Origin of the sequence: Kutzneria kofuensis (assembly GCF_014203355.1) — a bacterium.
Lineage (GTDB): Bacteria > Actinomycetota > Actinomycetes > Mycobacteriales > Pseudonocardiaceae > Kutzneria > Kutzneria kofuensis.
Map to the genome: position 1 here is coordinate 6,919,652 of NZ_JACHIR010000001.1, position 55,878 is coordinate 6,975,529.

At 70.8% G+C, this 55,878-nt stretch carries 57 protein-coding genes (2 of these 57 only partly in view); 38 read left to right on the forward strand and 19 right to left on the reverse strand.

The window, feature by feature from the left end; genetic code table 11:
- Together BJ998_RS31805 and BJ998_RS31810 are read right to left on the reverse strand one after the other, a co-directional pair.
- On the reverse strand, positions 1-530 hold the 5' portion of the coding sequence (locus BJ998_RS31805) for a LuxR C-terminal-related transcriptional regulator (RefSeq protein ID WP_184867014.1). The gene continues 178 nt to the left of window position 1, outside the view; 530 of the gene's 708 nt are visible here — the first part of the coding sequence; it begins with the start codon at positions 528-530; its stop codon lies beyond the left edge, outside the window.
- 95 nt (positions 531-625) lie between these two features.
- Entirely contained in the window at positions 626-1,186 is a 561-nt protein-coding gene (locus tag BJ998_RS31810) for a TetR/AcrR family transcriptional regulator (RefSeq protein ID WP_184867015.1), read from the reverse strand.
- 47 nt (positions 1,187-1,233) lie between these two features.
- Here BJ998_RS31810 and BJ998_RS31815 point away from each other — a divergent pair, with 47 nt between their 5' ends.
- Positions 1,234-1,668 carry an SRPBCC family protein gene (locus tag BJ998_RS31815; RefSeq protein ID WP_246488695.1) on the forward strand — a complete coding sequence of 145 codons (435 nt, stop codon included), beginning with the start codon at positions 1,234-1,236 and terminating at the stop codon, positions 1,666-1,668.
- Here BJ998_RS31815 and BJ998_RS31820 read toward each other — a convergent pair.
- The 4 genes from BJ998_RS31820 to BJ998_RS31835 form a co-directional block, all read right to left on the reverse strand.
- Positions 1,656-3,059 (reverse strand): ankyrin repeat domain-containing protein, encoded by a 1,404-nt coding sequence (locus tag BJ998_RS31820; protein ID WP_184867017.1) that lies wholly within the window; start codon positions 3,057-3,059, stop codon positions 1,656-1,658. The genes BJ998_RS31815 and BJ998_RS31820 overlap by 13 nt on opposite strands.
- Positions 3,060-3,136: 77 nt before the next feature.
- Positions 3,137-4,342: a glycosyltransferase 87 family protein gene (locus tag BJ998_RS31825; protein ID WP_184867018.1), complete on the reverse strand. Its 1,206-nt coding sequence runs from the start codon at positions 4,340-4,342 to the stop codon at positions 3,137-3,139.
- Between the two features lie 88 nt (positions 4,343-4,430).
- Entirely contained in the window at positions 4,431-6,707 is a 2,277-nt protein-coding gene (locus tag BJ998_RS31830; protein WP_184867019.1) for an FtsX-like permease family protein, read from the reverse strand.
- Positions 6,704-7,369 carry an ABC transporter ATP-binding protein gene (locus BJ998_RS31835; protein WP_184867020.1) on the reverse strand — a complete coding sequence of 222 codons (666 nt, stop codon included), beginning with the start codon at positions 7,367-7,369 and terminating at the stop codon, positions 6,704-6,706. Before BJ998_RS31835 ends, BJ998_RS31830 begins: the two co-directional genes overlap by 4 nt.
- Before the next feature lie 178 nt (positions 7,370-7,547).
- Between BJ998_RS31835 and BJ998_RS31840 the strand changes: the two genes are divergently transcribed.
- The 4 genes from BJ998_RS31840 (at position 7,548) to BJ998_RS31855 (ending at position 11,885) form a co-directional block, all read left to right on the forward strand.
- Entirely contained in the window at positions 7,548-8,717 is a 1,170-nt protein-coding gene (locus BJ998_RS31840; RefSeq protein WP_184867021.1) for a sensor histidine kinase, read from the forward strand.
- Entirely contained in the window at positions 8,714-9,370 is a 657-nt protein-coding gene (locus tag BJ998_RS31845; protein WP_281393023.1) for a response regulator, read from the forward strand. Before BJ998_RS31840 ends, BJ998_RS31845 begins: the two co-directional genes overlap by 4 nt.
- A gap of 268 nt (positions 9,371-9,638) precedes the next feature.
- Positions 9,639-11,108: a sigma-70 family RNA polymerase sigma factor gene (locus BJ998_RS49275; RefSeq protein WP_184867022.1), complete on the forward strand. Its 1,470-nt coding sequence runs from the start codon at positions 9,639-9,641 to the stop codon at positions 11,106-11,108.
- 123 nt (positions 11,109-11,231) lie between these two features.
- Positions 11,232-11,885: a helix-turn-helix transcriptional regulator gene (locus BJ998_RS31855; RefSeq protein WP_184867023.1), complete on the forward strand. Its 654-nt coding sequence runs from the start codon at positions 11,232-11,234 to the stop codon at positions 11,883-11,885.
- Between the two features lie 55 nt (positions 11,886-11,940).
- Here BJ998_RS31855 and BJ998_RS31860 read toward each other — a convergent pair whose 3' ends face one another.
- Genes BJ998_RS31860 through BJ998_RS31875 form a run of 4 tightly spaced genes read right to left on the reverse strand, consistent with a single transcriptional unit; the run spans position 11,941 to position 14,005 of the window.
- Positions 11,941-12,582, reverse strand: coding sequence for a hypothetical protein (locus BJ998_RS31860; RefSeq protein WP_184867024.1), 642 nt, complete (start codon positions 12,580-12,582; stop codon positions 11,941-11,943).
- Between the two features lie 10 nt (positions 12,583-12,592).
- On the reverse strand, positions 12,593-13,057 hold the full coding sequence (locus BJ998_RS31865) for a papain-like cysteine protease family protein (RefSeq protein WP_184867025.1): 465 nt from the start codon (positions 13,055-13,057) through the stop codon (positions 12,593-12,595).
- 4 nt (positions 13,058-13,061) lie between these two features.
- Positions 13,062-13,454 (reverse strand): PAAR domain-containing protein, encoded by a 393-nt coding sequence (locus BJ998_RS31870; protein WP_184867026.1) that lies wholly within the window; start codon positions 13,452-13,454, stop codon positions 13,062-13,064.
- Positions 13,451-14,005 (reverse strand): Pvc16 family protein, encoded by a 555-nt coding sequence (locus BJ998_RS31875; RefSeq protein ID WP_184867027.1) that lies wholly within the window; start codon positions 14,003-14,005, stop codon positions 13,451-13,453. Before BJ998_RS31875 ends, BJ998_RS31870 begins: the two co-directional genes overlap by 4 nt.
- 182 nt (positions 14,006-14,187) lie before the next feature.
- Between BJ998_RS31875 and BJ998_RS31880 the strand changes: the two genes are divergently transcribed.
- From BJ998_RS31880 to BJ998_RS31935, 13 genes are all read left to right on the forward strand, one after another.
- On the forward strand, positions 14,188-15,693 hold the full coding sequence (locus BJ998_RS31880; RefSeq protein WP_184867028.1) for a phage tail sheath family protein: 1,506 nt from the start codon (positions 14,188-14,190) through the stop codon (positions 15,691-15,693).
- A gap of 30 nt (positions 15,694-15,723) precedes the next feature.
- Positions 15,724-16,185 carry a phage tail protein gene (locus tag BJ998_RS31885; RefSeq protein ID WP_184867029.1) on the forward strand — a complete coding sequence of 154 codons (462 nt, stop codon included), beginning with the start codon at positions 15,724-15,726 and terminating at the stop codon, positions 16,183-16,185.
- On the forward strand, positions 16,182-16,571 hold the full coding sequence (locus BJ998_RS31890; protein ID WP_312890423.1) for a phage tail assembly protein: 390 nt from the start codon (positions 16,182-16,184) through the stop codon (positions 16,569-16,571). The genes BJ998_RS31885 and BJ998_RS31890 overlap by 4 nt, the downstream gene beginning before the upstream one ends.
- 17 nt (positions 16,572-16,588) lie before the next feature.
- The gene (locus BJ998_RS49280) at positions 16,589-16,729 is read left to right on the forward strand and encodes a DUF6760 family protein (protein ID WP_312890584.1); all 141 of its coding nucleotides are present in this window, start codon (positions 16,589-16,591) and stop codon (positions 16,727-16,729) included.
- A gap of 120 nt (positions 16,730-16,849) precedes the next feature.
- Positions 16,850-18,745 carry an eCIS core domain-containing protein gene (locus tag BJ998_RS31895; protein ID WP_184867030.1) on the forward strand — a complete coding sequence of 632 codons (1,896 nt, stop codon included), beginning with the start codon at positions 16,850-16,852 and terminating at the stop codon, positions 18,743-18,745.
- 10 nt (positions 18,746-18,755) lie between these two features.
- Entirely contained in the window at positions 18,756-19,220 is a 465-nt protein-coding gene (locus BJ998_RS31900; RefSeq protein WP_184867031.1) for a phage tail protein, read from the forward strand.
- A gap of 3 nt (positions 19,221-19,223) precedes the next feature.
- A complete protein-coding gene (locus tag BJ998_RS31905; RefSeq protein ID WP_184867032.1) occupies positions 19,224-19,676 on the forward strand; it encodes a phage tail protein in 453 nt (150 codons plus the stop codon).
- Complete coding sequence (locus BJ998_RS49285; protein WP_184867033.1) at positions 19,673-20,440, forward strand: LysM peptidoglycan-binding domain-containing protein; 768 nt, start codon at positions 19,673-19,675, stop codon at positions 20,438-20,440. The genes BJ998_RS31905 and BJ998_RS49285 overlap by 4 nt, the downstream gene beginning before the upstream one ends.
- The gene (locus tag BJ998_RS31915; protein ID WP_184867034.1) at positions 20,437-22,371 is read left to right on the forward strand and encodes a phage baseplate assembly protein V; all 1,935 of its coding nucleotides are present in this window, start codon (positions 20,437-20,439) and stop codon (positions 22,369-22,371) included. The genes BJ998_RS49285 and BJ998_RS31915 overlap by 4 nt, the downstream gene beginning before the upstream one ends.
- A 12-nt stretch (positions 22,372-22,383) precedes the next feature.
- The gene (locus BJ998_RS31920) at positions 22,384-22,791 is read left to right on the forward strand and encodes a gp25 family contractile injection system sheath assembly initiator (RefSeq protein WP_184867035.1); all 408 of its coding nucleotides are present in this window, start codon (positions 22,384-22,386) and stop codon (positions 22,789-22,791) included.
- Positions 22,791-24,740 carry a putative baseplate assembly protein gene (locus BJ998_RS31925; protein ID WP_184867036.1) on the forward strand — a complete coding sequence of 650 codons (1,950 nt, stop codon included), beginning with the start codon at positions 22,791-22,793 and terminating at the stop codon, positions 24,738-24,740. Before BJ998_RS31920 ends, BJ998_RS31925 begins: the two co-directional genes overlap by 1 nt.
- Complete coding sequence (locus BJ998_RS31930) at positions 24,740-25,279, forward strand: phage tail protein I (protein ID WP_221338193.1); 540 nt, start codon at positions 24,740-24,742, stop codon at positions 25,277-25,279. The genes BJ998_RS31925 and BJ998_RS31930 overlap by 1 nt, the downstream gene beginning before the upstream one ends.
- A gap of 662 nt (positions 25,280-25,941) precedes the next feature.
- On the forward strand, positions 25,942-26,850 hold the full coding sequence (locus tag BJ998_RS31935) for a discoidin domain-containing protein (RefSeq protein ID WP_184867037.1): 909 nt from the start codon (positions 25,942-25,944) through the stop codon (positions 26,848-26,850).
- A gap of 156 nt (positions 26,851-27,006) precedes the next feature.
- Here BJ998_RS31935 and BJ998_RS31940 read toward each other — a convergent pair whose 3' ends face one another.
- Entirely contained in the window at positions 27,007-29,481 is a 2,475-nt protein-coding gene (locus BJ998_RS31940; RefSeq protein WP_184867038.1) for a choice-of-anchor D domain-containing protein, read from the reverse strand.
- A gap of 155 nt (positions 29,482-29,636) precedes the next feature.
- Here BJ998_RS31940 and BJ998_RS31945 point away from each other — a divergent pair, with 155 nt between their 5' ends.
- The 4 genes from BJ998_RS31945 to BJ998_RS31960 all read left to right on the forward strand — a co-directional run bounded on the left by BJ998_RS31945 (position 29,637) and on the right by BJ998_RS31960 (position 33,036).
- Complete coding sequence (locus tag BJ998_RS31945; protein ID WP_184867039.1) at positions 29,637-30,905, forward strand: COG1470 family protein; 1,269 nt, start codon at positions 29,637-29,639, stop codon at positions 30,903-30,905.
- 10 nt (positions 30,906-30,915) lie between these two features.
- Complete coding sequence (locus BJ998_RS31950) at positions 30,916-31,386, forward strand: DnaJ family domain-containing protein (protein ID WP_184867040.1); 471 nt, start codon at positions 30,916-30,918, stop codon at positions 31,384-31,386.
- 64 nt (positions 31,387-31,450) lie between these two features.
- Positions 31,451-32,077, forward strand: a complete 627-nt coding sequence (locus BJ998_RS31955) for an HD domain-containing protein (protein ID WP_184867041.1) — start codon at positions 31,451-31,453, stop codon at positions 32,075-32,077.
- On the forward strand, positions 32,074-33,036 hold the full coding sequence (locus tag BJ998_RS31960; RefSeq protein ID WP_312890424.1) for a GlxA family transcriptional regulator: 963 nt from the start codon (positions 32,074-32,076) through the stop codon (positions 33,034-33,036). The genes BJ998_RS31955 and BJ998_RS31960 overlap by 4 nt, the downstream gene beginning before the upstream one ends.
- A 9-nt stretch (positions 33,037-33,045) precedes the next feature.
- On the opposite strand, the gene BJ998_RS31965 is transcribed toward BJ998_RS31960, so the two are convergent.
- Positions 33,046-33,696, reverse strand: coding sequence for a hypothetical protein (locus tag BJ998_RS31965; protein ID WP_246488696.1), 651 nt, complete (start codon positions 33,694-33,696; stop codon positions 33,046-33,048).
- Positions 33,697-33,773: 77 nt separating this feature from the next.
- On the opposite strand from BJ998_RS31965, the gene BJ998_RS31970 reads away from it, so the two are divergent.
- Together BJ998_RS31970 and BJ998_RS31975 are read left to right on the forward strand one after the other, a co-directional pair.
- Complete coding sequence (locus BJ998_RS31970; RefSeq protein WP_184867042.1) at positions 33,774-34,217, forward strand: NUDIX hydrolase; 444 nt, start codon at positions 33,774-33,776, stop codon at positions 34,215-34,217.
- A gap of 90 nt (positions 34,218-34,307) precedes the next feature.
- Entirely contained in the window at positions 34,308-35,021 is a 714-nt protein-coding gene (locus tag BJ998_RS31975) for a glycoside hydrolase family 75 protein (protein WP_184867043.1), read from the forward strand.
- Between the two features lie 63 nt (positions 35,022-35,084).
- On the opposite strand, the gene BJ998_RS31980 is transcribed toward BJ998_RS31975, so the two are convergent.
- A complete protein-coding gene (locus BJ998_RS31980; protein WP_184867044.1) occupies positions 35,085-35,621 on the reverse strand; it encodes a hypothetical protein in 537 nt (178 codons plus the stop codon).
- 187 nt (positions 35,622-35,808) lie between these two features.
- On the opposite strand from BJ998_RS31980, the gene BJ998_RS31985 reads away from it, so the two are divergent.
- Genes BJ998_RS31985 through BJ998_RS31995 form a run of 3 tightly spaced genes read left to right on the forward strand, consistent with a single transcriptional unit; the run spans position 35,809 to position 40,288 of the window.
- A complete protein-coding gene (locus BJ998_RS31985; RefSeq protein ID WP_184867045.1) occupies positions 35,809-38,502 on the forward strand; it encodes an AAA family ATPase in 2,694 nt (897 codons plus the stop codon).
- A gap of 53 nt (positions 38,503-38,555) precedes the next feature.
- On the forward strand, positions 38,556-39,455 hold the full coding sequence (locus BJ998_RS31990) for an ABC transporter ATP-binding protein (protein ID WP_184867046.1): 900 nt from the start codon (positions 38,556-38,558) through the stop codon (positions 39,453-39,455).
- Positions 39,452-40,288: an ABC transporter permease subunit gene (locus BJ998_RS31995; protein ID WP_184867047.1), complete on the forward strand. Its 837-nt coding sequence runs from the start codon at positions 39,452-39,454 to the stop codon at positions 40,286-40,288. Before BJ998_RS31990 ends, BJ998_RS31995 begins: the two co-directional genes overlap by 4 nt.
- Before the next feature lie 28 nt (positions 40,289-40,316).
- Here the strand turns inward: BJ998_RS31995 and BJ998_RS32000 are convergent, their stop codons facing one another.
- Positions 40,317-40,496: a hypothetical protein gene (locus BJ998_RS32000; RefSeq protein ID WP_184867048.1), complete on the reverse strand. Its 180-nt coding sequence runs from the start codon at positions 40,494-40,496 to the stop codon at positions 40,317-40,319.
- 235 nt (positions 40,497-40,731) lie between these two features.
- Between BJ998_RS32000 and BJ998_RS32005 the strand changes: the two genes are divergently transcribed.
- Entirely contained in the window at positions 40,732-40,896 is a 165-nt protein-coding gene (locus tag BJ998_RS32005; protein WP_184867049.1) for a hypothetical protein, read from the forward strand.
- Positions 40,897-41,141: 245 nt separating this feature from the next.
- Here the strand turns inward: BJ998_RS32005 and BJ998_RS32010 are convergent, their stop codons facing one another.
- The gene (locus BJ998_RS32010; protein ID WP_184867050.1) at positions 41,142-41,366 is read right to left on the reverse strand and encodes a DUF2630 family protein; all 225 of its coding nucleotides are present in this window, start codon (positions 41,364-41,366) and stop codon (positions 41,142-41,144) included.
- A gap of 108 nt (positions 41,367-41,474) precedes the next feature.
- On the opposite strand from BJ998_RS32010, the gene BJ998_RS32015 reads away from it, so the two are divergent.
- The 5 genes from BJ998_RS32015 (at position 41,475) to BJ998_RS32035 (ending at position 45,773) form a co-directional block, all read left to right on the forward strand.
- On the forward strand, positions 41,475-42,701 hold the full coding sequence (locus tag BJ998_RS32015) for a S1C family serine protease (RefSeq protein WP_184867051.1): 1,227 nt from the start codon (positions 41,475-41,477) through the stop codon (positions 42,699-42,701).
- A 2-nt stretch (positions 42,702-42,703) separates the two neighbouring features.
- Entirely contained in the window at positions 42,704-43,564 is an 861-nt protein-coding gene (gene mmuM, locus BJ998_RS32020; protein WP_184867052.1) for a homocysteine S-methyltransferase, read from the forward strand.
- Positions 43,565-43,659: 95 nt separating this feature from the next.
- Positions 43,660-44,370: a class I SAM-dependent methyltransferase gene (locus BJ998_RS32025; RefSeq protein WP_184867053.1), complete on the forward strand. Its 711-nt coding sequence runs from the start codon at positions 43,660-43,662 to the stop codon at positions 44,368-44,370.
- 3 nt (positions 44,371-44,373) lie between these two features.
- Positions 44,374-45,324, forward strand: coding sequence for an ABC transporter substrate-binding protein (locus tag BJ998_RS32030; RefSeq protein WP_184867054.1), 951 nt, complete (start codon positions 44,374-44,376; stop codon positions 45,322-45,324).
- Positions 45,325-45,350: 26 nt separating this feature from the next.
- Positions 45,351-45,773: a GNAT family N-acetyltransferase gene (locus BJ998_RS32035; protein WP_312890425.1), complete on the forward strand. Its 423-nt coding sequence runs from the start codon at positions 45,351-45,353 to the stop codon at positions 45,771-45,773.
- Here the strand turns inward: BJ998_RS32035 and BJ998_RS32040 are convergent.
- From BJ998_RS32040 to BJ998_RS32050, 3 genes are all read right to left on the reverse strand, one after another.
- Complete coding sequence (locus tag BJ998_RS32040) at positions 45,770-46,882, reverse strand: methyltransferase domain-containing protein (RefSeq protein ID WP_184867055.1); 1,113 nt, start codon at positions 46,880-46,882, stop codon at positions 45,770-45,772. The genes BJ998_RS32035 and BJ998_RS32040 overlap by 4 nt on opposite strands.
- A 44-nt stretch (positions 46,883-46,926) precedes the next feature.
- Positions 46,927-47,445 (reverse strand): hypothetical protein, encoded by a 519-nt coding sequence (locus BJ998_RS32045; RefSeq protein ID WP_184867056.1) that lies wholly within the window; start codon positions 47,443-47,445, stop codon positions 46,927-46,929.
- 759 nt (positions 47,446-48,204) lie between these two features.
- Positions 48,205-49,191, reverse strand: coding sequence for a pectinesterase family protein (locus tag BJ998_RS32050; RefSeq protein WP_221338194.1), 987 nt, complete (start codon positions 49,189-49,191; stop codon positions 48,205-48,207).
- Positions 49,192-49,433: 242 nt separating this feature from the next.
- Here BJ998_RS32050 and BJ998_RS32055 point away from each other — a divergent pair, with 242 nt between their 5' ends.
- Both BJ998_RS32055 and nagB read left to right on the forward strand, forming a co-directional pair.
- Positions 49,434-50,324 carry an RNA polymerase sigma factor gene (locus BJ998_RS32055; RefSeq protein WP_184867057.1) on the forward strand — a complete coding sequence of 297 codons (891 nt, stop codon included), beginning with the start codon at positions 49,434-49,436 and terminating at the stop codon, positions 50,322-50,324.
- Between the two features lie 40 nt (positions 50,325-50,364).
- Positions 50,365-51,144, forward strand: coding sequence for a glucosamine-6-phosphate deaminase (nagB, locus tag BJ998_RS32060; RefSeq protein WP_184867058.1), 780 nt, complete (start codon positions 50,365-50,367; stop codon positions 51,142-51,144).
- Between the two features lie 21 nt (positions 51,145-51,165).
- On the opposite strand, the gene BJ998_RS32065 is transcribed toward nagB, so the two are convergent.
- On the reverse strand, positions 51,166-52,005 hold the full coding sequence (locus BJ998_RS32065; RefSeq protein ID WP_221338195.1) for a PhzF family protein: 840 nt from the start codon (positions 52,003-52,005) through the stop codon (positions 51,166-51,168).
- Between the two features lie 184 nt (positions 52,006-52,189).
- Between BJ998_RS32065 and BJ998_RS32070 the strand changes: the two genes are divergently transcribed.
- The 3 genes in view from BJ998_RS32070 to BJ998_RS32080 are tightly spaced (at most 29 nt apart) and all read left to right on the forward strand, a layout consistent with a single transcriptional unit that may run on beyond the window.
- A complete protein-coding gene (locus BJ998_RS32070; protein ID WP_184867060.1) occupies positions 52,190-53,515 on the forward strand; it encodes a GlnX family signal transduction membrane protein in 1,326 nt (441 codons plus the stop codon).
- A 29-nt stretch (positions 53,516-53,544) separates the two neighbouring features.
- The gene (locus BJ998_RS32075; protein WP_184869080.1) at positions 53,545-54,489 is read left to right on the forward strand and encodes a glutamate ABC transporter substrate-binding protein; all 945 of its coding nucleotides are present in this window, start codon (positions 53,545-53,547) and stop codon (positions 54,487-54,489) included.
- A 2-nt stretch (positions 54,490-54,491) separates the two neighbouring features.
- Positions 54,492-55,878: the 5' portion of a serine/threonine-protein kinase gene (locus tag BJ998_RS32080; RefSeq protein WP_184867061.1), read on the forward strand. It continues 755 nt past the right edge of the window; the window shows 1,387 of its 2,142 coding nt (coding positions 1-1,387); it begins with the start codon at positions 54,492-54,494; its stop codon lies beyond the right edge, outside the window.

A 55,878-nucleotide genomic window follows, 5' to 3' on the forward strand; every position in this document is an offset into this window, starting at 1 on the left:
GTCTTGGGCGCCAGGTGGAGCTGGCGGGCGATGACGGAGTTGGAGCGGCCGTCGGCGATGAGGTCGAGGACCTGGCGTTCCCGGCGGGTGAGCTCGGGGAAGACGTCCTCGGCCCGGCGGGCGGGGGCGGTGAGCAGTTCGGCGACCCGGTGGGCGACGCCCTCGCCGAAGATGGCCTCGCCGGCGGCGACGCCCCGCACGGCCCGGACGATCTCGGCCTGCTGGGCGGACTTCAGCAGGTAGCCGCGGGCCCCGGCGCGAATGGCCTGGTACACGGAGTCATCGTCGTCGGCGAGGGTGAACACGAGGACCCGAACGCGGGGAAGGGCCCGCAGCACCTCGCGGACGGCGGCGGTGTCGAGGCCCGTGACGACCAGATCGGGCTGGTGCCGCAGGACGGCCCGGACGGCGTCGAGGGTGTCGGCGGCCTCGGCGACGACGCTGATGTCGGTGTCGGAGGCCAGCACGGCGCGCAGGCCACTGCGCACAACGTCGTGATTGTCGGCGAGAACGACCGAAATGCTCCCCATGTGCCGCAGCTTGGCGTGACCGGTGGGGACCGCGCCAGACCCCGTTCACAAGATGGGTGAACTTACCCATACGGCGTGGGTGAACCGAGCCATCGTCACGGCAGGCCGACGACGTACATGTCCACGAATCGGTCCATCGCGGCGTTCACGGCGGCCAGGTCGCCGGTGGCGAGCAGGTCCAGCAGCAGCCCGCGGGTGACGGCCACCCCCAGCCTCGCATGCACGCGGGCGTCCTGTTCGGAAAGACCGTGACTCTTCCCGATGGCGACCAGGGGCTCGATCCACGCGGTCACCACCTCCGGCAGCAGCGCCTCGGTGCCGGGACGACCCTGTAGCGCCTGCCCGTACAGCTCGAAGAACAGCCGCTCGTTCGGGTACAGCGCGGGGTCGGTGAACCGCCGCCAGAAGGCCTTGGCCAGGTCGACGGGGCTGCCGGCGCCGTCGAGGTCGGCCAGCACGGCGCGTTGCCGGGCCTCGACTTCGCGGACGACCTCCACCAGCAGGCCCTCCATGGAGCCGAAGTGGTAGATCAGCATCCGGTGACTGGTGCCCAGTTCGGCGGCCAGTTGCCGCAGGCTGCGCCCGATCACGCCGTGCTCCGACAGATGGTCGACGGCCTTGTCGAGCAGTGCGCGCTTCGGATCCTTGCGTTCCATTGTACCAAATGGTACATGTACCATTTGGTACACGACAAGGGGGCATGATGAAGCGGATCGACGCCCGGGCACACACCGCGGCGAGCCCTACGGCGGTGCACGCCCTCCTTCGCGACGGATCCACCTGGCCGGAGTGGGGCACCGTGGAGACCTTCGCGCTGGAACGGCCCGGCCCGGACGGCGGCGAGAGTGTCGGCGCGATCCGGAACTTCCGCACCGGGCGGTACTTCATGCGGGAACAGATCGTCGAAATCGTGCCCGACCGGCGCTTCAGCTACGCCCTGCTGTCCGGGCTGGCGCTACGCGACTACCGCGCCGACATCGACCTCACGCCGAGCGGCGGCGGCACCGACATCCACTGGCACACCACGTTCCGTGCCAAGGTGCCGGGCATGGGGTGGCTCTACCGGCGAGTCCTGCAGCGGATCACGGAGGCGTTCGTGCGGGGCCTCGCCGACAGAGCCGACGCTCACGTCGACTGAGAGTCAGGGGTCAGCAGGTCGACCAGCTCCGGGTGGCCCTCGTGTTCGGCCCAGTCGAGGGGAGTGGCGTCGAACCGGGCGTCACGGATCGAGGGGTCGGCGCCGAGGGAGAGCAGCAGGCGGGCCATGGGGAGGTTGCCGTCGCCGGCGGCCTGGTGCAGGGCAGTCTGCCACGGCTGCTCGACCGGCATGTCACCGCGGCCCAGGGCGTTGACGGAGAAGCCGAGGGAGACGAGCCGGCGGACGGCGTCGAAGCGGTTGTTGGCGGCGGCCCAGACGACGAGACCGGGGCGGGCGGCCAATGCTTCGGGGACGACGGCGGCATCCACCTCGTCGCCGGTGAGCACGGCGGCGACGAACGACGACACCGGATCCAGCACGGGGGCGGCGGCGCCGGACGACTCCAGGAACGAGGCGATCTCGGTGTTGCCGTTCAGCAACGCCAACTCCACGAAGCCGTCCGAGAAGTCCACGCCGGCGGAGACGAGGAGTTCGACCCGGGCCCGCTGGTCGTGGGTGACGGCCCAGCGCAGCTGGCTCCGCAGCAGCTCCGTGGGTGAAGGCAGGGACAGCCGAGCCCGCCACGGACCGCCGGATCCCCGGCCGAGCCCGTAGCGGAACAGCAGGCGCAGGTGGGAGTCGTCGGTGCCGAACATCCGGTTGTACAGGGCCTGCCCGTCGTTGGCGTCGGCCCCGGCCCGGAGCAGCAACTCGGCCAGCTCCAACGACTGCGGGTGCCGGGGCTGCCGGACGGGGCCCTGCTCGCCCTCCCCGAAGGCCCCGGTGAGCAGGGTGAAGGGCGTGGTCAACCCGCCCCACAGGTACCCGGTGTTGGGATCGGCCCCGGCCTCCAGCAGCAGCCGGGCGGTCCGCAGAGGATCACCGAGACCGACCCGTGAGTACGCCAGGTAGCACAGTGGCTCCCACAAATGCGGCCCGCCCTCGCGCCGCGCCAACGACGGATCGGACGCCAACAACGCGGCGACACGGGAAGCGTCGCCGGCGGCAGCGGCGGCCCAGATGTCCAACTCGGCGGGCACCGAGGCCCGGGCCTGGGCCCAGTGCGCCGGGTCGTCGGAGGTGTAGTTCAGGCACGCCAACCGGCAGAACTCGTCGGTGGCCGAGCCGCCGGCGGGCAGCCCGGAGCGCCGCGGCCAGCGGTAGCGGTCGATGACGTCCACGTGCTGCTTGAGCCGGGCCCAGCTGGCGAACCCGTACTCACGGGCGACGACGAGCTGGGCGTACGCCAGCGGGAACCGCGGGCCGACGGTCCCGTAGGACCGCTGAACCCGGGCCAGGGCGTCGGCATCGCCGGCGCGGACGGCGCGGTGCAGGGCCCGCGCCTGGTGTCGCAGGTGCTCGAAACTGGGGTCATCGGGCAACGAGGGCACGGCGACCTCCCTTCACAAGCCCGCTGTCCGCATCGCCAGGCTGAAAGGAGGTACCGGCAACAAAACCAGGGAACCGCTCAGGCGGGCTGAGCCCTTTCCGCGGACCGGCGGCTCCCTGCGAGCCACCTCCGACCATAGCGCATCCCGACGGCGACGAGCAGGGCGATCAACGTCCACGAGTAGACGTTGCGCACGAAGAACGCCGCCACGCCGTCGAGGAAGTCGAAGGCGATGAACCCGACGTTGATCCCGTGCCGGAAGTCGACCGGCGGTATCTGGGTGGGAACGGCCATGCCGGCCAGGAACACCAGCCCGGGCACCCACCAGGACAGGCCCCGCGCGGCCAGCGCGATGATCACGGGGATGAACCACACCCAGTGGTGCTCCCACGAGAACGGCGACACGGCGCACGCGGTCATGCCGCACAGCCCGAGCGCCAGCACCCGGTCGCCACGCCGGTCGACCACGCCGGCCACGAACGAGCCGGCCACCGCGACGGCGCCGCCGGCCAGCAGCCACGGCAGTTTCGACTCCGGCTCACCGAGCACCCGGGCCAACATGCCGTGAATGGACTGGTCGGACCAGTTCAGTACCGGCCCGACCCGCGTCGAGTCGCCGAACACGCCGCCGATCCAGTAGTGCGCGGCCTCCGGCACCAGCAGCAGGCCGGCCACCACGGTCACCGCGAACGTCGCGACCGCGACACCGGCCGCACGCCAGCGCCGAGCGAACAGCAGGTACACCACGAACAGCAGCGGCGTCAGCTTCACCGCGGCGGCCAGGCCGACACCGACTCCCGTCCACTTGGAACTCCGCGCCCGGCACAGGTCGAACACGACCAGGCCGAGCAGCAGGATGTTGATCTGGCCCAGCATCAGGCTGGTGCGCACCGGTTCCAGCCACAGGGCCATCGCGGCGAACACCATCGTCAGCTCCGGCGGCAGCCCGGCGACCTCACGGCAGCGCTGGACGATCATCCACAGCAGACAGAGGCTGCCGATCACCCACAGCGCGCACATCACGGGCAGCGGAATCAGGGCCAGCGGAAGGAAGAACACCGCCGCGAACGGCGGATAGGTGAACTCCATCGTCCCGAGCACGGGCTGCGAGTACAGCGGCCGGCCCTCCAGCCACGCCTGCGCGCCGGCCTGGTAGACCTGCACGTCGATCAGCGGGCCGGGCCACAGCGTGGCCATCAGCACGGCGGCGCCGGCGGCAACGGCGAACACCGTGCGCGCGTTGGCCACGAGCCAGCGTTGCACCGGGTCGATCCTCAGAAGCATCACTCATGTTCCTTCCCCCGACTGGTCCCCCTAGCCGGCTTGAGTCGCCGGACACCGGCCGTGTTGCAACAAATGGGTGTGACGCCGGTCACTCCGCCGCGTAGTCCCTGGCGCTGAACGTGCGCAGCACGGGTCCACAGGCGGCGGCCGCGGCCAGTGCGACCACGAAACCGGCGGCGGCCGGTGCGAGGATCCACAGGTTGAGCAGCGCCTCGGCGTGTCCGGAAATGCTGTGCGCGACACTGAGAAGCCCGAGCCCGACGAGCATGCCGGCCAGGCAGGATCCGAGTGTGGCAACCAACACGGGCAGCACGACCTCGCGGCGCAACGCCCGGGCCAGCACCCGCACCGGCGTGCCGGCGGCGATCAACGCGCCGAACGTGCGCCGGCGGTCGATGACCGATCCGGCCGCGGCCACCGCCGCGCTCGCGCCGCTGAGCAGCGCCATCAGCGCCAACCCGATGGCGGTGGCCCGGCGCAGGTCGCCCATGAGCGAGTCGTCCTGCTGAACTTCCCGGACGTTGTCCGACACGCGCACGTCGGGCAGCACCCGCACCAGCGCGGTGTACACGGCGTCCCGATTGGACGGTGTCGAAGTGACCGCGACGCCGGTCGGCTTCGCGGCCAGGTCGGGGAACACGGCCGGATCGATGACGATCAGCTGGGGGTAGTCGGACACGGTGTGCACCGGCACGGTCGCCGGCAGGGGTTCGGTCTTCCGGGTCTCGTTCGGCCCGCGGGCGTCGCGCTCGAACTTCACGTCCTTCACGGCATCGGCGTAACCCCGCGGAATGTACACGGCCGGCCCTTCGACGCAGTCGCCCGCGGACAGTCCGGAAAGGACGCTCGCGACCTCCTTGCACGGAGCGATGACGGCGCTGGAGGACCGCTGTTCCTGGTCCGATGTGGACACGAGATACCCGGTCACCATCGGCACCACCTGGGCGGGCAGTGCGCGGCGCGCCATTTCCGCGCGCAACTCGGCGACCGGGTCGGCGTGCTGCCCGACCGACGTCGTGACGATCGCGGAGTCCCGCCACGGGCCGCTGAACGTCGGCATGTCGTTCTCCAGGGCCGGCAGCATGGTCAACGCCATCGAGCCGGCGAACACCGCCACCACCACGCCCGCCGCGGCCCGGAACGACGCCACCGGGTCACCGAGCAGCCGCCGCCCGGCCAGCAGCGTGGACGGCTTGCGCCACCGCGCCACGAAGTACCGCCCTACTAGCGCCGTCACGACGGGGCCGGCCAACACCAGCGCCACGCCGACCGCCCCGAGGCCGACCAGCACGACGGTGAACCGTTCCTGGCCGCCGTAGCCGCTGGTGGCGATGGACACGCCGAGCACGAACACGCCGCCGGCCATGACCAGTCCGAGCAGCCGGGCCGGACTGATCTTGCGCCGCGACTTCTCTTCGGCGGCCATCAGCGGCCGGTCGACCACGCGACGCAGCCCCAACACCGCCGCGGCGACCACGAGAACCGGCGCCAGCACCGCGACGAAGCCGACGAACAGCGGGCCGGACGTGAAGTCTCCGGGCATCCAGGTGCCGCCGCCCCAGGGAATCAAGGCGGTCAAGTGACTCAGCGGTTCCGCCGCGACGACCGCGATCACGCTGCCGAGCACGGCCCCGATCACGGTCTCCACCGCCGCCATCGCGATCACCTGTGCCGGCGTCGCGCCCGCGAGCCGCAGCGCCGCCAGCCGCCGCTCGCGACGGGTCGCGGTGAGCCGCGCCGCCGACGCCACCAACACCAGACACGGCACGATCAACACCACCATGCCGATCCTGGTCAGCAGGTAGAGCATGTCGGAGTTGTCGGCGGCGTAGCCGGCGTTGCCGCCGAAGCCGGTCAGGGCGTAGCCGGAGATCGTCCCCGGCTCGTGGCCGACGATCGCCACCAGCTCGTCCGGGTACTCCAGCGCCTGCTCACCGATCAGGTCGACCACCTGCCCCGGGAACCGGTCGCCGAGCTTCTCCGGCGGCGTCGTGCGCACCAGTTCGGCCAGCGCCGGCGACAGCAGCACCTGGCCCGGCTCGGGGAACTCCCGAATGCCGGGTGCCAGCGAGACGTAGCCGCCGACGTGCGCCCGGGTCACGTCGAAACGATGAATCAGCTTGCCGCCGAACTGGTCCTGGTTCATGGACAGCACGAGCTGGGCGCGACCGTCGTTCTGGCTCACCGTGTTGTAGGTGCTGCGCCAGGCGATCCGGTCGGCGCGCTGCTGCAACGCATGCGGCGCCGACGCCAGCCACAGCACCAGCGACACGCCCAACGCCACGCCCACGGTGACCAGCGCGGTGCTCACCCGGCTGCGAGAGTCGTTACGCAGCACGGCAAGCGCGATGCGGAACACACTCATGAGTAGACCTCCTGCAGAATGCGGCCGTCGGTCAGCTCGACGACCCGTCGGGCCCGGCCGGCGATCGCGGCGTCGTGGGTCACGACGACCACGGCCGCGCCGGATTCCTCGGCCGACGTCAGGAGGGCGGACATCATGTCCTGCCCCGTGCGGGTGTCCAACGCCCCGGTCGGTTCGTCGGCGAAGATCACCCGCGGTCGGTGCGCGAGCGCTCGGGCGATGGCCACGCGCTGTGCCTGCCCACCGGACATCTCGCCGGGCCGCCGCTGCCCCAGCCCGGCCAGCCCGAGCTTGGCCAGCCAGTCGCGGGCGGTCGACACGGCCTGGTGCCGCGGCACGCCGGCCAGCAGCAGTGGCAGCGCCGCGTTCTCCTCGGCGGTCAGCTCCGCGACGAGCATGCCCGACTGGAACACGAAGCCGAACGCGGTCCGCCGCAGCTCGCTGCGCGCCGACTCGGACAGCGTGCCCACGGACTGCCCGTCCAGGAACACGTCGCCGCCGTCCGGCCGCAGGATGCCGGACAGCACGTGCAGCAGGCTCGTCTTGCCGGACCCGCTGGGCCCGATCACCGCCAGCACCTCGCCCGCCTGGATGGTGATGTCCACGCCGTCCAGCGCGTGCACACCGCCGTACTTCTTGGTCAGGCCCCGTCCCGAGAGCACCGGTGTCACCGTCGTCCTCCGATCCTTGGTGTCGGGGACAGACGGTGCCGGAGCACGGCCGGCCGCCGCCTCGGCCGGGCAGCACGGGCCTGGAACCGGCCATCGGCCGAATGACCGATGCCGCGCCGGGCCGGTCGGCCGAGGTCCGAACGCGACGGCCGGCCGTACTGTGTCCTACGTGGACCGACTGCTGACCGCGCTGCGCGCGCCGCTGTTCATCGCGCTCGGACTGGCGGCGGTGTACGCGCTGCAGACCGCGCCGTTCCTGTACTACGGCCTGCGCCCGTCCGAGCTGGCGATGCAGCTGTTCATCCTGCCGACCTGCGTGGCCGCGGTGATCTGCTTCAAGCGCCCGGTGCTGGCCGTGGTCATCGCTTCGATCGCGGCCGGCTTCGGCACCGTGTTCGCGCGGGCGTACCACGTCTCCGAGCCGACGTTTCTCAGCCCGCTGACGCCGGTGGAGACGGTGGCCTTCCTGATCATCATCATGACGGTGGTGTTCTTCGGCGAGCCCGGCGCCGTTGTCCTCGAGGTCGGGCTGCTGTGCCTGTCGGCGACGTTCGCCCTGCTGTTCCGGGAGTACGTCAACCTGTACTCGTCGGTGCTGCGGCTCAACTTCGCCCTGTGCGTGGCGGTCGTCGCCGTCGCGGTGATGGTCAGCATCTACTTCCGGGCCCGGGCCAACATGCGTCGCCGCGAGCTGAGCGCCGCCGTCACCGACGCGCAGCGGGCCGAGCGGGTGGAACTGGCCCGCGAGCTGCACGACGTCGTGGCGCACCACGTGACCGGCATGGTCGTGCAGGCCCAGGCGGCGATGGCCGTCTCGGACAACGACCCGCTGGCCGCGCACCGCCTGCTGCCCGGCATCGTCAACTCCGGCACGGACGCGCTGGCCGCCATGCGCCGGCTGGTCGGCACGCTCCGGGAAAGTGAGCCCCTCTACACGGCGACCACGGACCTGCAGGCCGACGTGCGGGCGGCCGTGGACCGGGCCGCACAGGCCGGCGTTCCGGCGCGGCTGCGGATGGAGCTGCCGGCGTCGGTGCCGCAGGAGGTCGGCCGCTCGGTGCTGCGGCTGGTCCAGGAGTCGCTGACGAACGTGTACAAGCACGCCAACTCCCCGACCGACGTGGCAGTTGAACTGACCAGTACACCTGCGACGCTGCGCCTGACCGTGCGGGACGACGGCCGGGGCGGACGGGTCGTGCCGGTCGGCGGGTCGGGTGGCTACGGTCTGGTCGGCATGAGAGAACGGGTGGAGCTGCTGGGCGGCCTGTTCTCCGCGGGTGAGGTGGACGGCGGCTGGCAGGTGTTGGCCGAGCTGCCATTGGGAGGGGACGCGCGTTGACGGTCCGGGTGCTGATCGCGGACGACCAGGAGATGGTCCGGGTGGGATTCCGGATGATCCTGGACAACCAGCCGGACATCGAGGTGGTCGCCGACGTCCCGGACGGGGTGACGGCGCTGGCGAAGGCCCGCGAGCTGCGGCCCGACGTGTGCCTGGTGGACATCCGGATGCCCGGGATCGACGGGCTGGAGGTGACCAGGCAGCTGGCCGGGCGCGGCGTCGCCGACCCGATCAAGGTTGTTGTCGTGACAACCTTCGACCTCGACGAGTACGTCTACGCGGCGCTGGAGAACGGGGCCTGCGGCTTCCTGCTCAAGGACGCCGGGCCGGCGCTGCTGGTGGAGGCGGTGCGGGCGGCCGCCGCCGGCAACGCGCTGATCTCCCCGCAGATCACGCTGCGCATGCTGCAGCACTTCACCCGCCCGGCCGAGGAGTCGGGGCCGAGCGGGGAGCTGGACCTGCTGACCCAGCGTGAGCAGGACGTGGTGCGGGAGGTGGCTCGTGGCCTGACCAACACCGAGATCGCCGGCGCGCTGTTCCTGTCCCTGTCCACGGTGAAGACGCACCTCGCCTCCGTGCAGAACAAGATCGGCGCGCGGAACCGGGTGGAGATCGCTTCCTGGGCCTGGAGGACCGGCTTGGTCACGGCATAGCCTTCTTGCGAGGCCGCGCCGGTGCCTGGACCGCGGCCGCATGTCGATCGAGTCTGTCCATCGATCGACATGCGGCAAGGGAAGGCACCGGCTTGAAGGCGGCCTCGCCCCGCGCGGCACGCGCGGCGTAAGCACTGCAAGGGCCGTGTCGCTCAGCGGAGACCCTTGGACAGTTGTATAGGGATTTCCCTGACGGCGGTTCGGCCGCAGCCGTTGGGGCCGCCCGGTCGATCGTCCATCCCGCGTTTCGCCCCTACCGTCTTATCTTGTGCAGGACGCGCAGCTTGTCGGCGCCATCGTGGAAGGCGACCGGCAGGGGTGGGCCGAGCTCTACCAGCGGTACGCCGACCCCCTCTACACCTATTGTGTCGCCCAGTTGCAGGATCGGGACGCGGCCGCCGACGTCCTGCACGACACCCTGATCGTCGCCGCCGAGCGGGTGACCCAGCTGCGCGACCCGGAGCGGCTGCGACCCTGGCTGTACGCGATCGCCCGCAACGAGTGCCACCGCCGTCGGCGCAGCCACCGCCGGCTGGTCGCCTTGGAGGAAGCCGGCGACCTGCCGGAGGCCGTCGAGGACGTGGACAGCGAGCTGCGGCTGGACGAGATGCGCCGGCTGGTCCGCGAGGCCCTGGAGGGGCTGAACCCGGGTGAGCGAGAGGTCCTCGAACTCGCCGGCACGCACGGCCTGGCCGGACCCGACCTGGCCGCGGCGCTGGATGTCTCCGTCAACCACGCGAACGCGCTGCTGTCGCGGGCCCGCCAGCAGTTCGAGAAGTCGCTGTCGGCGCTGATCGTGGCCCGTACCGGCCGGCAGGCGTGCGCGGTGCTGGACGACATGCTGCGCAGCTGGGATGGTCGGATGACCCCGTTGCTGCGCAAGCGGATCGCGCGGCACATCGACAACTGCGAGACCTGCGGGGAGAACAAGCGGCGGCGGGTCAACGCCAAGCAGCTGCTGGCGCTCATCCCGCTGCTGGTGGCCGGCGGCGAGATCACCGACAAGGTGACCGAGGAGACCGAGAACCCGGAGCTGGTCAGCTACCGCCGTGACCTGGCCGAACGCGCCGGCCCGTTCCGGCGTCGGGACGGCTTCCCGGTCGGCCGGGCGCCGTGGCGCCGGCCGCCGTGGATCACCATCGCCGCCGTCGCCGCGATGCTGGCCATGCTCGGCGTCTACACCTTCCTGGCGCCGATTCCCGCCGACCAACGCCGGGCACTGCCACCCGTGAAGACCACGACGTCGCCCGTGTCGGTGCCGCCGCCGACCACAACCGAGGAAACCACGACCGTCACGACGACGGCCGATCCGACGACGACCACCATCACCACGACGTCGCGGGTGGTCGCCGCCCCGCCGACGACGGTCGTCACGACGACCACCACGACCAAGACCACCACCACGACGACGACAACAACCACAACGACCACGCCGCCGCCGTCGAGCAGCGTCCCGCCCCGGGGCACGCTCGGTGTCACCCCACGCGAGCTCAACCTCAACTCGGGCAAGGCGTCCGTGACGATCTCGTCGAAGGGGGGATCGCTGGCGTGGAGCGCAACCAGTTCCAACCCTCATGTCACGGTCACGCCCGCCTCGGGCACCCTTGCGACGAACGGGTCGGTGACGGTCTCCGTCGCGCTGACCACGTTCGACAGCTCCGGCGGCGCCACCCTCACCTTCACCGCCAGCGGCGGCCAGACCATCACGGTGAGTGCGAATTGGGCGGTCATCTCGTGACGCAGCGAAGTCCCCAAAAATTTCTGGGAGAAAGTTGTTGTTCCTCGATCTCCCCAGGTCTCCCAGCTTCGGGAGCTCACTCCTGTGAGCGTCCGCACGCCACAGCCGAAGGAGACAGGCGAGATGGAACTTGACACGGCGGCAACCACGCTGACCCGGGTCCCGGTGCTCGTGCGGGCCACGGATCCGATCCTGCAGGGCGGGGTCGCCGTCACGCTGCGCACCAGGCCGGAGGTCCGCCTGGTGGACGAGGACAGCGCGGAGGCGAGATCGGCGGTCGTGTTCGTGGTCGCCGACCGGCTCGACGACCACGCCGCCAAGCTGCTGCGCACGCTGCAGTGCGGTGGCCACACCAAGGTCGCGCTCATCGCCGGCCAGATCGACGACAACGAGATCCTCGTGGCGGTGGAGAACGGGGTCTGCGCGGTGGCCCGCCGCTCGGAGATCAACGCCGACGCCCTGGTGCGGCTGGCCCAGGCCGTCGCCACCGGGGAGGGCGCGCTGCCGCCCGACCTGCTCGGCCGGCTGCTGGACCGGGTCGCCCGGCTGCAGCGCAACGTGCTCGAGCCGCGCGGCCTGCACCTGGGCGGCACCTCCGCCCGCGAGACCGAGGTGCTGCGGCTGGTCGCCGAGGGCTACTCCACCAAGGAGATCGCCGAGCAGCTGTGCTACTCGCAGCGCACCGTCAAGGCGATCATGCACGACATCACCAACCGGTTCCACCTGCGCAACCGCCCGCACGCCGTGGCCTACGCGCTGCGTGAAGGCCTGATCTGACCATCGGTTCCGCATTGAGGGGCGGCGCGGACGGCCGCCCCTCAATGCTGCCGGGTCAGTGCCAGTGACCGGCGCCGGTGCCCACCACTTCCGCGTTGTAGTGCTGGTTGAAGCTGACCACGTGCGAGAAGAAGCCGTTCAGCGTCACGTTCAGCTGGAACGGCAGGGCGGCGATCGGCCCCGAGTTGGCGTCGCCGCGGTTCATCGCGTGGTTGGGCACGACCACCCGCACGTCCACGGAGAAGTCCGGCGGCAGGTAGTTGACCGCGATCCACGGCGCCACGTAGTCGAGGTAGCGGCCGACGCCGTTGTGGCTGGCGCCGTAGTAGTAGGACACGCCGACCTGGAAGTCGTAGTCGGCCTGCCACACCCGCCACCACTCGCTGGAGGCCTTCCAGTGCAGGCTGATGTTGCCCGGCTCGGCGGCCCAGCCGGTCAGCGCCATCGGGTCCACCCCGGCCGGCACGGCGTTGGCGTACTCGCTGGCGTTGATGCTGGCGGTGTTGTGCAGCAGCTCGATCACGGTCTTGCCGACGTTGACGATCGTGTCGACGGCGCCGCCCTCGCCGCCGATGGTCTCCGGCGCCCCCGTGCCGGCCAGCTGGTCGCTGGCGGTGTAGGCGGCGAAGCTGCCGGCGTCGGCCAGCAGTGCCTGGTGGAACTCGTCCTGACTGACCTGCGGCGTGGTGTCGGTCATCGTTGTCTCCTCAGCGGGTCGCGAAGATGTTGGCGCGCGAGTTCGCGCCCAGCTCGAACGAGCGCTCGAAGGTGGCGTAGTCCAGCTGCTGCGGACCGTGGATCGGGTCGTTGTAGTACATCCAGGTGCCGGCGGTGGTCCCGTCCGACCAGATGCCGTAGAGCACGACGGCGTGGCTGACGTTGCCCATCGCGCTCTGCTTGATCACGATCCACAGTGGACCGTGGTCGGACAGCTCGGTCACCCAGTACGCGGGCACCCCGCACGCCGGGTAGACCTCGTGCACGCCCCAGTGCTGGGCGATCGGCTCGATCCGGTCCCAGGTCATGGCCACGTCCCGGTACTCGCCGAGCACGCTGTCCAGGTCGGTGCCGACCAGCATCGCGATGCCGGCGGCCCAGCAGCTGGTGTTGTCGTGCTGGTACACCATGCCGACGGTCTCGCTGTGGCTGAACGGTTCCCAGGGTTCTGTCATGGTGTCAACCGCCGATCATCACGGTGCCCGCGCCGACGATGGAGCTCGTCGGCGACGGCGCTGGGTCGTTGCAGGTGGTCACCGGGTCGCCGACCCGGGCGGCCGGCTTGTTGTTGATCAGGACCGTGGAGCTGCCCTGGGTGACCGTGCCCTGGTTGGTCGGCGGCACCTGGAACGGGCCGCCCTGCGGAATGTGCGGCGGCGAGTTCGTCGCCGTGCTGCCCACGGTCGCCGCCGGCATGCCGCCGATCGTCACGTCGGTGCTGCAGCCGCCGGTGATCATGCCGGCGAACGGGTGGGGCAGCGGCGTCGGCACCGGGCCGCCGGGCGACGGGATCATCACGATGTGCACGTCCGTGCCGACGACCTGGTCGCCCTGCTTGGCCCCGGGGCTCATGGCGTCTCCTCGATCCGCTTGCGCGCCCACTGCTTCCGGCCGTTCGGGGGAGTCATGGGACGTACGGTGTTGGCCACGCCCAGGTGCACCTCGTCGGCGGGCTTGGCCAACTCGGTGTCGACCGGCGGCACGTACGGAGCGTTGACCGTCAGCACGAAGCCGGCCCGTGGCGGGAACCCCAGTTCGCACGGCAGGGTCTCGCCCAGGCGCAGGTCCAGGCCGGTGTCCTCGTCGGTGAGGGCGATCAGCGCCTGCCCGAGCAGCGCGTGCTCCGACTCGACGTCGGCGGCGTGCGCCTGGACCACATAGGACAGTTCGTAGCGGCGGGTCGGCGCCCGCCGGCCGAGCAACGTGCCGTCGACGCCCCGCACGTCGTCCCAGCCGGCCGACCGGCCGCGCGCGTCGTCCCGCAGCCCGAACAGGGTCAGCGAGACGGCGGGCTGCAAGTCCGTGGCGTCCAAAGCTGTCGGCACGGCGAGGAGAACGGCGGTGCCGTCCGGCAGCCGTTTCCGCAGCAGGTCGCGCAGCGCCTGGTCGACGGTGGGGATCACAGCACGAAGTGTCCGGGCCGGACGCCGGCGATCGCAGTGGCGGACAGGCGTCCTTTCGGACCTGAGACCGCCGCCCCTAGGGGCAGCCCCGGTCGCCCTTCGTCCCGCCCCGCTGCCGCTGGGAACGATACCGCCGATTGGTCACGATGGCGTGGTCGCCAGTGTCTGTCAGGGAGGGCCCGATGCCAAGCAGCTACCTCGCGCCCGGCGTGTACATGGAGGAAGTCTCATCGGGCTCGCGGCCGATCGAGGCCGTCGGGACCGCGGTCGCCGCCTTCGTCGGATTCGCCGAGAAGGGGCCGGTCAACGAGCCGGTCCTGGTCACCAGCTGGACCCAGTTCAAGCGCTCCTTCGGCGACTTCGTCGAGGGCTACCACCTCGCGCACGCCGTCTACGGCTACTTCCTCAACGGCGGCGGCACCGCGTACGTGGTCCGGGTCGGGGGCGCCGCCGGCGACACCGCGCCCATCGCCGAACTGCCGTCCGCAGTGGACGGTCGGGTCGCGCTGACCGTCTCCGCCAAGCAGCCGGAGCTGACCGGCGTCAGCGTCGAGGTGCAGCCGGCCGGCGAGCCCGCCGACGACACGTTCAAACTGGTGGTGAAGCAGGGCGGCCAGCCCGTCGAGACCTTCGACAACGTCACCACCCGGCGCGGCGCCAACAACGTCGTCACCGTGGTCCGGGCCCAGTCGAAGCTGATCACCGTCGAGGACACCAAGGGCAAGGTGCTGGCGGTGCCGCAGGTCGGCGAGGTCGCACTGCCCGCGGGCGGCACGGACGTCGTCAACGCCGGCGACTACGTCGGCAACTCGGCCGACCGCACCGGTTTCGGCGGCCTGGAGGCCATCGACAACGTGACCATGCTGTGCGTGCCCGACCTGATGGCCGCCTACCAGCACGGCAAGATCTCCCTGGACGACGTCAAGGCCGTGCAGCTGGCGATGATCGCGCACTGCGAGCTGATGTCCGACCGCGTCGCCATCCTGGACACCCCGCCCGGCCTGAACGCCCAGCGCGTCAAGGAATGGCGGATGGACTTCACCGGCTACGACTCCAAGTACGCGGCCATGTACTGGCCGTGGATCAAGGTCGCCGACCCGGTCGCCGGCAAGCAGGTCTTCGTGCCGCCGAGCGGCCACATGGCCGGCATCTGGGCGCGCAACGACGCCAACCGCGGCGTGCACAAGGCCCCCGCCAACGAGGTCGTGCGCGGCGCGGTGACGCTGGAGCTGAACATCACCAAGGGCGAGCACGACACGCTCAACCCGGTCTCGGTCAACTGCATCCGCGCCTTCCCCGGGCAGGGCATCCGGGTGTGGGGCGCGCGCACGCTGTCCAGCGACCCGGAGTGGCGCTACCTCAACGTGCGGCGGCTGTTCAACTACGTGGAGAAGTCCATTCTCCAGGGCACCAACTGGGTCGTGTTCGAGCCCAACGACCCGAAGCTGTGGGACTCGGTCAAGCGCACCATCACCATGTTCCTGCGCCGGGTGTGGCGGGACGGGGCGCTGTTCGGCCGCACGCCGGCCGAGGCGTTCTTCGTCAAGTGCGACGAGGAGAACAACCCGCCGGAGAACCGCGACGCCGGCATCCTCACCGTCGAACTGGGCATCGCGCCGGTCAAGCCGGCCGAGTTCGTGGTGTTCCGCATCTCCCAGTTCTCCGAGGGCGCTTCGCTCGAAGAGTAGTCCCGAACCGTCCATTAAGGAGACACGACGATGCCTTCCGGACTCGGTCCGAACCAGCCGAGCGACGCGCTCACCGCGGCCCGGTTCTCCATCACCATCGACGGCTACGAGATCGCCTCCTTCGCCGAGCTGCTCGGCATCACCACCGAGGTCGAGGCGGTCGAGCTGATGGAGTCCACCGACAAGGCGGTGGTGCTCAAGAAGCTGCCCGGCAAGACCAAGCCGCCGACGCTGGTCCTCAAGCGCGGCAAGAACTCCAGCATGGAGCTGTGGGCGTGGCACGAGGCCGTGCTCAACGGCGACATCGTCGCCGCGCGCAAGAGCTGCTCGCTGGTGATGTACTCCACCGACGGCAAGCCGGTGGCCCGGTACCACCTTGAGCACGCGTGGCCGGCCAAGCTGGAGATCGGCGCTCTGAAGGCCGGCGCCAGCGAGGTGCTGATGGAGACCGTGACCCTGGTCTGCGAGCACATCCAGCGGGTGGCGCCGTGACCGCCGTGCAGGAGACCCTGCGCACCGAGTACCCGTTCACGCTGCCGCGCGGCTACGTGGACGAGAACGGCCGGGTGCACCGCAACGGTGTCATGCGGCTGGCCACCGCCCGGGACGAGATCACCACGCAGGCCGACCAGCGATCCAAGCAGAACCCCGCGTACCTCACGGTGTTGCTGCTGGAGCGGACCGTCACCGAGCTCGGCGAACTGTCCGCGGTGGACACGTTCGTCATCGAGAACCTGTTCGCCTCGGACCTGGCGTTCCTCCAGGACCTGTACCGGCGGATCAACCAGGACGGCCACACCGAGGTCGCCGTCAGCTGTCCGCACTGCGGCAAGGACTTCGGGGTCGACATCGCCGGTGATGCGCCGGGGGGATCCTGACGTGCGCGGCTGACCGGATCTGGGAGGAAGTCGCGTACGTGGCCTACTACCTGCACTGGACCTTCGAGTCGATCCTCGACCTGGAGCACCCGGTGCGGCAGCGGATGATCACCGAGATCGGCCGCATCCACACCCAGTTGGCCGAGCAGACCCAGTAGTCACCCACAGTGACACCGCGGTCGGTCCGAATGCTGTGAAGGGACCATTCCTGACATTGAACGTGCGGAATGGTCCCTTCCCGAACGGTAAGGCAGTCACGGAGAGTTGAGGGAGGGCGGATGCGCTGGCCGTTTCGGAGGCGGGCCGTGGAGGCGGTGGCGGGCACGGAGCCGGCCGGCGTCGAGCGTCCGCAGGCGCGGGAGTGGACCGCGTTGCCGCCGCTGCCGGGAACCTTCGGCGCGAAGGCGCCGCTGGTCATCGGCCCCGCCCCCGTTCTGCCTCCGCTGCCCGGGCGGCGCGAGCCGATGCCGGCCAGCGAACCGTCCCTTCGCGGCTCCGTGCAGGGCATCGCCTCCGTGATCAAGCCGGTTCGGTTCGACCGCGCCGCAACGGATGTCGTGCACCGGCCGACCCGGCGCCGTGCGGTCGTGCTGCCGTCGGCACCGGTGGAGCCGGAGCCACTGACCTACGTGGACGAGCAACACGTCGAGGAGCCCCGCGAGCCCAAGGTTCCGCACCGGGCGCCGGCGTGGCTGCGGTACACCCCGCCGGCCTGGGCGATGCAGCAGGCGGACGAGCCGGGCATCCCCGACCTGCCGTTGCCGTTGCCCATCATGGAAACCCCGCCGCCGCCACCGCCCCCGGCCCCGGTGGTGAAGCCGAAGCCGGAGCGGCGGATGAACCTGGGCCAGACCCGGCGGCTCGGGCTGGGCGCGCCGATCTCGTCGGCGGCGCACCAGGTCTCGGAGGAACCGGCGCCCGAGGAGCCTGCCCCAGCGGTCGTCGCACCGGTCGTTTCGCCCGCGCCGCCCGTCGCGGCCGAGGAACCCGCGCCGTTGATCCACGAGTCGGTGCCGACGGACCTCGCCGGCGCGATGCGCCAGACGCACCAGGTCGACGTCGCCGACGTGCCGGTGGTGCGCGGCCCAGCGGTGTCGGCCGAGGCGCGATCCCGTGGCGCGCGGGCGTTCACCCGCGCCGGCAAGGTGCATCTGCCCGACGAGGCCGGCCCGCTGACCTCTCCGAAGGCCCGCGGCCTCGTCGCCCACGAGCTCGTGCACGCCGTGCAGCAGCGCACCCTCGGCTTGTCGCTGCCGTCGCCGTCGTCCGAGCACGGCCAGGCGCTGGAGGCCGAAGCCGTTGCGGTGGAACGCTTCTACGCCGGCGAGTCGGCCGCGCCGGAGCCGCAGCCGCTGATCCACGCCCCGAGGGTCACACCGGCCCCGAGCTTCGCCGCCGACAGCCACACCCAGCTCGCCCCGACCAGCACGCCGGCAACCGTTGCCCCGCAACAGGTGATCGACGCCCGTGTCCGCGAGGAGGTCGACCGCGTCGCCACCGACACGGCCCGTCGCGTCGTCCAGCAGGAGTGGCAGAACCCGTCCCTCACCGCGCAACAACGCCGGGCCCTCGGCCTGCCCCAGCAACAGCAGCAACAACAGTCGCAACAACAAGAGGAACAACCCGATCCGACCGCCGGCTATCTCGAAGCGGCGGTGTTGTCGCGGTTGCGACCATCGGCCGCCCGGCACGCCCCACCCACGTCGCCGGGCGCACATCAGACAACCCAATCGCAGCACGGACCGTTGTCGCAGACCACCGCGGCAGCGGTTCAGCCGCGGTCGTCGCCAGGCACGCAGCAACAGCAGCAGGACCAGGACGAGCCGGCCGATGCCACCGCCGGTTATCTGGAGGCGGCGGTGCTCGGCCGGCTGACCCACAACGGCCACCACCTGCACCGCGAAACCGTGCACCACCAGCAACAACAGCAGTCGCAGCCAGCCCAGACGACGCAAGCACAGCAGCAGAGCCCTCCGCAGCCCCAGGCGCACACCGCTGCCGCAACGACGAGCGCCCCGAGCGCCACCACCACGACCGTGCACCACCAGGTCGACATCAATGATCTCGACCTGGAGGAGCTGTCGGCCAGGCTCTACACCCGGCTGCGTAGCCGGCTGCGGCTGGAACTGCTGGTCGACCGGGAACGCGCCGGCCACCTGACCGACTACCGATAGGGGAGAAGTCATGCCACTCAACGACCAGTCGGTGATCGGCCTGGCCAACCGGTTCACCGTCAAGGTGACGCCGGGCGACCACGACCTGGGCAGCTGGACCAAGGCCGAGGGCCTGGACGTGACGTGGGACATCGCCGACTACCGCGCCGGCGACGGCGGCAACCAGCGCTGGTTCTTCCCGGGCAACACCAAGTACAGCCACGTCCGGCTGTCCCGGGCGGCCGCGCAGGGCGACTCGGAGAAGGTCAAGGACTGGTTGAGCAAGACCTCCTTCCACAACCAGGCCAACCAGGAGGTGCAGGTCACGCTGTACGACTCGTCGACCAAGAAGGTGCTGGAGTGGCACCTGAAGAACGCGATGCCGGCCAAGTGGTCCATCGCCAACTTCGAGGCCGGCGGCAGCAACGTGGCCATCGAGACCCTGGAGCTGGTGCACGAGGGCTTCCTCGACGACGACGTCAGCTACGGGGGCTGAGCCATGCCGATGAACGCCGCGGCCATGCTCGGCCTGGTCACCCGCTTCCACGTCACCGTCGACGGTGTCGACCTCGGTGGCTGGGCGCGCTGCTCCGGGCTGAGCGTCGACTTCAAGCCCGAGGTCTGGTACGAGGGCGGCAACTACCAGCACCCGACCTACCTGCCCGGCCAGATCGAGTACCCGCCGATCACCTTGCAGCGGGCCATGAACGCGCAGGACACGCCGCGCGTGCAGGCGTGGCTGAGCAGCAAGGCGCAGAGCTGGGTGAACGCCGACAGCAGCGGCGGCGGTGGCACCGCGCAGATCACGCTGTTCGACTCCAAGGCGCAGAAGGTGGCCAGCTGGTCGCTGCGCAACGTCTACCCGAGCAAGTGGGACGGGCCCGAGCTGGACGCCCGAACCCTGGGCGTGGCCATCGAAAGCCTGCAACTCGTGCACGAGGGGTTCCTGTGACCGGAGCACTGGACATCGCCGCCGGGGCGGCCATCGGCGCCGCCGCGCTGGCCGGCGCGCGCGTGCCGGCGATGCTGCGCTGCACCGACCCGGCCAACTTCGGCGTGGTGCCGTTCGACTTCAACCCGAAGAAGATCGGCATGTCCCGGACGGGCTCGTACGGCAACCGGTCGACGCCGACCTCCACCAACGGCAGCAGCAACGCCATGGTCACGCAGAACGTGCGCAACTCCAAGATCACCATCAGCGAGGTGAAGCTGGAGGGCATGACCACCAAGCTGCGCTGCGACACCCTGCTGGGCTGGATGGCCCCGGGCAGCGCGCTCAACCTGGTGGGCATGGTGGCCGCGCTGGCCGGCGCCAACCTGACCACCGAGCCGCCGGTGCTGACCTTCCAGTGGGGCCCGCCGATGATCGGCTTCATGTACAGCGTGCGGATGACCAACTGCGAGATCAGCTACGAGCGGTTCACCTCGGCCGGCATCCCGATCCGCGCGATGATCACCCTGCAGCTGCAGGAGGTCCCGAGCCTGCTCGGCAGCCTCCCGATGAACCCCACCTCGGGTGGCCGGCCCGGCCGGCGCACGCACACCGTCGGCGAGGGCGAGACGCTGCAGTCGATCGCCACCGCCAACTACGGGACTCCCGCGCTGTGGCGGCGGATCGCGGAGGTCAACGGCATCGACGACCCCACCCGCGTGCGTCCCGGCAGCACGCTCTACCTGCCCAACACCGACGAGCTGACGTCCGGGAGCACCCGATGATGCCCGGCGGCCTGCTGGGCCAGTCCACCGCCATCGTGTGGCCGACGATCAAGATCGGCGCGGTCATGGGGATGCCGCTGTCCCCGTTGGTGCAGAACAAGTTGGTGCGCGCCGTCGTGGACACGCACCTGCACCTGCCGGACATGTTCGAGCTGACGTTCATCGACGAGTCGGGCACCGTGACCGACGACGCCGGCCTGTCCATCGGCACCGCCGTGGAGATCCTCGCCGGCGACGCCACCAGCACCGGCACCACGTCGCTGATCAAGGGCGAGGTCACGGCGATCGAGGCGATCTGCGCCGACGCCGTGATCTACACCGTGATCCGCGGCTACGAGAAGGCCCACCGGCTGCAGCGGGCCCGCCGCACCCGGACCTTCCTCAACATGCGGGATTCCGACATCGCGCGGCAGGTCGCCAACCACGCCGGGCTGGAGGTCGGCACCGTCGAGGAGTCCGGCACCACGCACACGCACATCGCCCAGGTCGCGCAGACCGACTGGGAGTTCCTGGTCGGCCGGGCCCGGGAGATCGGCTACGAGACCGGCGTGGTCGGCGGGAAGTTCTTCTTCCGCAAGGCGTCCGGCCAGCCCAGCGGCGGCGGCCTGTTGGACACGCTGTCCGACCTCACCGGCATCGGCGCGGGCCCGACGCTGACGTTCAAGGACAACCTGATCACCTTCCTGCCCCGGATCTCCGCCGCCAACATCACGCCGGACGTCGAGGTCCGGGTGTGGGACGCCAAGTCGGCGCGGGTGGCCGTGGGTTCGGCGTCGGCGTCCACCGGCACCGCGAAGATCGACGGCGAGGAGCCCGGCCAGCTGGCCAACTCGTTCACCGACGGCCTGCTGCCGCCGCTGCCGCATCTGCCCGCGCTGCCGCCGATCCCGGGTCTGCCGCACATCGACTTCGGTTCCTCGCCGAGCAACACGGCGTACGTGGTCGTCGACCGTCCACTGGCGACCGGATCGGCGGCCGACTCGGCCGCGAACGAGGCCGCGAAGGGCTTGGCGGACCACATCTCCAGCACCTTCGCCGAGGCGGAGGGCACCGCAGTCGGCGATCCCAAGATCCAGGCCGGGGTGAAGGTGACCGTGGCGAAGGTGCCCAAGCAGTTCGCCGGCAGCTGGACCGTGACCAACGCCAAGCACGTCTTCGATCCGGCGGAGAACGGCTACCACACCCGGTTCTACGTCAGCGGCCGGCAGGACCGCTCACTGCTCAAGCTCGCCTCCGGTGCGGCGGAACAGCATCCGGGGCTGACCGGTCTCGTGTGCGGGGTCGTCACGAACTCGAACGACCCGGACAGCAAGGGCAAGGTGAAGGTCGCGCTGCCGTGGCTGTCGCCGGACTACGAGTCGGACTGGGCCCGGGTCGTGCAGCTCGGCGCCGGTCGCCGCAGCGGGCTGGTGTTCCTGCCCGAGGTCGGCGACGAGGTGTTGTTGGGCTTCGAGTTCGGCGACCCGCGCCGGCCGTACGTGATCGGCGGACTGGTCAACGACAACTCGTCGTACGAGCCGCTGAGCTCCGCGGTCAACGGCTCCGGCTCGGTGGTCAAGCGCGGCATCACCTCGCCCGCCGGCAACGGCCTGCTGCTGGAGGACGACCTGCCGCCGGGGCCGCCCGGCGCGGCGCCGCCGACCACGTCGTCGATCACGCTCGGCACCGGCGACGGCAACCTGGGCCTGGCCATCGACCAGGTCGGCGGCACGGTCACGCTGACGTGCAAGCCGGCCCCGCCGGCCAGCCGCACGCCGGCCGGCTCGCTGGTCATCGAGTGCTCCGGGGCGGGTTCCATCGAGCTCAGGGCCGGCGCCGGCGGGCTCAAGATCACCAGCGACGGGCAGCTCGAACTGTCCGGCCAGGCCGGGGTGAAGATCTCCAGCTCGGCCGTGGTCGAGGTGCAGGGCTCGCTGATCAAGCTGAACTGAGAAGAGGCAGTGGTGTCACAGGACTTCGTCGGCGCCGGGTGGGCGTTCCCGCTGGGCGTGTCGCCGCGCGGCGGCATCGAGCTGGTCCGCCGCGAGGTGGAGCTGGAGCAGGCCATGCGGCTGATCCTGGCCACCTATCCCGGCGAGCGACCGATGCGGCCGGCGTTCGGCAGCCGGCTGCGGGACTTCGTGTTCCGGCCGGCCGACGCGGCGACCGCCGCGGAGCTGGCCGAGGAGGTCCGCAACGCGCTGCTGCGCTGGGAGGCCCGGGTAGACGTCGAACTCGTGGACGTGCGGCCGGATCCGGACGACCGCAGCGTGCTGTACATCGACATCAGCTACCGGATCAAGCACACCAACGACCGCCGCAACCTGGTGTTCCCGTTCTACACCATCCCCGAGGACGGGAGTGACTACTGATGGCGCTGCCGGTGCCCAACCTCGACGACCGCCGGTTCCAGGACCTGGTGGACGACGCCAAGCGCATGGTGATGCGCCGCTGTCCGGAGTGGACGGACCACAACGTGTCCGACCCGGGCGTGACCCTGATCGAGACCTTCGCGTACATGACCGACCAGCTGCTGTTCCGGCTCAACCAGGTGCCCGACCGGCTGTACGTGAAGTTCCTGGACATGATCGGCCTGCGGCTGATCCCCGCCACCCCCGCCGAGGTTCCGGTCACGTTCTGGCTGTCCGCGCCGGCGATCACCTCGGTCGGCGTCGCCATGGGCACCAGCGTGGCGACGCCTCGTACCGACCTGGAGGAGTCGATCCTGTTCAGCACGCGCCGCGATCTCCAGATCGTGCCCTGCGCGCTGAGCCAGGTCGCCACCCAGTCCATCGAGGACGATGCCCCGGTCGAGCGGACCGAGGAGCTCAAGCTGGGCCGGCACTTCGGCGCGTTCAGCGCGTCGCCGCAGGTCGACGACGTGCTGCTGGTCGGGCTGACCGATCCCGTGCCGAGCTGCGTGGTGCGGCTGGACTTCGACTGCCACGTCGAGGGTGTCGGCGTGCATCCCGAGCAGCCGCCGCTGGTGTGGGAGGCGTGGACCGGAGCCGGGTGGACGGAGTGCCTGGTCAGCCGGGACGACACCGGCGCTTTGAACAAGGCCGGCGGCGTGCTGGTGCACGTGCCGGACACGCATGAGGCGTCCGTCCTGGTCGGACAGCGCGCGGGGTGGTTGCGGGCCAGGGTGATCGCCGTGCCGGAGGGCTTCCCGACCTACAGCGACTCGCCGGTGATCATGGGCCTGGCGGCGTCGACCGTCGGCGGCACCGTGGAGGCGATCCACGCCGAGATCGTCGACGTCGAGTTGTTGGGAATGTCGGAAGGCGTTGCCGGGCAGCAGTTCCGGATCTCCCGGTCGCCGCTGCTGGGCGGCGTGGCGTCGCCGGTGGTGGAGGTCAGCTCCGACGACGGCTGGCAGGAATGGCAGCAGGTGAGCGGCTTTGCCTGGAGCGGCGCCTCGGACCGGCACTATGTGCTCGACGAGGTCGCCGGCACCGTGACGTTCGGCCCGGCCGTTCGTGACGCCGACGGCAGCATTCGCCAGCACGGGGCCGTGCCGGACGCCGGTGAGTCCGTGCGGATCCGGCGCTATGCCACCGGCGGCGGCCGGCAGGGCAACGTCGGCAAGGGGACCATTCGCACCTTGAAGTCGTCGATCCCGTTCGTGGACCGGGTGGAGAACCTGGAGTTCGCCAAGGGCGGCGTCGATGCCGAGACGATCGACGAGGCCAAGGCCCGAGGCCCGATCCTGTTGCGTACCAGGAGCCGGGCCGTCACCGCCGAGGACTACGAGGCGATCGTCCGGGAGATCGCGCCCGAGCTGGCGCGGGTCCGCTGCGTGACCGCCGGCGAGGACGACGTGCAGGCCGGTGCCGTGCGGGTGCTGGTCGTGCCGGCGGTCGCCGAGGAGGGCGGCATCAAGCTGGCGGAGTTGGTGCCCGAGGAGGACATGCTGCGGCGGATCGCCGATCACCTCGACCAGGTTCGGCTCATCGGCACCCGGGTACTCGTCGAGCCGCCGCGCTACCGTGGCGTCACCGTCGTCACCCGGATCATCGCCCGGCCGCGCGTCGACACTGCTCGCGTCCGGGCCGACGCGCTGTCGGCCTTGTACGCGTACCTCAATCCGATCAGCGGCGGCCCCGACGGAACCGGCTGGCCCTTCGGCCGTCCCGTCCCCGCCGGCGAGATCTTCGGTTTGCTGCAACGGGTTCGCGGCGTGGACATGGTCGAGGACGTTCGCCTGTTCGGGGCCAACCCCGTGACCGGTGTGCGCGAGGGGGAGAGCCAGCGCATCGAGCTGGACCCGTGCAGCCTCGTCTTTTCGTACGAGCACCAGGTGAGAGTGGAGCAGCACTGATGCGTGGCACCGTGCCCGGCCTGCCGACGGCCGTTCCGCTGTCGGCCATGCTACCGGGCATCTACCAAGAGGATCCTTTCACAGTACGGTTCATCGCCGGCTTCGACGACGTTCTCGCCCCCGTGTTGTCTACTTTGGACAACTTGGCCGCCTACCTCGACCCCGCGCTGGCCCCCGAGGACTTCCTCGCCTGGCTGGCCGGCTGGGTCGGCCTCGAACTGGACGAGAGCTGGCCCGTGGAGCGGCAGCGGGCCGCCATCGCCCATGCCGCCCAGATGTACCGGATGCGTGGCACCGTTTCGGGTCTTCGCGACAACCTCGAAGTCCTCACCGGCGGCCGGGTTCGCATCGCCGACAGCGGCGGCGTCGCCTGGTCGGCCACCCCCGGCGCCGAGTTCCCCGGCCAGGACCACCCCCGCCTGGCCGTCCGGGTCTCCGTCGCCGACCCGAGTTCCGTGTCCGTGAGTGCCGTCGACGCCGTCGTGTCCGCCGCCAAGCCGGCACACGTCGTGCACAGGGTGGAGGTGGTTGCGTCGTGATCGTCTGCCGGAGCTGCGGTTTCCACAACAAGGATGCCGACTCGTTCTGCGGGTCGTGCGGCGAGTTCCTGGAGTGGACAGGCGAGAAGATAGCCCCCAAGCCGGCTCCCGTCGTCGTCGAGCCCGAGCCCGAGGAGCCGGCTCCCGCCAAGCGGAGCCTGCTCGAACGCATCCAGTCCCTGGTGTACTTGGACGTCGGTGAGCGCGACCCCATGCCCGCCCAGAGCGGCCCCATGGGCGGTCCACCCCGACCGCCCGGCCCTCCCGGCATGGGTGGCCCGCCCCGGCCCCCCGGCCCTCCCGGCGTCGGTGGCCCGCCCCGACCCCCTGGTCCTCCCGGTGTTGGCGGTCCTCCTGGCCCGCCCGCCGCAACGGTCGGGCCGCCCAAGCCTCCTGGCCCTCCCGGACCGCCTGCGGCCACGGTCGGCCCACCGACCCCGGCCGGTCCTTCTGGTCCGCCCGCGGGGACGGTTGGTCCGCCCAAGCCTCCAGGCCCGCCCGGCGCTGGTGGTCCTCCCGGTCCGCCCGCCGCGACCGTCGGACCTCCCGTGCCCCCGGGTCCTCTCGCCGGCTCGGTTGGCGCGGCCGCGCCGACGGGGCCGGCCGCGCCTTCCTCATCACTTGAACTCCCCACTCCGCAGCCGCCCACGCCCCAGCCGCCCGTGGAGGCAGCCCTCGTCGCCCCGCTCCACGCCACCCCCACCCCGCCCAAGCCCGACACGCTCTCCGTTCTCCCCGAGCGCGAGCAGAAGCGGGTGACGGCCGTCGTCAAGAAGCCGCCGACGCGGCGGCTGCAGCCCGGCGACCTGATCTGCGGGGACTGCGGGGAGGGCAACCCCGACACCCGGAAGTTCTGCAGCCGGTGCGGGGCCAGCCTGTTGGCGGCCGAGGTGGTGAAGACGCCGTGGTGGCGGAAGATCCTGCCGAAGCGGCGTACCAAGGTCCGCAAGGCCCTGGAGCGGACGGCCAAGGACCGCAAGGCGAAGCGGACCGCCACCGGCACGGCGTTCAGCGCGGTGTTCAAGACGATCCGGGCGCTGGTCGCCGTCGTGCTGGTGCTGGGCGGCATCGCGTACGGGTCGCTGCCGGCGGTGCGTACCTGGGTGAACAACCAGGTGGCGTCGTGGCAGCAGGACGCGCAGTCGGCGCTGGACCTGACGTACGCGCCGGTCCATCCGACCAAGGTCACGGCCACGCTGGAGGAGCCGACCCACCCGGCCGACCAGTCGGCGGACAGCATCAGCAACACCTTCTGGGCCGCTCCCACGAACAAGGGGGAGGCCACGCTGGTGTTCACCTTCGACCGCCCGGTGAACATCGACAAGGCGATCATCCAGAACGGCGACAACGACAAGTTCGACCAGTACTTCCGGGTGGAGCGCCTGCACCTGGTGTTCTCCAACGGCAAGACCGACGACCTGCAGCTGAAGGACCAGCCCGACCCGCAGGAGTTCACCGTCCAGAACGGCCACAACGTCACCAGCATCGAAATGCACGTGATGGCCACGTACCAGTCCCTGCACGGCACCGACGTGGCGCTCAGCGAGGTCGAGCTGTTCCAGCGCAGCTGAGCCGAATCCAGCGAGGAGGCCCCGGGCGGACACCGCCCGGGGCCTCAGTGTCGGAGGAGGTTCGGCACCCACAGCACCGTTGCCGGCGGCTCGGGCACAGCGAGAGGGGCCTTCGCGACAGTGTCGCGAAGGCCCCTGCAAGCGGTGCTCGAGGTGTCAGTGGCGGAAGTCGAAGTCGGGCGCCACCAGGCTGCCGGGGGTGACCAGCAGGTCGGCGGTGCCGGCAACGGGCGGGTTGGTCCCGGTCACGGAAGCCTGCACGGTCCGAGGACCGAGCTCGCTCAACGGAAACACCAGCAGCGAGGTGCTGAAGTTGCCGTTGCCGTCGCTGGTCACGGCGGCGGACTCCGGGAAGCCGTTCAGGTAGCGCACGGCGATCGGGCTGGACGCGGCGAATCCGGTGCCGGTCACGGTGATCACCGAGCCGGGCGAACCGACGGTGGGGCTGAGCTTGACGGTCGGAATCGTCACGGAACCACTCAGGGCGACGAGGTGCGGCGACCCGGCGGCGTTGTCGTCGAAGCGCAGCACGGCGGTGCGCTGATCGGGCGTCGTGGCGGCAGCGGCCCGGCCGGTCGGGCTGTACTTGACGGTCACCTGACACGATTGTCCGGATTGGACTGTGGTGCAGCCGTTGGTGGCGACGGAGAAGTCACCGGCCTGCTGGCCGGCGGTGATCGACACCCCGGAGATCGCCAGCGGCGACTGCCCGTTGTTCACCACGGTGACGTTCTTCTGCACGTTCTTGGCCAACGGGAGCTGCTGACCGAAGTCCAGTGGATCGGGGCCGGCGGAGAACTGCGGCGGCTTCAACACGACCTGGGTGCCGACGCCACGAAGGTCCACTGTGTACGTCTTGCCGGTCACCTTCGCCCGCAGCGTCACGGTCCCCGTGCGAGCCGTCGTATCGGTGGGCGCGAACTTCACCGTCACAAGACAGGTGTCGCTGCCGTTCAACGGAGCATTGGTGCACGTCTGCCCGCCGACGCTGAATCCTGCCCCGGAAACGGTCACCTGGTCGAAGCCGAGCGGCCCGAAACCGGTGTGATGGATGGTGGCGGTCCGCTCCGTGGTCTGCCCGACCGTCACGGAACCGAAGTCGACGGGATCGGCCAGCATTCCCGGCTGGAAAGTGCGCACGAACGAGTCGGTGGTCCTGTTGGTGTCGCCGGCGATCAGGTCGTCGGCGGCTGAGTCGAAGGCGACCGAGCCGCCGTCGGCGGACAACACGGGGAACAGGCTGTCGTCGTCGCCGGGCGCGGACTTCGGACCAGCCGAAGCCAGCTCGGGATGCTGCGTGGTCAACAGGTTCAGCACCACGACCTGGCACGCCTGGAGCCCAGGATCCGGCGCGGCGGAAGACGAGGCGAGGACGGCGTTCTTGCGCAGCGACACGATGACCGGGTGGAAGCAGTTGTTCGACACCTTCGCCCCGGTGCTCTCGGTGATCTCCGGGCTGTCCGTGACGAACGCCAGGTAGTGCCCGTCGGCCGACAGCGCCGGGTACTTGCCGTCGTGCTCGTTGCCGGCGAAGTCCTTGGACACCACCGAAGTCTTCACGACCGCACCGGGTCCGGCAGCCCGGTCGACGAACCGCACCCTCGCCGAGGTGTCACCGTCGATGACGCTGGTGAACGCGACGTGCCGGCCGTCCGCGCTGACGGCGGGCTCGAAGTACTGGGCCCGCGAGTTCAGCGGCACCCCTTCGGTGTCGACGTCCAACCGCGTGATCTTGTTCGTACGCAGGTCGTTGCTGACGATCGCGTAGAAGTCGCCGTCGGTCTGCGTCGACATGTACCGCACCGAGACGACGAGGTGGTTGCCGTCGGCGGACAGCGCCGGATCGCAGAAGTCCTCGGTACGCGAATCGGGCAGCGGCATCGTCTCGCGCACGGAGTCGGTACGCGCCGGCGCCGTCAGAGCGCCGGTGGGCGTCTTGTGCAAGGTGGTGACGACGAGGGTTTCCTGTTGCACGGCCTGGACATAGCAGCCGGAGCCCTCGATCCACGCGATACGACCGCCGTCGGCGGACAGTCGCGGCTGGTGCGCGTTCAGACCCTCCCCGTGCACCGGCACCTCCGGCGGCAGCACGCTGACGGTGGTGAACGCGCACGGGCTCTGGAACTTGCCGGTGTTGCCGGGATCCCGGTCGCACACCACGATCGCGCGGTTGCCGTCACCGGCCGCGCCGGAGATGTTGCCCGCCTCGGTGGTGAACGCGATGTACCGGCCGTCCGCGGAGATCGACGGCTCGTAGCTGTCGCCGTCGGACGGGCTGATCGCGTTCGGTCCGGTGTGGACGATGATGTCCGGACCGGTGCTGATCAACGTGGTGGTGCCGGCGACCAGGTCCCGCACGTACACGTCCCGGTGCCGGCCGTCGGCGTCCACCGGGTCCAGCCCGCGACCGGTGAACGCCACGTAGCGGCCGTCGGCGGACAGCGCGGACTCCGAGCCGCCGCTCGTCGCCTGGGATCCGTTGTTCAGCACGGAGGCGCGCACGGTCGTTCCCGGCGACACCGCCGCGACCGCGGCCGGCCCCTGGCCGACCACCAGCAGGACGGTCGTCGCCGCCAGGAGACCGATTGCCGCCAGAAGGGCGAGCAGGGGCCCGCGGACATGCATGCTCATGTGCCAGAAGCTAGGGCAGTGGCCGCCGGGACCGCCCCCGGAAACCGGGCGGCCTTCCGGCCGCCGGTGCTCGCCCTTTGGTGCGAACCGGGCCGCCCCCTGGCGCTCCCGAACGTCGCTGCCTTCGATGGTGCCAGCGCACGACACTTTTCGCCATGGGTGCCATCACGTCGCTCGAACAGCCGAGCCTGGCCGTCACTCCCGGCGAGCAGGCCCACTGTGTCGTGCAGATCCGCAACACCGGCAGCATCGTGGACCAGTTCGCCGTGGACGTCATCGGCGACGCGCAGCAGTGGGCGACCGCCGAGCCGCGCGTCGTGAACCTGATGCCCGGCGACGTGGGCACCGTGGCGCTGACCTTCGCCCCGCCGCGCAGCGCCGAGGCGCGCGCCGGGCAGACGCCGTTCGGCGTGCGCGTGAAGTCCCGGGAGGACCCGGAGGGCTCCGTGGTCGACGAGGGCGTCATCACCGTCGCCCCGTTCATGGAGCTGCGCGCCGAGGTGACGCCTCGGACCTCGCACGGCCGCGTGCACGGCCGGCACGAGCTCGTGATCGACAACCTGGGCAACTGCCCGGCCGAGATCGAGCTCATCGCCACCGACACCGAGGAGCGGCTGTCCTTCCGGTTCCGGCAGCCGACGCTGACCGTCGAGCCGGGCACGGCCGCCTTCGTCCCGTTCACCGCCCGACCGCACAAGCGGTACCTGCGCGGTGCCGAGCGCAAGCACCAGTTCCAGGCGACGGTGCTGACCACCGGCGGCGAACCCGTCTCCGCCGACGGCGCGTTCATCCAGAACCAGTTGCTGCCCAAGTGGCTGCTGCCGGCGCTGGCCGCGCTGCTGGCATTGATCATCCTGGCGATCGTGCTGTGGTTCACGATCATCAAGCCGGAGGTGCAGTCGACCGCCAAGCAGGCGGCGCAGGAGCAGGTGACGCCGGTCATCTCCATCGCCGACCGGGCGCAGCAGCAGGCGGAGTCCGCGCAGCAGCAGGCCGCGCAGGCGCAGCAGGCGGCCGGCGGCGGCAACGCCCCGAAGCCGGGCACTCCCGGCGGCGCGGGCGCCGGCGGCGAGGTTCCCGGCACGGACACGGACTTCCGCATCGTCGCCAACGCCCCCGTCACCCCGGATGCCAACAACTTCAAGAAGTTCGGCATGGAGGTGCCGCCGCCGGCGGACAAGACCCTTGTCGTGACGGACTTCCTGCTGCAGAACCCGTACGGCGACACCGGCATCATCCGGCTGCAGCGGGACAACCAGGTGCTGGCCGAGTTCGGCCTGGGCAACTTCCGCGCCTTCGACTACCACGTGGGCCAGACCTGGCGGTTCGCTCCGGGACAGCACCTGGTGATCACCGTCAACTGCCAGTCGGCGACGTCCGGCACCTGCCGCAGCTCCGCCTCGTTCTCCGGGAAAATCCAGTAGAATCGGACACATGACGGAACGCAAGCCGGCCGGCATGAGCTTCGAGACGTGGCTGGACAAGCAGATCCGTGAGGGGGAGCAGCGGGGGGAGTTCGACAACCTGCCGGGCAAGGGGAAGCCGTTGCCCGACCGCGGCGAGCTGCGCGACCCGGACTGGTGGGCGCGCAGCTACGTCGCGCGCGAGGGCGGTCCCGTCGACGCGCTGCTGCCGGAGTCGCTGCAGCTGCGCAAGGAAGTCGAGCGCCTGTCGGAAACCGTGCGGGAGCTGGCGTCCGAGCGGCTGGTCCGTGAGCACGTGGCCGCGCTGAACAAGCGGATCGTGGCCTGGCTGCGGTCGCCGACCGGCCCGCACGTGAAGGTCGGTCCGGTGAACGCGGACGAGGTCGTGGCGCAGTGGCAGGCGTCCCGCCCGAAGCCGGTCGCGGCGGCCCGGACGGTGGAACCGGAGAAGAAGCGCCGGTGGTGGCGGCGCGTGTCCTGATCCGTGGGTATCGTGGCCTGATGGACACGGGCCGAGCGGGCGTCACCGGACCAGGATCGACGGCATGACAACGATCCAGGTTCCCGACACCGAGCTCGTCCGGGCGGCCACCGAGTTCGTCCGCGACCAGACCACCGACCTGGTGTACGACCACTCCCGCCGGGTCTACCACTGGGGCAGCCTGCAGGGCCGCAACCGCGGCCTGAGCTGGGACCCCGAGCTGCTGTACGTCGCGGCGATGTTCCACGACATCGGCCTCGGCGAGAAGCACCGGGGCAGCGGCCGCCGGTTCGAGGTGGACGGCGCCGAGGCGGCCCGTGGCTTCCTGCGCGACCGCGACGTCCCCGAGGACAGCGTCCGCCGCGTGTGGACGGCCATCGCGCTGCACACCACGCCCGGCATCCCGGAGTTCATGGAGCCGGAGGTCGCCCTGCTCACGGCCGGCGTCGAGTACGACGTGCTGGGCATCGGCTACCACCACATCAGCCCCGAGCAGCGGGCCGAGGTCGTCGCGCTGCACCCCCGCCCCGACTTCAAGCGCCGGATCCTGCAGGCCTTCACCGAGGGCATCGCGCCGAAGCCGGAGACCACCTTCGGCAACGTCAAGGCGGACGTGCTGGCGCACTACGTGCCCGACTTCAAGCGCGGCGACTTCGTCGAGACGATCCTGAACTCGGACTGGCCGGAGTGAGCCGCCACCTGGTGGTCGTGCTGGCCTTCGACGGCGTGCAGCTGCTCGACGTGGCCGGTCCCGTCGACGTGCTGACGAGCGCCAACGAGCAGGGCGCCGACTACCAGGTGCTGATCGCCTCCGCCGATGGGACGACCGTCACGACCTCCGCCGGCGTGCGGATCGCCGCCGACACCACGTTCGACGACGTGCCGAGGAAGATCGGCACGATCATCGTGCCGGGCCGGCCGGACTGGCAGCGGGCCGTCGCGGACCGGCCGCTGGTCGAGGCCGTCCGCGACCTGGCCAAGCGTTCGCAACGGGTGGCGAGCGTGTGCGCGGGCGCGTTTCCGCTGGCCGAGTCGGGGCTGCTGGACGGCCGCCGGGCCGCCACGCACTGGCAGCTCGCCGACGACCTGGCTCGGCGCTACCCGGGCGTCACCGTCGAGCCGGACCCGCTGTTCGTGCGCGACGGCAAGATCATCACCTCCGCCGGCGTCACCGCCGGCATCGACCTGACGGTGGCGCTGGTCGAGGACGATCACGGCGCCGACGTGGCCCGGGCCGTCGCGCGCCAACTGGTCGTGTTCATGGCCCGCCCCGGCGGCCAGTCCCAGTTCAGCGCCCGCCTCGGCCCGCGCAACCCGCGCAGCGGCGTCGTCCGGCAGGTGATGGACGCGATCGTCGCCGACCCCGCTGGCCCGCACCGGCTCCCCGAGTTGGCCGCCCGCGTCGGCATGAGCGGCCGGCACCTGGCCCGGCTGTTCAGCGCGGAGATCGGCCGCACCCCGGCCGAGTTCGTCGACACCGTCCGCGTGGAGGCCGCTCGGGCGCTGCTGGAGGGCGGCACCGACTCCGTGGACCTCATCGCGCGCCGGGTCGGCCTGGGCTCGGCGGAGACGCTGCGGCGGCTGTTCCTGCGCACGCTCTCGGTGACGCCGACCGCCTACCGGGCCCGTTTCCGCACGTCGCAGCGCTGACGGCGGCTGTCAGTCGTCGACGAACTCCAGGTGCCCGTAGGTGACCGTGGCCTTCGACCACGACGCGCCGAGCTCGCCGACGAACGTCTTGATCGCGTCCAGCTCCGAGGCGTCGGCGATCAGCGCCAGCCGGTTGCCGTCCGCCGTGACGGAGCCGCCGCCGAGCTCCTCGCGCAGCACCGGGTCCGCGGCCAGGCCGTCGAACAGCTGTCGCACGGTGACGCCCGGCACCTCGACCTCGATCGAGTCGGCGCCGGCCTGCGGCAGGTACTGGAACGTGAGCACCGATTCCTGGTCGTACTGCTTGCGGATCACCGACGCGATGTGGTGCAGGCCCTCGGCGCTGACGTGGTCCACATCGAACTCGCGGGACCGCTCGTAGGTGGCGGTCCGCATCTCGTCCGACCAGAACACGCCGTTGAGCAGCGTGCTGCGGCCGGGCCACGCCCCGTTGGCGGCGATGATGCCCGCCACCTGCGCGCCGAACGCGACCAGGCGGGTCCTCAGCCGAGGGTCGTTCGGGTCCGTGATGGTCGCGGTGTTGTTGGTCGCGAAGATCTCCGCCGCCGGCTGGTGGTGACCGGCAGCGGCGGCTTCCGGCGCGACGCCGACGGTCACGGCGATGATCGCCAGCGCGGCGATGACGGGCCGTCGAGACATGGTGCTTCCCTCCCCCTGTTGGTGACCGGAAACCGTATCGGTGGGCCGTCACGGAGACGTCACGGGATACTGCTGCCATGCGCAGCGCGGGAATCCTGGTGTTCCGAAAGGTCGACGGCCGGACGGAGGTGTTGATCGCGCACATGGGCGGGCCGTTCTGGGCCCGTAAGGACGAGGGCGCATGGTCCGTGCCGAAGGGTCTGATCGAGGACGGCGAAGAACCGGAGGCCGCCGCCCGCCGCGAGTTCCGGGAGGAGCTGGGGCTGCCGGCGCCGGCGGGCGAGCTGGTGCCGCTGGGCGAGGTCAAGCAGTCCGGCAAGACCGTGACCGTGTGGGCGATCGAAGGCGATCTTGACCCGGCCGATGTCGTGCCGGGGACGTTCGAGCTGGAGTGGCCGCCCAGGTCGGGCAGGACCAGGGAGTTTCCGGAAGTGGACCGCGTCGGGTGGTTCGCCGTGGACGACGCCCGCGTCAAGTTGGTCAAGGGACAGCGCGCGTTCCTGGACCGGCTGCCCGCCTGACACCCGTTGACGGCTCAGCTTTGAATGCCGTACAACGTTGTCCATCCGCCGCCGCAAAGTGGTCTAGAGCCATCTTGCGGAGGAAAACGCATGGCGAAGTTGAAGTACGCGTTGGCAACCCTGCTCACTGCCGCCGCGGTGCTCGTCCCTGCTCAGCTCACCGCGCAGGCCGCGCCCCAGGCGCCGGTCACCGCACAGGCGGCCGCTCCCCACGCCGACGGCGGCAGCCCCTCGGCTGCCGAACTGCTGGCGAAGACCGCGAAGTGCAACGTGGTCAGCAAGGGCACGTACACGAACACCCAGGCCAACAAGAAGGTCAACATCTGCGGCGCCACCGGCGCCTTCTTCTGGACGTCCGGTATGAACATCGACTGCGACGGCCAGCGCACCAGCCAGTGCAACGAGAACACGGACTGCTGCTACCAGGACGACACCTCGTTCCACCAGTCCGACGGCAAGCCGATGAACGCGGCGAAGACGCCGTACGTGGTGATCCCGCTGCCCAGCAGCCGGTGGAGCTACCAGTCCGCCGGCATCAAGGGCGGCGACATCCTGGCGGTGATCTACAAGGGACAGGTGGAGTACGCGGTCTTCGGCGACGAGGGCCCGAACAACATCATCGGTGAGGCGTCCTACGCGACGGCCAAGGCGCTGGGCATCAACCCCGACCCCAGCAACGGTGGCACCGCCGACCCGGTGACGTACATCGTGTTCAAGAACTCCAAGTCCGGCAAGATCGAGGACCACAACGCGACCGTGACGGCGGGCCGCAAGGCCGCGCAGTCGTTCGTCAACAACAACTGAGCACACCGGAGGCGGGGCCGCGGACGTCGGCCCCGCCTCTGCCCAGGTTCAGGGCCCCGCCGTTCAGTTCTGGGCAGCCTTGCGCGCCTTGGCGTACCGGCCGTTGGCCGGCAGCCACCACAGCACGACCGCGACCACCGTGCTGAGGATGACCAGCAGCCCGAACAGCTTCATCGAGCTGGTCGCGATGTCGGTGACCACCAGCAGCTGCAGGCTGATCGCGATCACGCCGAACACCGTGACCAGAATGCGGGCCCACAGCGCCGCGCCGCGCGCCAGCACCCCGAACACCAGCAGCAGCACGGCCAGCACGAGGGCGAACGCCGCCCGCGCCGACAGCGTGCCGTAGGCCTGGTCGAGCACCTGCTGGAACAGGTCCCCGCCGAGCTCCTTGGCCGCGTTCAGCAGGTCGTCGGACAGGCCCAGCCGGGCCTGCACGTCCGGGTCGGACAGCAGCGACTTCACCATGTCGGTGCCGCCGGCGTAGACGGTGATCGCGGCGGCGACGCCGGCCGCCACCGAGACGAGGGTGGCGATCAGCGCGGCCATGATCGTGCCGGGCTGCCGAACGGTCGGCAGCATGGCCTGGGATGTGGTCACGAGCCCATTTCTCCTTGATTGTCGGCTGATTCGAGACATTTCCGTGACGCGGCCGCCGGGCGTGCACCACCGCGACAGCGACACGACAACCCTGCCGAACCCCCGTTTCCGCTAACATCCGGCATTTCCCTACACGTATCGATGTGGGGGAGTGCGGCCCGGGCTCGGGCGGGAGGGATCGTCAGCGATGGGGTTCGGTGTGGTCGGGCGGGAGGCGCAGCTCGCGGAGCTGGCGCGCGCCCTGGACGCCGATACCTTCCATGTGGTGGAACTGCTGGGCGAGCCCGGCATGGGCAAGACCGCCCTGCTCACCGAGCTCCGCACGGCCGCTCTGGCCCGGCCGGCGAGGGTCGCCGCCGGCAAGGCGACCGAGTTCGAGCGGCTGCCGTTCGCGATGTTCTCCGACGCCTTCGGCGACGCCTGGACGGACCTGCTGACCAGCGTCGACACCCCCGACGGCCGGGCCGCGCTGTACCGGTCGGCGCGGTCGCTGCTGCCCGGCACGGTGCTGGTGCTCGACGACGTGCACTGGGCCGACGAGGCCAGTGTCGAGCTGATCGAGCACGTGCTGCGGCACCCACCGGAGGGGCCCGCGGTGCTGGCGATGGCGTATCGGCCGCGCCAGCTGCCGGATCGGCTGGCCACCGCCTTCTCCGCGCTGGCCCGGGAGCAGTGGTGGCGGCGCATCGAGGTCGGGCCGCTCACGCTGCCGGAAGCCGCCGCGATGTGCGGGGAATCCGTGCCGGAGGCACGCCGGGCCGAGCTGTTCCTGGCCAGCGGCGGCAACCCGTTCTACCTGGATGCCCTGCTGCGGCTGGATCCCGGTGACAGCGAGGAGTTGCCGGACACGGTCCGTGCCGTCCTCATCGGTGAACTCGCCTACCTCGCGCCGCCGGTGCGGCTGGTCGCGCAGGCGGCGGCGGTGCTGGGCGAGGAGTTCGAGGCCGGGCTGATCGGGGCCGTCGCCCAGACCGGCGAGATCGAGACCCTGGACGCGCTGGACGAGTTGATCGCCCGCGACCTGATCCGGCAGTCCGTTGCCGGGCAACGGTTCCGGTTCCGACACCCGCTGCTGCGCTCGGTCGTCTACGGCAGCGCCGGCGCCGGCTGGCGGATCGGCGCCCACGGCCGGGCCGCTCAGCTGCTCGCCGATCGCGGCGCTTCCCTTGCCGTGCAGGCCACTCACCTCGAACGGTCGGCGACGATCGGCGACGCGCGGGCGGTGGAGGTGCTGGTGAAGGCCGCCGACCAGGCGACTCCGCTGGCGCCCGCCCGTGCCGCGCACTGGCTGCGGGAAGCGTTGCGGCTGCTGGGAGATCGAGCCGTCGACCAGCCGGAGCTGTCCATGCGGCTGGCCCACACGCTCGCCGTGGCCGGCCAGCTCAACGAGAGCCGCGAGATCCTGCACGAGGTGCTGGGCCGGTTGCCGGCCGGCCCGGGCGAGCAGCGGCTGGAGGCCGTCACCACGCTGGCCATGGTGGAACGGCTGCTGGGCAGCCCGACCGGCGTGAAACGGTTGCTGCTCAGCGAACTCGGTACCGGCAAGGGCAAGGCCGCGCTGGAGCTGGAGGTCGCCGCGGGCGCGATGCGCGGCAGCCACTTCGCGACCGCCGTCAGCTGGGGCGAGCGCGCCCTGGAGTCGGCGACCGCGGAGAACGAGCACGAGCTGATCTCCACCATCACCGCGTTGCTGGCGCTGGCACACACCTTCTACGGCTCCACCGCCGAGGCGGCCGCGCACCTCGACGACGCCGTGCGCATGATCGACCGGGCCCAGGACAAGATGCTGACCGGCCAGCTGGAGTCGATTCTGCGCGCCGGCTGGACCGAGGTCTTCCTGGAACGGCACGACGACGCCGTGCGGCACCTGACCCGCGGCCTGGAACTGGCCCGCGCCAGCGGACGCAGCTACCTGCTGGCCGACATCCTCGTCGGGCTGGCGTACGCGTGCCTGTGGACGGGCCGGCTCGACGAGGCCACCCGGCACGCCGACGAGGCGTTCGAGGCGGCGGTGCTGGTCGGCAGCGACGAGCTGCGCACGATGGCCGCCGGCGTCGGCGTCGCCGTGCTGCTGTGGACGGGCGAGCCGGCGAATGCCTTGCGCGCGGCGGAGAAAGCCGTGTCCGAAATGGGCAGTGCCGCCGGCCGCGGTCCGACGATCGCCGCCGGCATGCTGGCGCAGGCGAAGCTGCTCACCGGTGACGCACCCGGCGCCCGTAGCACGCTGCTGGACGTGGGCGGTGGGGAAACGTTGCCACAGCTGGAGTTCCCGACTCGCGCCGCCTGGCTGCGCACGCTCACCCACGCGGAGCTGGCGCTCGGTGACCTCGCATCGGCGGAACTTTCCGTGCAGCGGGCCGAGATGACTGCCTCGGTCAGCGGACTGAACGGCCATCGCGGCCACGCTTCGTTGGCACGGGCCGCGATCCTGCTCGCCAACGGCGACCCCGCCGGCGCGGCCGAAGCCGCCGCGGCCTCCGCGAGCGCGTTCGAGGCCGCCGGCATGCGGCTCTACCAGGCGCAGGCGCACATGTTCGCCGGCTCCGTGCTGGCGGACCGCACGGCGGCGATGGCGGAATTCGGCCGGGCCAAGGCATTGTTCGGCGCCTGCGGGGCGGAACCGCTGTTCCGGCAGGCCGAGGTCCACCAGCGCCGGGTCGGCGGCCGCACCCGCAAGGCCGCCCAGGACGGTTCGGTGCAGCTGAGCGACCGGGAGCGACAGATCGCCGAGCTGGTCGCCGCCGGCCACACCAACCGGCAGATCGCCGAGCAGCTGTTCATGAGCCCCAAGACCGTCGAGGCGCACCTGTCCCGGATCTTCACGAAGCTCGGCGTGAAGGCACGGTCCGCGGTCGCCGCCGCCTGGAGCCAGGGGTTCTGAGGCACCCCTGAATTCTGAGAACGCTGTCAGGGCGGCGGGGGCACCCTACTGGCGTGATTGAAGTCAACGGTGTGACCAAACGCTACGGGGAACGGGTCGCGGTGGACGACCTGTCGTTCACCGTCCGGCCGGGCGCGGTGACCGGCTTCCTCGGCCCGAACGGGGCCGGCAAGTCGACCACCATGCGTATGATCCTCGGCCTCGACCGGCCGACCTCGGGGGACGTGCTGGTGAACGGCAAGCACTACGCCGAGCACGCCGCGCCGCTGCGGGAGGTCGGCGCGCTGCTGGAGGCCAAGGCCGTCCACACCGGACGGTCCGCGTACCACCATCTGCTGGCGATGGCGCTCACGCACGGCATTCCGCGCCGGCGGGTCGAGGAGGTGATCGACCTGGTCGGGCTGCGGGAGGTGGCCCGCAAGCGGGTCGGCGGCTTCTCGCTGGGCATGGGGCAGCGGCTGGGGGTGGCCGCCGCGCTGCTCGGCGACCCGGCCACGCTGATCCTGGACGAGCCGGTCAACGGCCTCGACCCGGAGGGTGTGCGCTGGATCCGGAACCTGCTGCGGTCGCTGGCCGCCGAGGGGCGGACGGTGTTCGTCTCCTCGCACCTGATGAGCGAGATGGCGCTGACCGCCGACCACCTGATCGTCATCGGCCGGGGCAAGCTGATCGCCAGCGCGTCGATGAGCGAGTTCACCGCCATGGGCAAGAGCGTGCGGGTCCGTGCCAGGGGGGCGGGCCGGCTGCGCGAGCTGCTCGTCGGGCCCGGGGTGACCGTCGATGCGGTGGAGCCGGACGTGTTGCAGGTGCACGGCTTGGAGAGCTCGGAGATCGGGCAGGTCGCCTGCCGGCACTCCATCGCGTTGGACGAGCTCACGCCCGTGACGGCATCGCTCGAGGACGCGTTCATGGACATGACCAGGGACGCGGTCGAATACCGGGAGGCGTCATGACCGCCGTGGCCGAGAAGCCCGCCGTCACGCGGGCCACGCTGCCCGACTCCGTGCGCGTCACCCTGCCGCGGGTGCTGCGTGCGGAATGGTCCAAGTTCTGGTCGCTGCGCTCGTCGTACTACGCGCTCGGCGGCATGGTGCTGGCGATGGTCGGCCTCGGCGGGCTGTTCTCCTTCGTAACCGCCAGCCAGTACCCGAAGATGTCGCACGCCCAGCAGCTGATGCTGGATCCGGCGCAGGTCAGCCTGCGTGGCTACGCCATCGCCCAGCTGGTCATCGGCGTGCTCGGGGTGCTGGTGGTCACCGGCGAGTACGGCACCGGCATGATCCGCTCCAGCATCGCCGCCGCGCCCCGGCGCTGGCCGGTGCTGGTCGGCAAGGCCGTGGTGTTCGCCGTCATCACGCTGGTCGTGACCGAGATCGCCGCCTTCGGCGCGTTTTTCGTCGGGCAGGCGTTCCTGGACGGCCAGCACATCGGCACCACCATCGGCGCGGACGGCGTGCTGCGCGCGGTCGTCGGCACCGGGCTCTACCTGACGGTGGTCGGCCTGGTCGGCACCGGCATCGGCTTTGTCATCCGCAGCACCGCCGGCTCGGTCGCGACCGTGTTCGGGCTGTTGCTGGTGCTGCCGGTGCTGGGTGAGGCGCTGCCGTCGGACTGGGGCGACAAGATCAACCCGTACCTGCCGAGCAACGCCGGCCAGCAGGTGCTCGTCGTGCACCCCGACGCGGGCGCCACGCTCGGCCCATGGGCGGGCTTCGCGGTGTTCTGCGGCTATGCGCTGGCAGCCCTGCTCATCGGCGGCTACCTGCTGAAACGTCGCGACGCGTGATCAACAGCTTCCCGGGCCCGCCGGCGGGCTAGGACGGCCGCCGGTTGGCCCAGGAGTCGCCCAGCATGATCAGCCCGGCCAGCAGGATCGGCACGATGGAGAAGACCGCGAGGTCGCTGATGACGAGCACGACCGCCACGATCACCAGCGGGACGACCGCCAGGAAGCAGAACGGGTCCAGCGGCCCGAACTTACCGTTACCGGCCATGGACCGCTCCGGCGGCGTTGAGAGTGACGATCACACCGTGAGAGTAGTGATGCCTTCCTGAGGGCGCGCAGCCGCACCGGATTCCCACGCTCGGCGCAGGTCCGGGCACGGACCGTGCACCGCCAGCGGCCATTGGGGTAACGCTGTTCACTACCGGGTTTGACCAGCCACGATCGCCGGGTACGCGAAAACATCCCCAGGTCGGGGGCGACAACCTCGGAAACGGAGCAGCATCATGACCACCCTGCATCAGCGTGTGCGGCGGCCGACCTACCGGACCCGTCCCGTGGAAGACGGCCTCGACATCGGCGCCTGCCGCTGCGAGCGGGTCACCGACAGCCTCGGTCGGCGGATCCTGCACCGCAGGTACACGTGCACGGGCCGCGACGCGCGGGCGTGACGGCCACCCGTCTCGACCGTCACCGCAGGTGCATCCGCGCAGACGCACGGGTCTCTGTCCGTGCTGCGTCGCGGGTGCACCCGCGCCGAGCGGTCCACCGCCGAAACCTTCCCGGCCCGTGGGCCGACCGGGCCGTTCACGGCCCCGGCCGGCAGCCGACCGGCCCTCGCTGTTGCTGCGCCGGTCGCACCGACGACCGGGCCCGCCGCCGGAGCTTCGCCCGCCCTACCGGCCGGGCTCCGCTGCTACTGCCGGTAGTTCTCCACCTCGCGGACCGGCCGCGCCGATGCCTCGTCCGGGTTCTGCCCGAACTCCTCCTTGGCCCGCCGCTGCCGCAGCAGGTCCCAGCACTGGTCCAGCTCCGCCTCCACCTGCGCCAATCGCGCCGCATCCGGTTCGTGGTGCGCCCGGAGCTTGTGCTCCTCGTCGACCAGCGCCTTGACCCGTCCCAGCACATCGCCGTCGTCCATGACCACATTCTTACCCGTCCCTTGACAGCCTGCACTCAGGCTCTCCTCAGGAACCCGAGGTGTAGTGGACAGCAGCACGAGTCGTGACACGGCGTCGAGGAGAGGGCGATGACCCAGCCGTACGGCTACCCACAGATGCCGGACCAGGGCGGTTACTTCGGCTACCCGCCGCCGCCTCCACCCCCGCCGCCCCCGCGACGGACGGGGCGCACCGTGCTGACCGTGGCCCTCGCCGTCGCCGCCGGGGTGGCGCTCGGCGCCGCCGCCGGCGACTACATCCCGACTTTGTTGCACGGACGGTCAACAAGTGCGCCTTCGGAGACGTACAACCTGCCCGGGCCGCCCGGCCGGACCGCGCCGCAGACGCCCGCCGACAGCGAGGGCATCGCCGCCAAGATCGACCCGACGCTGGTGGACATCAACACCACGCTGGGCTTCCAGCAGGCGCAGGCCGCCGGCACCGGCATCGTGCTGACCTCGAACGGGCTCGTGCTGACCAACAACCACGTCATCAACGGCGCGACCAGCATCAGCGCCGTCGACATCGGCAACGGCAAGACGTACCAGGCCAGCGTCGTCGGCTACGACCGGTCCCACGACATCGCCGTCATCCAGCTGCAGAACGCCTCCGACCTGACCACGGCGCCCATCGGCAGCTCGGCGAACGTGGCCCAGGGCGACCAGATCCTGGCCATCGGCAACGCCGGCGGCGTCGGCGGCGCCCCGAGCGTGTCGGCCGGCACCGTGACCGGGCTGAACCAGTCGATCACCGCCTCCAGCGAGGACGGCACGTCCGAGCAGCTCACCGGCCTGATCCAGGTCGCCGCCGACGTGCAGCCCGGCGACTCCGGCGGGCCGCTGGTGAACGCCGACGGGCAGGTCATCGGCGTGGACACCGCCGCGTCGCAGGGCTTCCAGATGGACCGTGACGGGCAGCCCACCGGTGGCGGGCAGGGCTTCGCCATCCCCATCGACCAGGCCATGGCCATCGAGAAGCAGATCGCCGGGCACCAGGCCAGCGCCACCGTGCACATCGGCGACTCCGCGCTGCTCGGCGTGACGGTCCAGCCCGCTGTCGCCGGCCGTGGCCGCCGGGCCCAGTCCGTCAACGGCGCCGTCGTCGCCGGCGTGCTTCCCGGCTCCCCGGCCCAGGCCGCCGGCATCGGCCAGGGCGATGTCGTCACGTCCGTCAACGGGCAGGCCGTCGATTCCCCGAACACGTTGACCACCCTGCTCACCCAGTTCCACCCCGGCGATCGCGTGTCGGTCGGTGTGCTGTCCGCCGAGGGCCAGCAGACTGTCACCGTGGAACTCGCGAAGGGCCCGGCGCAGTAGTGATGGACGTGCCGCGGGTGTTGGACGGTGGCCTGTCCAACCAGCTGGCCGCCGCCGGCCACGACCTGTCCGACCGGTTGTGGTCGGCCCGACTGCTTCGTGACGATCCCTCGGCGATCGTCGCCGCTCACCGGGCCTATTACGAAGCCGGCGCCGACATCGCCACCACCGCCAGCTACCAGGCATCCTTCCTCGGTTTCGGCGATGACACCCCTGCTCTTCTGCAGCTCAGCGTCCGTCTCGCCCGGCAGGCTTCCTACCAGGCCGACGTCGACCGCCGGCTGTTCGTCGCCGCCTCCGTCGGTCCTTACGGCGCCGTGCTGGCCGACGGTTCCGAGTACCGTGGCCGCTACGGCCTGACCGTTCGCGAGTTGGTCGACTTCCACCGTCCCCGCATCGAAATCCTCGCCGCCGCTTCCCCCGATTTCCTTGCCCTGGAGACCATTCCCGACATCGACGAGGCCGAGGCCCTGCTCGCCGTCATCGCCGGCAGCGGCATCCCCGCTTGGCTTTCCTTCAGCATCTCGGGGTCTTCCACCCGCGCCGGCCAACCGCTGGCCTCGGCTTTCGAGCTGGTTCGCGACGTGCCCGAAATCCTGGCTGTGGGCATCAACTGCTGCGATCCTCTCGACGCCACCGCCGCCGTTCCCCTCGCTGCCGCCGCCAGCGGCAAACCCGTGGTCGTCTACCCCAACAGCGGCGAGGGCTGGGATGCCGTCGCCCGATCCTGGGACGGCCGCCGCACCTTCGACCCGTCGGTTGTCCGCACCTGGCTCCGTGACGGCGCAACCCTGGTAGGCGGCTGCTGCCAGCTCGGCCCGGAGGACATCGCCGCCATAGCCCGTGAGGCAAGGCCCACCTGACCCCTCCGCGAGGAAGTTGCCGCATACCTGCGCCGATCCGGTGACTTGCCGCCGATTTCCCGTATCCCGGCCGGATTCTCGCCATGCTGCTGGCTGTGTCCCACGCATTCGGAGCGGTGGCCGAGGCGTATCACCGGTGGCGGACGGCGATCCCGTACGCGGCGTTCGACTGGATGGTGCCGCAGCCGTGCCGCCGGGCGGTGGAACTCGGGGCGGGAACGGGCATTCAGACGCGCCGGCTCAAGGCGTTCGCCGACGAGACCCTGGCGGTCGAGCCCGACGCGAACATGAGGGCGGCCTTCACGGTTGACGGAGCGAAGCTGCTGGTGGGGACGGCCGAGGAAATCCCGGTGGCGGACGGCGGCGCGGACCTGGTGGTGGCCTGCGAGTCATGGCACTGGTTCGCCCAACCGCAAGCGACCCACGAGGCGGCGAGGGTGCTGCGACAAGGCGGAACCCTTGCGGTGGCGTGGAACCTGCCGGAGACAACCGACGACTGGACGAAGAAGTTCTGGTGGCCGGTGGCCTCGGCACACGACGAGAGCCGCCGCCCGGGCCGGCTGATCCTGGCGGCGGACGCGCCGTTTCACACACCCCAGTACCGGGTGCTGCGCTGGACCTTGCGCCGCCACATCGACGACCTCGTCGCGCTGCTCGGCACGTACAGCCGAGTCCTTGCACTTGAACCGTTGGAACGCAAGGAATTCCTTGACCACCAGCGATCACTCGTACCCGTGCGAGAGGACGGCATCGTCGACGTGCGGTTCACCACAATCTGCTGGCGCACAGTCCACAAAGGAGCGTGAACCATGCGGCGCATCGCGTTGCTGGCGGCAGTGCTCGTCGCCCTCACCGGCTGTAGCGCGCTCAACGGTGCGGAGGAGCCGCCGCAGGGCAATGGGGAGACGGTGGTGCGCGTCGGCGTCATGCAGGTGATCGACACCGCCCCGTTCTACCTGGCCTTGAGCAAGGGTTACTTCCGCGACGAGGGCCTGACGGTCAAGATCACGCCGACCAAGAGCGGCACCGACAGCCTGCCGCTGCTCGCCGGCAACCACATCGACATCGGCTTCGGCAACTGGGCCACCCTGTTCCAGGCGCAGGCCAACGGCACCGGCGACTACCGCGTCCTGGCCGATGGATCGCAGGGCGCGCCGCACGTGCAGATCGTCGCCACCCGCCCCGATTCCGGCATCCGCACCCCGCAAGATCTCGCCGGACGCACGGTCAGCAGCAACGCCCCCAACGACATCCCGCTGCTCGCGCTCAAGGCCATCCTCCAGGCCGACGGTGTCGATCCGAGCACCGTCAAGACGCCCATCGTGCACCATGCCGACACCCCTGCCGCCTTGGCCGGCAAGGAAGTCGACGCCGCGTTGCAGCTGGAGCCGTTCATCACCATCGCCCGCCGGCAGACCGGCGCCGTCCCCGTCGTCGACCTCTACGGCCCCGGCCCCGCGCATGATCTCCCCATCGCCGGCTACTTCGCCCTGTCCAGGTTCACCCAACAGAACCCGCGCGCCGCCACCTCTTTCCGTCACGCCATCGAACGCGGCGCCGCCGACGCACACGATGTCGCTGCCGTGCAACAAATCCTGCCGACCTTCGTCGGCGGCGTGACTCCCGACATCGCCAAGGAGGTGGCCATCCCGGTGTTCCCGACCTCCGTGTCGCGGGATCGGCTGCAACGGGTCGCCGACCTGATGCTGACCTACGGCCAGCTCAAAGCGAAGCTGGACGTGGGGCAACTCGTCCAGTGACGGGCTCACCGCCTAGGGTGCCGGTTGTGGACGAGTTCGTGATCGGTCCGGAATCCGACGTGCCGCTGGAGGACCTGCTCGACCTCTACGGAGCGGTGGGCTGGACGGCGTACACGGACAAGCCGGAGCTGCTGCGGAGAGGGGTGGCGGGGTCGTCCTACGTGGTCACGGCGAGGCTGGGCGGAAGGCTCCTGGGCCTGGCCAGGGCGATCTCGGATGATGCGACCATCTGTTATCTGCAGGACGTGCTGGTGCACCCGGAAGCACAGCGCCGGGGCATCGGCCGGCAGCTGCTGACGGCGGTGCTCGACCGGTACCGCGAAACGAGGCAGAAGGTGTTGCTGACCGACGACGAACCGGCGCAGCGGGCCTTCTACGAAAGCCTCGGATACGGGGAGATCCGCGACTTCGGGCCGGGCACGCTGCGCGCCTTCGTCCGCTTCGGCTAGATGGTCGCCCCGCGGCGGATGACGTAGGTGTAGCTCTCCCACTCGGAGCCGGCCATGTCGTCGGGGACGGCGGCGACGACGTCGGAACCGCAGTGCGCGAACAGCAGCCGCACCAGGTTCTGGTCCATACCGAACATCTCCATGCCGCCGTCGTCACGCCCCTGAGCGGGCGGCTCGGCCGGGCTCTCCTCGGTGGGGGCGACAACCACCGGCGCCGCAACGGGAGCGGCCACGACCTCGACCGGCACCCGGACCGACGTCCCGCCGGCCTCGGCGAACCAGGAGACGGCCTCCTGCACGAGATCCAGTTCCAGCACGTACGAACCGGGCTCGTCGGGGGCGGCGACCGGCACCTGCATCTCCACGGACGCACCGGGCGCGATGTCGTGCGGGATGTCGGTGCGGCCGTCGTTCCAGCGCACGGGCTCCTCGCCGGCGCGCCAGTGGTTGCCCAGCCGGATCAGCTGCCCGGCCGGCCAGACGGCCGAGCTCAGGTTGGTGATCTTGGCGCGCACCATGACGGTCTGCCCGGCGCCGACGGTCCCGGGCGCGTCGAGCGGCTCGATGCCGGCACGCATGGCCTCGGCGGCGAGCGAGGTGGGCTTGTTGGGGCGGGCCGGGATCTGCAGCACCAGCACGCCGCCGGGCCTGGTGACCCGGTGCATCTCGACCAGGCACGCCAGCTGCACGGCCGGCGGCGAGTGCTGGATCGAGATCAGGCTGACCACCGAGTCGAACGACTCGTCGTCGAACGGCAGCCGGTGCCCGTCGTACGAGGTGAACGACACCCGGTCCGGGAACCGGTTGATCTTCACGGCCTCGTCGACCATCGACTGCGCGATGTCCACGCCGACGACGGTGTCGACGTGGGCGGCGAGCCCGTTGCTCAGCCGCCCCGCGCCGCAGCCGAAGTCGAGCGCGCGGTCGCCGAGCGAGAGCCCGGCGGCCTCGGTCAGCTCGCGGACGCGCTGGATCGGCGCGGCCGCGGTGGCCAGGAACTCGTCGGTGTCCCAGCCGCCGTGCCGGCGGTCGGGGTCGGTGAGCACGGCCCACCGCGGGTCCACCCGGCCGAGCTTCTCCCACGTCGACTTCAGCCTGTCCAATGCCATGCCGCAGATGGTATTTCCCCTCGTCCGCGGCATGGCGGGCGGGCTCAGCCGGCGATGCAGTCGTGCGGGTCGACGGACTGCACGCTCATGCCGACGACGTGCCCGTCCCTGACGCCGAACACGTACTGGTTGGCCGGGTTGGACGTCGGCACGGTGTAGGTGTCGACGGTGTTGTGGTGGCCGGGGACCGCGTCCGGGTAGGCCGCGAGCACCTCGTCCGGCGTGGAGCCGATCTTGATGCCCTCCGGGGTGTGCGCGCCCGGGGCGGTGCCCGGCACCGCGTACACGCCGTACTTGGTGGACATGATCAGGACCGGACCGGGCGAGTACGCCCAGTTGTAGCCGCGGCACAGGTCGTTGCCGCCGACCGGGGCGCCGACCTTGCCGGTGGCCTTGGCCTGGGCGACGCTCATGCCGACCTTGATCGCGCCGAACCCGTTCGGCCCCAGGACCGAGTCGTCCGACGCCGAGGCCGTTCCGGCGGTCACGAGCCCGAAGGTCGCGACGCCGAGCAGGGCGGTGGCGCCGACCGCCAGGGCGGCCCGAGCCGGAGTGATGCGCATGTCGGTGTCCTTTCCGAACTGATCATCTGCTTGCCCCGACTCGACGCCGCCAGGGCGGCCCTGGTTGCACCTGGCGCCACAGAAGTCACGCCCGCGGCGCGGATCGGGTTGGTCGGGGACGTCCACGTGGGGGTGGGCGGCCGTGACGTGCCGCTGGGCCCGCGCCGGCGCGGCTGGTGTACCGTCCCGGTACGCGGGGGAGCGAAGTGCCGCCGAGGAGAGCGTCGACGAACGAGCGGCGGCCGTGGATCGACTCACCCGGCACCATCTTCTGGCCGTGGGCGACGGCATTGGTGTGGCTCAACGGCGAACGGGCCAACCTGGTCGCCGCCGCAGTGCACGGACCACGGCCGACATCGTTGCTTGGCCTGCGCAAAGTTGCCGCGGACCTCGTCGATCAGCCCGAGGTTGATGAACGCCGACGCCTCGGTCTCCGTCCTCAGTGGACGCTTTCAACCCGGCCCTGGCCACGGCGAACCAGTCCGTGAACTCTCGATGTTGGTAGAAGTATCCGCGCAGCGCGTCCGCCAGCAACGGCGAGGCCGAGACCCTCGCCCTGCGCGCCCGCATCCTCTGCGGCGCCGGCCGCTACCCCGAGGCCGTCGCGGACGCCCGCCTCGCCCTGGCCGCCGCGACCCACGACCGGGGCCTGGCCGCCGAGGCGGCTGTCGTCTTCGAGGAGACTGGCTACCAACGAGGCTGATCCAGCCGGAGCGGGCGGCGACCAACGGCCGCCGCCGTCGGCTCGGTGAGCGGTGCCTACAAGGGGTTCCAGCCGTCGGTGCCGGCGAGGTACTTCTGGGGCGTGTAGTCGGCGGCCTGCGAGTCGGCCAACTGCGGGCGGTTGGAGTTCTTGCCCGCACCCGGGCCGGTGTTGCGGTATTCCAGGAACCGGGCTTTCTTCCACGAGTTCTCGTGCATGTCGATCCAGGGCTGGGAGGTCTTGACCGTGGCGTTGAGGGTGGACTCGCGGTAGAGGACCTGGGCGTCGGCCCGCCACGGCCGGCCCAGCTGGGTGGTGTTGTCGGTCTTGCCGGTGACTGTGCAGCGGTAGAACAGCAGGCCGTACTTCTTGGTGGCCGGGGTGCTGGCGGCGGTGACCGGGCCGCCGGTGGTGCGCTTCTCGTACACGGTGGTGCGGTCGAAGACCATGGTGCCGCCGCCGAAGATGAAGTCGACGGTGCCCTCGACGTAGGAGTCGGCCATGTAGGCGCGGGCCTTGTCGTTGACCAGGAACGTGTCCTGGTCGCCGAGCAGGCGGACGTCGCGGAACACCGCGCGGTCGGCGTTGAGCGCCAGCGCCAGCGCCTGCTGCCCGTCGGTGGAGGGCTTCTCGACGTAGTCGTTGGCGATGGTGAGGTTCGTGGCGGCGAAGTCGCGGCCCTCGACGAACACGCTGGCACTGCCGAACGTGCCGGAGGTGCCGGCGGAGTTGTTGTAGACGATCACCACGTTCGAGGGTGACGTGCCCAGTCCCTGCAGCGTGATGGCGGTCTTGTTCGACGGCACATGCACGATCTCGCGGTAGGTGCCCGGCTTGATGGTGATCACCGTGCGCGCGGAGCTGTTGGCCGGCGCCGCGTCGACCGCGGCTTGGACGGTGCGGTACAGGCCGGTGCCGTCGGCCGCCACCGTGGGCTTGGCCGCCGAGACGGCGGCCGCCGGTGCTGCCGACGCCACGACGGAGCCCACCACTGCGGCGACGGCCATGACGGCGGTCGTGCCCGCCATTCTCTTGTTTGCCATCGGACCTCTCCTCGAACGACTGTGACATCGGACGGCCACCCCGTGTGGACGTCCACAGACACAGACCGGCTGTCGCGCCGCGCGATAACAGGAATTGGCCGTCGAATTAATTTCGACGGGCCGTGTCGAAATTGGTTCGACTGGCCGTGTCGAACGAATTCGAGGCGCTTTGCGCTGCGGTACGGGCTGTGTAAGCCTCAGAGGGGCGATCGAGCGGGCGCGGGAAGATGGGGGACCGCAACGTGAGGACGACGGCTGACGTCGCGTTGATCCAGGCCGCTGCGTCCGGTGACCCGCGGGCCCGAGAAGAATTGGTCGCCCTGTGTCTCCCACTGGTCCACAACCTCGTCCGAAGGGCCCTGTCGGACGATCCCGAAGCGGATGACGTGGTGCAGGAGACGATGCTTCGGGCCATTCGCGGTCTGTCGGGATTGAAGAATCCCGAACGATTCCGTGCCTGGCTGGTCACCACCGCGATTCGCCAGGTACGCGACCGCGCGCGGGAACGGCGGGCGCGGTCGCTACGCCTGCTGCCGCTGGAGGTGCTCGACGAGACGGCCGACCCGGCGCTGTCGGTGGCCGAGGACGCGGTCGACCGGGTCGAGCGCGAGCAGGAACGCCGCGACATGCTCGCCGCCACGCGGTGGCTCACCCCCGACCAGCAGCAGGTGTTGGCCCTGTGGTGGCAGGAGGTCAACGGAGAACTCACCCGAGCCGAAGTGGCGCAGGCACTGTCCTTGAGCCCGCAGCACACCGCCGTACGGGTGCAACGGATGCGGGAACGGCTGCTGCTGGCCCGCATGGTGCTGCACGCGTGGCGCGCCGTCCCCCGCTGCCCCGACCTGGCGGAGACGGGGCGGGGTTGGGCGGGCACGGCGGAGAGCAAGTGGTTCAAGCGGCTGGCACGGCACGTGCATGGCTGCCCGGTGTGCGGCGCTGTCGGCGCACCGCGAGTCCCCTCCGACCATCTGGTCGTGACGATCGGCGTGCTCGCCGCGACCCCGTGCGTCACCCAGGCCTCTCCGGAGGCGAGTTCTCGGGCCGGCCCACCTCGTCGGTCGGCTCTGATCGTTCGGGGAAACCCGCGTGAACGTGTCGCCGCGCACGTTCACCTGGCGCCCGCGCCCGGCTAACATTGGTCTGAACCATTGAATCGAGGCGTCGGGGGCCCAGATGGAGATCGTGATCGTGCCGGACGCGACGGCGCAGGGTGAGCTGGCCGCCGGCGCCATCGCCGACCTGGTCGGACGCAAGCCCGACGCGCTGATCGGCGTCGCGACCGGCTCCACCCCGCTCCCCGTCTACCAGGCGCTGCAGCGCCGCAAGGCCGAGGGCCTGGACCTCGACCGGGCGCGGATCTGCCAGCTCGACGAGTACGTGGGCCTGCCCGCCGGCCACCCCGAGTCCTACCGGGAGGTCGTCCGCCGCGAGGTCCTGGACCGGCTCGGCATCTCCGACGACCGGTTCATGGGACCGGACGGCTCCGCCGAGGACGTCGTGCGGGCCTGCGCCGACTACGAGCGGACCCTGGCCGAGGCCGGCGGCGTCGACCTGCAGCTGCTCGGCATCGGCACCGACGGCCACATCGGCTTCAACGAGCCGATCTCGTCGTTCGGCTCGCGGACCCGGGTCAAGACGCTGACCCGGCAGACCCGCGTCGACAACGCCCGCTTCTTCGACAGCCTCGACGACGTGCCGCAGCACGTGCTGACCCAGGGCATCGGCACGATCATGGAAGCTCGGCACCTCATCCTGTTGGCCACTGGCGAGTCCAAGGCCGAGGCCGTCGCCCTCGCCGTCGAGGGGCCGCTGGCCGCGATCGTGCCGGCCTCCGTGCTGCAGCTGCACCCGCACGCCACCGTCATCCTCGACGAGGCCGCCGCCGGCCAGCTCAAGCTCGCCGACTACTACCGCTCCACCTACGCCACCAAGCCCGCCTGGCAGGGCATCTGAAACGCGGCGGCGAAGACACGGCTAGACGATCGGCGTCGCCGTGCCGCTGACCGTGACCCGCGGGTCCGCCGGGTTGAGGTCGACGGTGAGCAGGCTGGGCCGGCCCATGTCCTCGCCCTGGCGGATGGTCAGCCGCACCGGCTCGGTCACCCGGCCGGTGGCGAGCAGGTAGCCGCCGAAGGCCGCGGCCGCCGCGCCGGTGGCGGGGTCCTCGACGACGCCGCCGACGGGGAACGGGTTGCGGGAGTGCCAGACGGTGTCGCTCTCCGGCCAGACCAGCTGCACGGTGGTCCAGCCGAACCGGGTCATGAGCGTGGCGAGCCGGTCGAAGTCGTAGTTGAGCGACGCGAGGCGCTCCCGCGAGGACAGCACGAGAACGAGGTGGTGGTTGCCGGCGAAGGCGACATGGGGCACGTGCTGGCTGTCGAGGTCCGCTGTGGACCAGCCGAGCGCGACCAGGGTGTCGGCGATCTCCTCGGGGGTGGCCTCCCGGGACGAGGTGGGCACGCTGGTCAGGCTGGCGCGGGTGAGGCCGTCGTCACCGCGCGTCGTGGTGACGGGGATCTCACCGGCCGGCGTGTGGAACAGCAACTCCCCGTGACCGTCCCGTTGCGCCAGCGCGACCGCGGTGGCGATGGTGGCGTGGCCGCAGAACGCGACCTCGGCCAGCGGGCTGAAGTAGCGCACCCGGTACCCGTCGTCGGCCCGCGTGACGAACGCCGTTTCCGAGTAGCCCACCTCGGCGGCGATCTTCTGCTGGTCGGCGTCGTCCAGGCCGGTGGCGTCCAGCACGACGCCGGCGGGGTTGCCGCCGTCGGGCGTGGTGGTGAACGCCGCGTAGCGCAGCACGTCAGTGGTCATGCCGTCCATTGTCCCTTATCTAGACCAATCGGGGCCGTTAATGCCCCGTCACCCTGCGCCAACCAGGTGAGGAGGACCACACCCAGGGGCAGACATGTGGGGCCTGCTCAGCGATTCGGGTAGCGCTGGACGACCGCACGATCGATAGTCGACATGCGGATGAGCTGGGAAGGGGTGACCGCCGATGGCCGGTGTGATCACCCGGGCCGCGGCGGTGCCGCGCGCGCCCGTCCGGCTGTGGCGCTTCGTCCGCAAGTTCGGCCAATCCACGCCTGGGCGGCTCGTCGGCATCGCCGCCGGCCTGGTGGTGCTGGCGGTGGTGGTGGGCGTCGTGACCTTCACCGGCGTGCAGGCCAAGGGCGACGACGTGCGGGACCTGGCCACGAGCGCGGAGCCGCTGAGCGTGGCGGCGCAGGACATCTACCGCGCGCTGCAGGACGCGGACGCGACGGCGTCGAGCGCCTTCCTCGCGGGCGGCATCGAGCCGGCGGCGACCCGGCAGCAGTACCTGGCCGACATCGCGCAGGCCACCTCGGCGCTGACGCTGGAGGCCGGCACGCAGGTGGCCGGCAACGCGCTGGAGACGCTGTCCAGCCAGCTGCCGATCTACACGGGACTGGTCGAGACGGCACGGGCCAACAACCGCCAGGGTTTCCCGGTCGGCGCGGCGTACCTGCGCGAGGCCTCCGGCCTGATGCGCTCGAAGCTGCTGCCGGCGGCCGAGCAGCTGTACAAGGCGGAGAACGCCCTGCTCACCCGGGAGCAGGACGCGGCGACGGCGTTCCCGATCGGCCAGGTGGTGCTGCTGCTGATCACGGTCGGCCTGCTGTTCGCCGCCCAGTGGTACCTGCTCGGCACCACCAACCGTCTGATCAACACCGGCCTGGTGGTGGCGACCGCGGCGGCGGTGGTCGGGCTGTTGTGGACGTCGGCGGCGATGACCGCCGTGACGTTGCATCTGGACAGTGCCCGAAAGGACGGATCGGACCAGGTCGCCGTGCTGGTGCAGGCCCGGTTCGCGGCCGTGCAGGCGCGGGCCGACGAGACGCTGACGCTGGTGGTGCGCGGCAACGGCCAGAGCTACCAGACGGACTATCTGACGGCCGCGAACCGGCTCGGCGGCCGCGACGGCTCGGAGGGCCTGCTCGGCCGGGCCCGGGCGATGGCCACCGACCCGTCCGTCCGGTCCGCACTGGACAACGCGATCCGCGCGCAGCAGGCGTGGATGTCGGCGCACCGCCGGATCCGCGAGGCCGACGACGCCGGCCAGTACAGCCAGGCCGTGCAGTCCAGCATCGGCACGAGCGCCAGCAGCAGCGGTACCCTGTTCGCCGACCTCGACAAGAACCTCGTGTCCGCATTGGACACCGCGCGCACGGCCTTCAACCACCGGGCGTCGGCGGCCGACGCGGCGCTGACCCTGCTGGCCCCCGGACTGATCGTCATGGCGGTCGTGATCGGCGTAGCCTCGGGGTGGGGTATCTGGCAGCGGTTCAGGGAGTACTGGTGAGGGCGGCGGTTGTGGTGACCGCGCTGGCGATGGTGCTGGCGGGGTGCGGCTCCACGCTGCCCGCGCAACCCGTGGACAGCTCGTCGACGGTCACCGTGCCGGAGCCGCCGGGCGTCGCCGGCGCGCCCTCGTCGTCGACCGCCACCAAACCCCCGGACACGACCTGCGACGCGACGGCCAGCCTGCGGCCCAGCGGCCCGCTGCCGCCGCCCGGCCAGATGCCCGAGGGCTCCACCATGGCCCGGATCGTGCAGCGCGGCCGGCTGATCGCCGGCGTCGACCAGAACACGTACCCGATGGGCTTCCGCAACCCGATCACCGGCCAGGTCGAGGGCTTCGACGTGGACATGCTGCACGCCGTGTCCGCGGCGCTGTTCGGCGACCCGGACCGCATCCAGTTCAAGGCCATCACCTCCGCGGACCGGATCCCGGTGCTGCAGCAGAACCAGGTCGACATCGTGGCCCGCACGTTCACCATCGACTGCGCCCGGGCCGAGCAGGTCGGCTTCTCCTCGGTGTACTTCTCGGCGGGGCAGCGGGTTCTGGTCGACGTGAACTCGCCGGTGCAGGACATCGGCGGCATGTCCGGCAAGAAGGTGTGCGCCACCAAGGGATCCACCTCGCTGGACGCGCTGACCAAGGTCGCCTCGCATCCGCAGCTGGTGGCCGTGGACAACTGGACGGACTGCCTGGTGCTGATGCAGCAGGGACAGGTCGACGCCACCTCGACCGACGACACGATCCTGGCCGGGCTGGCCGCGCAGGACCCGTACACCAAGGTCGTCGGACCGCGGTTCGCCGACGAGCCGTACGGGCTGGCGGTGCCCAGGACCGACACCGACTTCGTCCGGTTCATCAACGCGGTGCTGGAGAAGATCCGCGCGGACGGCACCTGGACCGCCGACTACAAGCACTGGCTGGGCGACCGCCTCGGCCCCGTGCCCGCCCCGCCGACCCCGCGTTATCTGGACTGACGATGGCAACTGAGCAGTGGGATCCCGCCGCGACCGGTCTCGCGCCGACCGGTCACACCGAAGAGGTGTGGCGGCCGTCCAGTCAGGGCTCCAGACCCCTGACCGGGCCGTCGCTGGGCCGTGGAGGCCTGGGCGCCGGCCTGGTCGAGGTGCCTCGCGTGCCTTACCGGGACCCGTCGACGGCGGTGCTGGACAACCCGGTCGTCGCGGAGAACAAGCGGTTCTGCTCGCACTGCGCGTCCCGGGTCGGGCGCAGCGAGGACGGTGTCCCGGGGCAGACCGAGGGAGTGTGCCCGCGCTGCGGCACGCCGTTCTCGTTCGTGCCGAAGCTGCGGCCGGGGGAGGTGCTCGGCGGTCAGTACGAGGTGTTGGGCTGCCTCGCGTACGGCGGCCTCGGCTGGATCTACCTGGCCCGCGACCACAACGTGAACGACCGCTGGGTGGTGCTGAAGGGGCTGATCGACACCGGCGACCCGGCCGCGATGGCCGCCGCGGTCGCGGAGCGGCGGTTCCTGGCCGAGGTGGAGCACCCGAACATCGTCAAGATCTACAACTTCGTGCAGCACCCGGACCCGGACACCGGCACGATGGTCGGCTACATCGTGATGGAGTACGTGGGCGGCGACTCGTTGCGGGAACTGGCCCTCAAGCGCCGACGGCCGGACCGGCGGATCGAGCCGATGCCGCTGCCGCAGGTGATCGCCTACGGGCTGGAGATCCTGCCGGCGCTGGGTTACCTGCACGGAATCGGCCTGCTGTACTGCGATCTCAAGCCGGACAACGTGATCCAGACCGACGAGCAGCTCAAGCTGCTGGACCTGGGCGCGGTGCGGCGGATGGACGACTACGAGAGCCCGCTGTTCTTCACCGCCGGCTACAGCGCGCCGGAGCTGGGCCGGCGCGGGCCGTCCATCGCCTCCGACCTGTACACCGTCGGCCGGATGATGGCCGTGCTGAGCTTCGAGTTCCCGGAGTACCGCAGCACCCGCAAGCACACCCTGCCCGGGCCGGACGAGGTGCCGCTGTTCGAGATCTTCGAGTCGTACCACCGGTTTCTGCTGCGGGCCACGCACGAGAAGCCGGAGCAGCGGTTCCACTCCGCCGAGGACATGGCCGAGCAGCTGGTCGGCGTGCTGCGCGAGGTCGTCGCGCTCGGCGGCGAGCAGCCGCCGCCCCGGCTGTCGCACATGTTCAGCACCGAGCGCCGTCCGTTCGGGCCGCGCGACGAGCTGCTCGCGCCCGAGCCGCACGAGGTCGCCGTCGCGCTGCCGGTGCCGCAGGTCGACGCCGGCGATCCGGCCGCCGGTTTCCTGGCGACCGTCACCGGTGTCGATCCCAAAGCGATGCTGCAGAGCCTGGACAACGCCCCGATGGTGACGCCGGAGGTGT

Excerpts from the sequence above, each read along its gene's own strand:
- BJ998_RS31970 (WP_184867042.1), top strand. The coding sequence starts at position 33,774 with ATGCGCAGCGCGGGAATCCTGGTGTTCCGAAAGGTCGACGGCCGGACG.
- BJ998_RS31855 (WP_184867023.1), top strand. The coding sequence starts at position 11,232 with ATGGAACTTGACACGGCGGCAACCACGCTGACCCGGGTCCCGGTGCTC.
- BJ998_RS31930 (WP_221338193.1), top strand. The coding sequence starts at position 24,740 with ATGCGTGGCACCGTGCCCGGCCTGCCGACGGCCGTTCCGCTGTCGGCC.
- BJ998_RS32015 (WP_184867051.1), top strand. The coding sequence starts at position 41,475 with ATGACCCAGCCGTACGGCTACCCACAGATGCCGGACCAGGGCGGTTAC.
- BJ998_RS31905 (WP_184867032.1), top strand. The coding sequence starts at position 19,224 with ATGCCGATGAACGCCGCGGCCATGCTCGGCCTGGTCACCCGCTTCCAC.
- BJ998_RS32010 (WP_184867050.1), bottom strand. The coding sequence starts at position 41,366 with ATGGACGACGGCGATGTGCTGGGACGGGTCAAGGCGCTGGTCGACGAG.
- BJ998_RS31995 (WP_184867047.1), top strand. The coding sequence starts at position 39,452 with ATGACCGCCGTGGCCGAGAAGCCCGCCGTCACGCGGGCCACGCTGCCC.
- BJ998_RS32000 (WP_184867048.1), bottom strand. The coding sequence starts at position 40,496 with ATGGCCGGTAACGGTAAGTTCGGGCCGCTGGACCCGTTCTGCTTCCTG.
- mmuM (WP_184867052.1), top strand. The coding sequence starts at position 42,704 with ATGGACGTGCCGCGGGTGTTGGACGGTGGCCTGTCCAACCAGCTGGCC.
- BJ998_RS32030 (WP_184867054.1), top strand. The coding sequence starts at position 44,374 with ATGCGGCGCATCGCGTTGCTGGCGGCAGTGCTCGTCGCCCTCACCGGC.
- BJ998_RS32075 (WP_184869080.1), top strand. The coding sequence starts at position 53,545 with ATGGTGCTGGCGGGGTGCGGCTCCACGCTGCCCGCGCAACCCGTGGAC.
- BJ998_RS31965 (WP_246488696.1), bottom strand. The coding sequence starts at position 33,696 with ATGTCTCGACGGCCCGTCATCGCCGCGCTGGCGATCATCGCCGTGACC.
- BJ998_RS31815 (WP_246488695.1), top strand. The coding sequence starts at position 1,234 with ATGAAGCGGATCGACGCCCGGGCACACACCGCGGCGAGCCCTACGGCG.
- BJ998_RS32005 (WP_184867049.1), top strand. The coding sequence starts at position 40,732 with ATGACCACCCTGCATCAGCGTGTGCGGCGGCCGACCTACCGGACCCGT.
- BJ998_RS32050 (WP_221338194.1), bottom strand. The coding sequence starts at position 49,191 with ATGGCAAACAAGAGAATGGCGGGCACGACCGCCGTCATGGCCGTCGCC.
- BJ998_RS31830 (WP_184867019.1), bottom strand. The coding sequence starts at position 6,707 with ATGAGTGTGTTCCGCATCGCGCTTGCCGTGCTGCGTAACGACTCTCGC.
- BJ998_RS31860 (WP_184867024.1), bottom strand. The coding sequence starts at position 12,582 with ATGACCGACACCACGCCGCAGGTCAGTCAGGACGAGTTCCACCAGGCA.
- BJ998_RS31895 (WP_184867030.1), top strand. The coding sequence starts at position 16,850 with ATGCGCTGGCCGTTTCGGAGGCGGGCCGTGGAGGCGGTGGCGGGCACG.
- BJ998_RS31915 (WP_184867034.1), top strand. The coding sequence starts at position 20,437 with ATGATGCCCGGCGGCCTGCTGGGCCAGTCCACCGCCATCGTGTGGCCG.
- BJ998_RS31885 (WP_184867029.1), top strand. The coding sequence starts at position 15,724 with ATGCCTTCCGGACTCGGTCCGAACCAGCCGAGCGACGCGCTCACCGCG.
- BJ998_RS31925 (WP_184867036.1), top strand. The coding sequence starts at position 22,791 with ATGGCGCTGCCGGTGCCCAACCTCGACGACCGCCGGTTCCAGGACCTG.
- BJ998_RS31825 (WP_184867018.1), bottom strand. The coding sequence starts at position 4,342 with ATGCTTCTGAGGATCGACCCGGTGCAACGCTGGCTCGTGGCCAACGCG.
- BJ998_RS32040 (WP_184867055.1), bottom strand. The coding sequence starts at position 46,882 with ATGGCATTGGACAGGCTGAAGTCGACGTGGGAGAAGCTCGGCCGGGTG.
- BJ998_RS32065 (WP_221338195.1), bottom strand. The coding sequence starts at position 52,005 with ATGACCACTGACGTGCTGCGCTACGCGGCGTTCACCACCACGCCCGAC.
- BJ998_RS31865 (WP_184867025.1), bottom strand. The coding sequence starts at position 13,057 with ATGACAGAACCCTGGGAACCGTTCAGCCACAGCGAGACCGTCGGCATG.
- BJ998_RS31985 (WP_184867045.1), top strand. The coding sequence starts at position 35,809 with ATGGGGTTCGGTGTGGTCGGGCGGGAGGCGCAGCTCGCGGAGCTGGCG.
- nagB (WP_184867058.1), top strand. The coding sequence starts at position 50,365 with ATGGAGATCGTGATCGTGCCGGACGCGACGGCGCAGGGTGAGCTGGCC.
- BJ998_RS32070 (WP_184867060.1), top strand. The coding sequence starts at position 52,190 with ATGGCCGGTGTGATCACCCGGGCCGCGGCGGTGCCGCGCGCGCCCGTC.
- BJ998_RS31975 (WP_184867043.1), top strand. The coding sequence starts at position 34,308 with ATGGCGAAGTTGAAGTACGCGTTGGCAACCCTGCTCACTGCCGCCGCG.
- BJ998_RS31940 (WP_184867038.1), bottom strand. The coding sequence starts at position 29,481 with ATGAGCATGCATGTCCGCGGGCCCCTGCTCGCCCTTCTGGCGGCAATC.
- BJ998_RS31870 (WP_184867026.1), bottom strand. The coding sequence starts at position 13,454 with ATGAGCCCCGGGGCCAAGCAGGGCGACCAGGTCGTCGGCACGGACGTG.
- BJ998_RS31955 (WP_184867041.1), top strand. The coding sequence starts at position 31,451 with ATGACAACGATCCAGGTTCCCGACACCGAGCTCGTCCGGGCGGCCACC.
- BJ998_RS32045 (WP_184867056.1), bottom strand. The coding sequence starts at position 47,445 with ATGCGCATCACTCCGGCTCGGGCCGCCCTGGCGGTCGGCGCCACCGCC.
- BJ998_RS31945 (WP_184867039.1), top strand. The coding sequence starts at position 29,637 with ATGGGTGCCATCACGTCGCTCGAACAGCCGAGCCTGGCCGTCACTCCC.
- BJ998_RS31880 (WP_184867028.1), top strand. The coding sequence starts at position 14,188 with ATGCCAAGCAGCTACCTCGCGCCCGGCGTGTACATGGAGGAAGTCTCA.
- BJ998_RS31810 (WP_184867015.1), bottom strand. The coding sequence starts at position 1,186 with ATGGAACGCAAGGATCCGAAGCGCGCACTGCTCGACAAGGCCGTCGAC.
- BJ998_RS31950 (WP_184867040.1), top strand. The coding sequence starts at position 30,916 with ATGACGGAACGCAAGCCGGCCGGCATGAGCTTCGAGACGTGGCTGGAC.
- BJ998_RS31900 (WP_184867031.1), top strand. The coding sequence starts at position 18,756 with ATGCCACTCAACGACCAGTCGGTGATCGGCCTGGCCAACCGGTTCACC.